This window comes from Streptomyces sp. AM8-1-1 (assembly GCF_032229325.1).
In the GTDB taxonomy this organism is placed as follows: Bacteria; Actinomycetota; Actinomycetes; order Streptomycetales; family Streptomycetaceae; genus Streptomyces; species Streptomyces achmelvichensis.
The window spans coordinates 2510785-2568455 of record NZ_CP135086.1 but is presented as its reverse complement, the minus strand read 5'-3'; the positions used below and the strand labels follow the sequence as shown (position 1 = coordinate 2568455).

The following is a 57671-nucleotide window of genomic DNA, read 5'->3' as shown; positions in this document are numbered from 1 at the left end:
TCCGCCCGTCCCAGCAGGTGGGGAAGTCCAGATAGTTCTCCAGCTTCGTGCCGGGCGGGCAGTTCACGAAGTCCCGGCCGGACTCCGGCCGGCCCACGCACGACCAGCGTGCGGCGGGATTCTGGTCGGGCGAGGTCGCGGTGGCGTTGCCGACCACGTACCGCAGGCCGCGGGGATGCGCGACGGCACGGGTGTGGTCGGTGATGCCCTGGTAGTAGACGGTGACCCGCTCGGGGGCCACGGGAGCTCCGTTCTTGTAGAGGGTGGGCGTCCAGTACGAGGAGAGGTCCACCGACGGCGAGCAGTTGGTGGTGCCGGCGGCCAGCGACTGGAGCGTCGAGGACGCGTTTGCCGTCCGGTTCCCGTAGAACTCGTGGATGTGCGAGCGGTCCGCCTCGCCGGGGAAGACGATCGGGTCGTCACCCCGGCGATGGCTGGAGAAGCACTCCGCGCGGAACTCGCTCCCGCGCAGGGGTGCCGCCGCCTGCGCGATGATGGCGGCCGCCTGCGCCGGGCTGAAGGTGTGGTCGTGTGCTGTGTGGCCGGCGCGCGCGTGGCCCGGCGCACCGTGGCCGTCCGCGGAGCCGGACGCCGGTGAGTGGTTGCCCGCGGTGACCCAGCCCGCTGTGATCAGGAAGATCACGGCGGCCGTGCTCGCGAGCAGTCGGCGGAGCATGGGGTCCCTCCTGTCGTCTTCTCGAGCCGCCGTGTCAGTCGAACGGGATGCGGACGACGGACTGGTTGCCGACGCCCACCGTGCTCGCGCCGTTGCCGATGGCGTTCCAGACCTCGACGCGGACCCGTCCGTTGCTCAGATCGCCGAGTGCGCCCGTCGCCGACTTGAGGCCCTTCGCCTGGGTGTAGTGCTCGTAACCCGGCACGGGGTCCGTGGCGAAGTAGTGGTACGTCTCCGTCCGGTCCCAGCTGCCGTCGCCCGTCCGGTCGTAACTCACCCTGACCTGCTGCCCGTTGGCGACCGTCGATCCGGAGTCGGTGAACAGGTCGAACTGGGTGGCTCCGCCGTTGTATCGGCGGGTGATGCCGGACGAGGTGAAGACCTGCGGATTGTGCGGGGTGCCGTCGTAGTTGGCGCCGCCCGCCGAGGAGACGCTCACCGAGCCGGCCGATGCGGTGGCGTCGCCCGCGCCGCCTCCCGTCCGCAGATACAACTGCGAGGAACCGGACGGCGGCGGGGTGGTGGGCGGGGGCGTCGTGCCGCCGCCGCGGGTCCAGACCGCGACGTAGTCGACGAGCATGGGGCGGCCGGGCACGGTGGCTGCCGTCGGGGTCCCGGTGCCCGCGACACCGTTGGGGAAGGCGCCGCCCATGGCGACGTTGAGCAGGATGAAGTACCCGGCGTGGTCGGTCATATTGGCCCAGGTGCCCGCGTCGAAACGGTCCTGGCTGATGCTGTGGAAGAGCTGGCCGTCCACGTACCAGCGCAGTTGGTTGGGGGAGACGGACCGGTCCCACTCGAAGCGGTAGGTGTGGAAGGCCGACTGGCAGGAGGCGCCGGGGCAGGCGCGGCTGGCGCCGATGCCGTTGGTCTCGTTGCAGGGGCCGCCGGGGTTCACACCGCAGTGCAGCACGGCCCACACCGAGTTGATGCCGTTGACGTTCTCCATGATGTCGAACTCACCGATGGCCGGCCAGTTCCAGTAGTTGCCCCGGTAGGGGGCGCCGAGGGCCCAGAAGGCGGGCCAGTAACCGAGCGCGGCCTGGCCGGTGACGTTCGGCATCTGGATACGGCCCTCGATGCGCAGGGTGCCGCCGGCCGGGGCCTTGAAGTCGGCGCGCCTGGTCTCGATGCGGCCGGACGTCCAGTTGCCGGCGCCGTCCCTGAGCGGGGTGATCCGCAGGTTTCCGCTGCCGTCGAGACTGAGGTTGTCCGGGTTGGCGGTGTAGTTCTGGATCTCGCCGGTGCCCCAGTTGCCGGGGCCGCCGGGGTAGCCGTGGCCGAGGTCGATCTGCCAGTCGGCGGACGAGGGCAGCGTGCGGTTGGCGCCGTTGAAGTCGTCGCTCCACTGGAGATTCCAGCCGGGCGTGGGGGGAACGTCACCGCGCGCCTGTCCGGCGCCGGTGACGCCGACGAAGCCGGCGAGGGCGACGGCGAGGGCCACGACGACGGTGAGCAGGGGGGTGCGTCTGATGCGGCTCGTACTCACGGAACACCTCCGGGAGGATGGTGCCAAGGGTGTGTGAGAGCGCTCTCAGATAGTTTTGTAGTTGGAGCCGGTGGAGGCGTCAATGGCTCGGCATCGTCGACTTCCTGAAGGGACAGGGCAGTTGACCGATGTGGCTGGTCGGGTGCCCGGGCCGCGGAGTCCGTACGTCCGAAGGCCCTGCGGCCGCGTCAGTACGGCGGCGACCAGCTGGCCCGGACAGGCCGCGCGAGCCGCCCCGGCCCCGACGCGACGGCCGAGGACGGGCGGTCGGCGGGCGCGTCGGCATGGAGCAGTTCCCGCATCCGTGAGAGCCCGCGCAGTACGTCATCCCGGTGGCCGGCGGCCTTCATCCAAGCGGGCAGCCGCGTCAGCATGCTCATGTGCGGATGACCGTCGCGCTCCCGGAGGCCGGCGGCGAGATAGTGCTCCAGCGCGTCGATGTGGTGTTCGTTGTACGCCCACAGGACCTTGCCGCGGCACGGAGTGCGGAGCCAGAGCGGCTGCCCGAAGAAGGGTTCGTCGGGTCCGCCGAGTGTGGCGGCGATCAGCGCGCCTCCACGGCACTCGGCCTCCCAGTCCCGCACCGTGGCGCAGCGACCGCACGCCAGCCGGCGCGGCCGGAACAGCAGTTCGGTGTGGTACTTCAGCTCCGGCAGGCCCGGCCGGGGTACGACGTCGGCCCGCCCGCCGCACCCCGGGCAGACCACATGGATCAGATCGGCGTAGGCCTCGATCCTGGCGCCCCGGTCGACCGAGCGCCGCGGACGCCCGCCGTCCGTCTCGTAGTTCGTCACCTCGGCATGGTGCCCTGTCCGGTGGCGGCGAGCGACCCGGCGGTGTCCTGCCCGGTGGCGGCGAGCGATCCGGCGGTGTCCTGCCCGGTGGCGGCGGGGGACGCGGAGGACCCGGCGGTGTCCTGTCCGGTACCGGTCGCGTCCGATCCGGCCGCCGCGCGCGAGCCGCTCGCGTCCAGTGCGGCCACCTCCTCCGTGCTCAGCACGAGGCCGGCCGCCGCCGCCGAGTCGCGGATGCTCTCCGGACGGCTCGCGCCCGGTATCGGGATCACCGTCGGCGACTGCGCCAACAGCCAGGCCAGTGCCACCTGTTGAGGACTCACCCCGCGCGCCCGCGCCACCCGGTGGAACGGCTCGTACGGACCCGGCGCCTGCGGCCCGCCCGCCGGACCGTCCAGCGCACTGCGGGAGATCCCCCCGAGCGGGCTCCACGGCAGATACGCCAGTCCCAGCTCCGCGCAGAGCCGCAGCTCGGCCTCCCCGTCGCGCACCGCGGGCGAGAACCGGTTCTGCACGGAGACGAGCCGGTCGCCCAGCATCTCCCGTGCCAGCCTGATCTGGTCCGTATCCACGTTGGAGATCCCGGCGAACCGGATCGTGCCCTCGTCCAGCAGCTCCCGCAGCGCGCCCACCGACTCGGCGAACGGGACGGCCGGATCGGGCTTGTGCAGCTGGTAGAGGCCGATCGCCGCACCGCCGATGCGGGCCAGTGAGGCATGAGCCGCCCGTCGGACGCGCTCCGGTGCCGCGTCCACCGTCCAGCCGCCGTCGTCCGTCCGGCCACGCCCGCCCTTCGTGGCGAAGAGCACCGCGTCGGTGTTCCCTCCGTACGAGGCGAGCGCCCGGGCGACCAGCAGCTCGCCCGCCCCCGGTTCGCCGCCCGGCGCGTAGTAGGAGTCGGCCGTGTCGATCAGCGTCACGCCCGCGTCCAGCGCGGCGTGCACGGTGGCGACGGCCTGCCGCTCGTCGGGGCGCCCCTCGATGGACAGCGGCATCGCGCCCAGTCCGACGGCGCCCACCCGCAGTCCGCCGACTGTGCGGTACCGCATCACCGCACCTCCTGGCGCGTCGCGAGAGTCTCCGACACAGCCTGCTGAAGCCATTCCGACGTATGCCGGAAGGTGTATCCGAGGTCTGTGGCACGGGAGTTGTCCATGGCGTAGGCGCGGGCGAAGGAGAACGGCGATGTCTCACCCACGTGTACCGGGGCGAATTCCACCCGGCCGCCCGTCTCCCGCTCGATCGCGGCGCAGATGTCCTGCGTCGTCAGCGGACCGTTCGCATGCGCATTCACCGGTCCGGTGAATTCCTGCCCCGTCGTCCAGGCGAGAAAGTCCGCGATCTCCTCGACATACACATAGGTGGCGGGCTGGTTCTTCTCCGGAACGGCGATCGGCTCGCCGGCCCTGATGCGTTCCGCGTAGTGGTCCACGCGCGCGGTGAAGTCGTCGTGTCCGCCGAGGACATGGGCGACGCGCACCGCCACGGACGGGAAGCCGGCCGCGGCCGCGAACACCGCCTCCGCCTGCCGCTTTCCCTCGCCGTACTGCTCCTCCCGGAAGATGGGGTCGTCCCAGGGCAGGGCCGTGTCGATGCTCACCGTCAGCGGGTCGACGGCCTCCTCGCGCACCGGCTCGGCGGAGTCCTCGTACTCGTAGACCTCGACGGTGGACGTCATCACATAGCGGCGGGTCCGTCCCGAGAACACCCGCACCGCGATCTCCGCCTGGCGCGGTGTGTAGCAGACCTGGTCGACGACCACGTCGAAGGAGCGTGAACCGATCGCGGCCCGCAGGGAATTCTCGTCGTCCCGGTCCGCGATCAGATGCCGCACTCCGGCGGGCGGCGCGGACGAACCGCGGTTGACGACGGTGACCCGGTCCCCTGATTCCAGCAGCCGGGCGATCAGCCGCTTTCCGATATAGCGGCTTCCCCCGATGACGCATATCTCGCGCATTCCTCAACTCCCTCTCGCTGTACGGCAAGTGTTACGTTGTCGGGCCGCAGCCTGAAGGGGGAGTCATGGGAGATTCGGCCTCTTCGCCGAAAGAACCTCGGCATTCGCGTCCTGCCGCCGTCGAAACCTCGGCGTCTGGTTTCGGCCGTTTCGACCGTATCGACCGGCAGATCCTGGAGCTCCTTCAGACGGACGGCCGGATCAAGCTCAGCGAGCTGGGCCGCCGGGTACGGCTGAGCCCCGCGGCCGTCACGGAACGGGTCCGCCGGCTCGAAGCCTGCGGCGCCATCACCGGATACGGCGCGCATGTCTCCCCGGCCCGGCTCGGCCACGGGATCCAGGCCTTCATCCGTGTCGATCCGCACGGCGGCTACACGCTGAGGCACCCGCGGACGCGCGAGCTGCTGGAGCGCCCCGAGGTGACCGAGGCGCACCATGTGGTCGGCGAGGACTGCTGGATCATCAAGGTCGCCGTGACGGACACGGTCCACCTCGAAGAGGTGCTGGAACTGGTGTCGGCGCTGGGGCGGACGACCACGTCGATCGTGCTCACCTCGCCGCTGGAGCGGAAGCCGCTGCTGCCACCGTTGTGAGCACCGCGAGTGAGTCCGGCCGCAAGCACCGCGATGCGGCACCGCGAGGTACCGCATCGAGCACCGCCCTGACCTGGATGCTCACCTTTTGGTGAGTATCCCACTTAAGAGTCGGTACTTGTGGGGCAGTTCGTGGCGAAGAAGCATGGTCTGCATGTCCACCACGCAGAACTCCCTCACCCCTGTCACCGTCATCGGCCTCGGCGCCATGGGCCGCGCACTCGCCGGCGCGCTTCTCGACGCGGGCCGTCCCACCACCGTCTGGAACCGCTCTCCGGGCAAGGGGGACGACCTCGTCGCCCGCGGCGCCGTCGAAGCCGCGAGCGCCGAGGAGGCCGTCCGGGCGGCCGAGTTGATCATCGTCTGCGTCGTCGACCACGACGCCTCGGACGCGATCCTCGAACCGCTCGGTGAGGCCCTCCGCGGACGGGTGCTTCTCAATGTCACCTCCGACATCCCGGAGCGCTCGCGTCAGGCCGCGGCCTGGGCGGCCTCGCACGGCGTCGACTATCTCGACGGCGCCGTGATGGTGCCCACCCCGCTCGTCGGCTCACCCGACGCACTGCTCTTCTACGCGGGCTCCCGGGAGTCGTACGAACGGCACGAGTCCACCCTCAAAGTCCTCGGTGGACGCACTGCCTTCGTCGGTACGGACGCCGGACTCGCCGCGCTGTACGACCTGGCGCTGCTCGACTTCTTCTACGGCAGCATCTCGGGTCTGGTGCACGCCTACGCGCTGGCCACCGCCGACGGCGTCAAGGCGGCGGACATCGCCCCGTATCTCGACTCCATCGTCCGGATCCTGCCGCCCATCGCCCAGTACACGGCCGAGAACATCGACGCGGGCAGCTACCCGGGCCAGGAGGCGGGCCTCGCCATGATGGCGTCCGGCGTGAGCCACATCCTGCACGCGGCGCGGGCCCGGGGGCTCGACGTCTCGCAGCTGGAGTCGGTCAAGGCGGTGGCGGACCGGGCGATCGCGCGGGGTCATGGCTCGGACGACTGGGCGAGCACGGTGGAGGCGGTGCGGTCCGCTTCCTGACCGGATCCGAGTGCGTGCGCGCCTCACGTCGTCGGCCGTCGCCGCCGTACATCAGCCGTCGCAGCACCGCCTCGGCGGGGCCGCGGCGGCCGGCGCGTTCCAGGGCGTACGCCCCGGCCACCGTGAGCAGCCAGACGCCGGTCGCGAACAGGACCATGGTGGAGCTGGTCAGATGCTCCCCGAGGCCGAGCCCCCAGGCGGCGAGCACCGGTGCGAAGACCAGCGAGTGCACCAGATAGCAGGACAGCGACCGTTTGCCGACGGCAGCCACCGCCGTCACGGCGCGCGCATCCCGCCGTTCCGGGCGTCCGGTCCACCAGTGGGCGAAGAGGGCCACCGCGGCCACATAGCCGAGCCCGGCCGCGTTGCCGGTGACGTCCCGGAGCAGGGTGAGCGCCCCCGACTCGCTCTGTGCCGCGTCGGGCACCCGCAGGACGCCGATGTGCGCGAGCGCGGCGGGCAGTCCGCCGAGCCAGCCGACCGTGATGCCGATGACGGCGGTCCGGCGCAGCAGCGGAAGGTGACGGCCGCTGTCCTCCAGGACGCGGCGGCGCGCGGCCCAGAAGCCGATCAGGAAGATGACGTAGGCGCCGGCGAGCAGCGAGAGCGGCGCTGCGGCGAAGGTGACGAACAGCCCGGTGGTCAGCCGGGTGCCGGCGGCGGCGAGCCAGCTCTCCTCGCCGGCCGCGTAGGCCTCGTTGCCCGGCTCCGCCGAGGCGTCCCCGTACGACCCCAACTCGCCCTGGAACAGGGCGGGCAGGACCGGTCCGACGGTCAGCAGCACGAGCTGCACGGTCGCGACGGCGATCCACCACCCCAGCGCGCGATCGCTGCGCCGCAGCACGAGCCATCCGAGCACGAGGCTCATCAGCCCGTAGAAGCCCAGGATGTCGCCGGCCATCAGCAGGGTCGCGTGCGCCAGTCCGATGACGATCAGCCACAGACTGCGGCGGCGCAGAATCCCGACCGCGTCCTTCTCGGATCTTCCCGCGGCCCGTTGGCGCAGATAGAGCTGCGTCATGCCGTACCCGAAGAGGAAGGCGAAGAGGGGGTACACGCGCAGATCGAGCACGGTGATCATCGTGAACTGGACGGCGTGGTCGAGCCACGAGCCGTCCACGGGCTGCCAGCCCGAGGGGCCGCGGCGTGCGGCCCAGAGATGGAACGCGGTGTTGGACGCGGCGATGAGCAGGAGCATGATGCCGCGCGCGAGATCGGGTGCGAGCGCCCGCTCCTGAGGTCGCACGGCGCCCCGCCGCGCGGGCGGTGCCTCGGTTTCGACGGTCATGCCGTCACGCTAGGAAGGCCGGGTGGGTCGGCGGCATCCGTCTTCGGTCCATGAGCGGCCGACCAAAGGAGCCAGGGCCGCGCCGACCGGCGTACAGCGGCCCGCCGTCGGCCTCCCCTGCGGGGCTTTCCTTCACCCCGACGTCAAGGATTACCGTCGACGGCATGCGAATCGGCGAGCTGGCGGAGCGAACCGGGACCACCACACGGACCCTGCGCTACTACGAGACACGGGGGCTCCTGCCCGCGCGGCGCGCGGGGAACGGCTACCGCACGTACGACGAGGGCGATCTGCGGCTCGTCCAGCAGATCAGGACCCTCCAGGACTTCGGCTTCGAGCTGGAGGAGACACGGCCGTTCGTCGAGTGCCTGCGGGCCGGGCATCCGGCGGGCGATTCCTGCCCCGCCTCGCTCGCCGTCTACCGGGCCAAGCTCGGTGAACTGGACGCGCTCATCGGGCAGCTCCAGTCGGTACGCGCTCAGGTGGGCGCACAACTCGCGAAGGCCGAGGCGGACTTCGCCGAGGGTCCGGAACCACGATGCGAATTCGGAGGACACGCATGATGCGGGCAGAGGGTGTCGCGGAAGTGACCGACGCGGACTTCGACGCCGAGGTCCTGGGGGCGGATCTCCCGGTGCTGGTGGAGTTCACGGCGGACTGGTGCGGGCCGTGCCGGCAGCTCGCGCCGGTGCTGAGTGCGACGGCGGCCCAGGAGGCGGGCCGGCTCAAGGTGGTGCAGCTCGATGTGGACGCCAATCCGGAGATCACGGCCCGGTACGCCGTGCTGTCGATGCCGACGCTGATGGTGTTCCGCGCGGGGGAGCCGGTGAAGTCGATGGTCGGTGCGCGGCCCAAGCGCCGGCTCCTCCAGGAGCTCGAGGATGTGATCCGCCCCGGCGGCTGAGGCAGGAAGCGGGACGACCGTCCGGCGGAGGAGCTCACCGGCGCACAAAAATACCCCGGTACCGAATTGACGGCCGGGGTGTTTCGCTGCGTATATTGAGTGTTTGCATGCTCGGTTTCATAAACCGATGCGGGCACTCAAGTAGGGACACCATATCGCGTCGGGAGCGGAATTGTCAACCGAGGAAATGCATAATGAGCAGCAATTCGTCTCTCTGCTCTACGACCGCCTCGATGTGCTCCGCGACGAGGCCGAGGCCGCGGTCCGGTCCACGATCGGGCAGGTCAGTACGGGTCTCCAGGCCAAGCTGGAGCGCGATGTCAGTGTTGCCGAGCATTCCGCACGGCTCTCCGCCCTGAATGCCGTGGACGCCGGGCTCTGTTTCGGCCGTCTCGATCTTCAGGACGGCAGCCTCCATCACATCGGCCGTATCGGAATCCGCCGGGACGACCCGGAACACACACCGATGCTCGTGGACTGGCGTGCTCCCGTCGCCCGTCCCTTTTACCTCGCGACCGGCTATGAACCGATGGGGCTCCGACGCCGTCGGCACATCACCACCGAGGCGCGGACCGTCACCGCGCTGCACGACGAGATCCTCGATCTCGCCGACGCGACCCGTACCGGCTACGAGGACCCCGACGGCGACGCCGTCCTGCTCGCGGCGCTCGGCGCGGCCCGCACCGGGCGGATGGCCGACATCGTGCAGACCATCCAGGCCGAGCAGGACCGGATCATCCGGGCCCCGCGGCACGGCGTTCTCGTCGTGGAAGGCGGGCCCGGGACCGGCAAGACCGCCGTCGCGCTGCACCGTGCCGCCTATCTCCTCTACGCCCACCGCGAGCAGCTCGCCCGCCGCGCCGTGCTGATCGTCGGGCCCAACCCGGCGTTCCTCGGCTACATCGGCGAAGTGCTGCCCTCCCTCGGTGAGACCGGCGTGCTGCTGTCGACCATGGCCGAGCTCTACCCCGGTGTGCACGCCACCGGCACGGACAGTGCCGCGGCCGCGGAGGTGAAGGGCCGCGCGGAGATGGCCGATGTGCTCGCCCGCGCCGTACGCGACCGGCAGTCGCTCCCCGAGACGGTGCCGGACGTCGACCACGAGGACAAGGGCACCCTGCCCGGGCCGGCGCTGGAGATCGACCACGAGGAGTACGGCGTCCTGCGGCTCGACCGGGAGATGGCCTACGAGGCACGCGACCGCGCCCGCTCCACCCGGCTGCCGCACAATCCCGCCCGGCCCTACTTCGCCTTCCGGATCATCGACCTGCTGACCGAGCAACTGGTGGACCGGCTCGGCGCGGACCCGTTCGGCGGCCCCAACCTCCTCGGGCCCGACGACGTCGCGCAGCTCGCCAAGGAGATCGCCGCGAGCGCCGAGGTGCACGCCGCGATCGACGAGCTGTGGCCGGTACTCACCCCGGAGCAGCTCGTCGCGGACCTCCTCGCCCGGCCCGAGGAGCAGCTCCCGGACGAGGACGCCGACCTGATCCGGCGCGCCACCGGCCCCTGGACACCCGCCGATGTGCCGCTGCTGGACGAGGCCGCCGAACTGCTCGGCGCCGACGACAGCGCCGAGCGCGCGAAGGCCGAGGCCGACCGAATGCGGCGGGTCGCCTATGCGCAGGGCGTGCTGGAGCTCTCCCAGGGCTCCCGGACCTACGAGTTCGAGGACGAGGAGTCCGAGGTGCTGGCCGCGCACGACGTCATCGGCGCGGAGGAACTGGCCGAACGCCAGGAGGAGAGCGACGACCGCAGCGCCGCCGCCCGTGCCGCCGCCGACCGCACCTGGGCCTTCGGGCACATCATCGTGGACGAGGCGCAGGAGCTCTCCGCGATGGCCTGGCGGCTGCTGATGCGCCGCTGCCCCACCCGGTCGATGACCCTGGTCGGCGACCCGGCCCAGACCGGCGACGTGGCGGGCCTCGGCTCGTGGGAGAAGATCCTCGGTCCGTACGTCGGAGACCGGTGGCAGCACACCCGGCTCGGGGTCAACTACCGTACGCCGGCCGAGATCATGGAGCTCGCGGCACAGGTGCGCCGGGAGACGTACCCCGGCTTCGAGCCGCCGCGCTCGGTGCGCTCGACCGGCGAGGGGCCGTGGACCGAGCGGGCGGCCGAGGGAGACCTCGGGCCCACGGTCCTCGCCGCCGTGGGCCGGGAGACGCCGAAGGAGGGCAGGCTCGCGGTGATCGCCCCGCGCGAACTGCACGGCGAACTGTCCGCGCTCGGCAGCGGCCCGGTCGATCTCACCCGGTCCGTCGTGCTGCTCGACCCGCGCGAGGCCAAGGGCCTGGAGTTCGACTCGGTGATCGTGGTCGAGCCCCGGCTCTTCGGCGAGAGCGATCTGTATGTGGCGATGACCCGCGCCACCCAGCGGCTCGGCATCGTCCACCGGGGCGAGCTGCCGGCGGCGCTCACGTCCGGAAGCTGAGCAGCAGGGGGACGGCGCGGGAAAGGGGCGGCCGGGCGCGGAACGCGCCCGGCCGCCCCTCGTTCCGTCCTACATGTCCTCGGCGGGCCGCAGCCACACCGTCGCGAGCGGTGGCAGCGTGAGCAGGAGGCTGGAGGGACGGCCGTGCGACGGCGTCGACTCCGGCTTCAGCGGATCGGGGTTGAGGATGTCCGAGCCGCCGTACCGAGCCGCGTCCGTGTTCAGGACCTCCGTCCAGGCGGTCACCGAGTCCGGCACCCCGAGGCGGTACTCGTGGCGGACCACCGGGGAGAAGTGGCTGATCGCGAGCAGCGGCGCGCCCGAGGTGTCGAAGCGCAGGAACGCGAAGACGTTGTCCTCGGCCGCGTCACCGTCCACCCAGGAGAAGCCCTCGGGATCGGTGTCGCGCTGCCACAGGGCGGGCGTCGCGCCGTACACGCCGTTCAGATCGCGGACCAGTTTCCGCACCCCGTGGTGGTCCGCCTCGGCGGCGTACGACGGATCGAGCAGCCACCAGTCCGGGCCGTGGCTCTCGGACCACTCCGCACCCTGGGCGAACTCCTGCCCCATGAACAGAAGCTGCTTGCCCGGGTGGGCCCACATGAAGCCCAGATAGGCGCGGTGGTTGGCCCGCTGCTGCCACCAGTCGCCGGGCATCTTGCTCACCAGTGACTGTTTGCCGTGCACGACCTCGTCGTGCGAGATCGGCAGCACATAGTTCTCGCTGTAGGCGTACACCATCGAGAAGGTCATCTCGTGGTGGTGGAACTTGCGGTGCACCGGCTCGTGCGAGACGTAGTCGAGCGAGTCGTGCATCCAGCCCATGTTCCACTTCAGGCCGAAGCCGAGCCCGCCGAAGCCGCCCGGGCCCACATGGTGGGTCGCCCGGGTGACGCCGTCCCAGGCCGTGGACTCCTCGGCGACCGTGACGACGCCGGGGCAGCGCCGGTAGACCGTGGCGTTCATCTCCTGGAGGAAGGCGACCGCGTCGAGGTTCTCCCGCCCGCCGTGCTCGTTGGGCGACCACTCGCCGTGCTCACGGGAGTAGTCGAGGTAGAGCATCGAGGCGACGGCGTCCACCCGCAGCCCGTCGATGTGGAACTCCTCGCACCAGTACACGGCGTTGGAGACCAGGAAGTTGCGGACCTCCTTGCGGCCGTAGTCGAACTCGAGGGTGCCCCAGTCGGGGTGCGCGGCGCGTGCCGGGTCCTCGTGCTCGTACAGCGGGCGGCCGTCGAACTCCGCGAGCGCCCAGTCGTCGCGCGGGAAGTGCGCCGGCACCCAGTCCATCAGTACACCGATGCCCGCCCGGTGCAGGGCGTCGACCAGATAGCGGAAGTCGTCCGGGGTGCCCATCCGGGAGGTCGGGGCGTAGAAGCCGGTGACCTGGTAGCCCCAGGAGCCGCCGAACGGATGCTCCGCCACCGGCATCAGCTCGACATGGGTGAACCCGAGGTCCTTCACATAGGCGGGGAGCTGGAGCGCCAGCTGGCGGTATGTCAGACCGGGTCGCCAGGACGGCAGATGCACCTCGTAGACCGAGAACGGCGCCTCGTGCACCGGCCGGTCCGCACGGCGGGCCATCCACTCCTCGTCCCGCCAGACATGGTGGGACTCGGTCACGATCGAGGCGGTGTCGGGCGGCACCTCGGCGCGGCGCGCCATCGGGTCGGCCCGCATGGTGTGCGAACCGTCGGGGCGCATGATCTGGAACTTGTAGAGAGCGCCCTCGCCCACCCCCGGCAGGAACAGCTCCCACACACCGGTCGAACCGAGCGAGCGCATCGGGAAGCCGGTGCCGTCCCAGTAGTTGAAGTCGCCGACGACCCGCACACCGCGGGCGTTCGGGGCCCACACGGTGAACCGGGTGCCGGTGACGCCCTGGTGGGTCATCGGCTGCGCGCCGAGCGCCCGCCACAGTTCCTCGTGCCGGCCCTCGCCGATCAGATGCAGATCGAGATCGCCGAGCGAGGGCAGGAAGCGGTACGGGTCGTGGGCCTCGACCTCGTGCGAACCCACGCCCCCCTCGCCGTCGTAGGAGACGAGCAGCTGGTACTCGGGGGCCTCGCGCAGCGGCAGGACGCCGGAGAACAGGCCGTCGCCGTCCTCGTGCAGCTCGGCCCGCAGACCCTTGGCGAGCACGGTCACGGTCCTGGCGAAGGGGCGCAGGACGCGCAGTTCGACGCCGCCCCGCACCGGGTGCGCGCCGAGCAGCCCGTGCGGGTCGTGGTGCCCGCCGCTCAGCAGCCGCTCCCTGTCGCCCTCCGCGAGCGGCTGGGCCGCCCGCACGCCGTGACTGCCGCCGGCCCGCGGCGGTGGCGTGGCGGCCTTCTTCGCGCGGGGGTCGGCCGTGCCGGCGGCGGCCGGCTTCTTGGTCGCATCGGATCCGGAGGAATTTCGGGACGGGGGTCGGGCGGTCACGGGGGCGGCCTCCTTGGGCGCGGTGGGTTCAGGGGGTGGCGGCCAGGCGGTCGATCGCCGCCATGGGCACCGGCAGCCAGTCGGGGCGGTGCCGTGCCTCGTAGAGGGCCTCGTACACGGCCTTGTCCGTCTCGTACGCCCGCAGCAGTTCGGGCTCGGTGCGCGGATCGGTGCCGGCGGCCTCGGCGTAGCCCTCGCAGTACGCGGCCCGGCAGAGCTCGGCCCAGGCCGGGTTCCAGGGGCGGTGGGTGCGGGCCGCGTAGTCGAAGGAGCGGAGTATGCCGGCGATGTCGCGCACCGGGGGCTGGGGTTTGCGGCGCTCGGCGAGCGGCCGGGCCGGTTCACCCTCGAAGTCGATGACCGACCACTCGTTCTCGGTCTTCGAGCCGCCGTACAGGGTCTGGCCCAGATGCAGGTCGCCGTGGACCCGCTGGGCCCGCCAGGCGCGGCCGTCGCGGCCGAGTTCGGCCAGGGCGTCGAAGGCGGTCCGCAGCCGGGGGACGTACGGCAGCAGGGCCGGCACCGCCTGCGCGGCCTCCTCCAGGCGCCGGTTCATCGCCGCCGCCAGGTGCTCCGTCTGCGCACGGCGCAGCATGACGGTGGGCAGTTCGTCCGCCAGCGCGGTGTGCACCTCGGCGGTGACGCGGCCCAGCGAGCGGGCCTCCGCGGTGAAGGAGGAACCTTTGTTCAACGCGTCGAGCGCCAGCTGCCAGCCGTCCTGGGAACCGCGCAGGAAGGGCTGGAGCACACCGAGGGTGTAGGGCGCCGAACCGCTGTGGGGCCGTGCCTCGTACCAGGCCACGGGCGCCGGAACCCGGTCGCACCCGGCGCGGGCGAGCGCCAGCGGCAGCTCCAGGTCCGGGTTGGGACCGGGCTGGACCCGGCGGAAGAACTTGAGGATGTACGCGTCGCCGTACACGAGCGACGAGTTGGACTGCTCGGCCTCCAGGGGGCGGGCGACCAGCGATCCGGGGATCGTCGGCGCACCCTCGAACCGGGCGAAGCGCAGCGGTCCGAGCTGTCCGGGCCGGCGCAGCCGTTCCAGGACGATCTCGGCCAGCCGCCGGTCGCGCAGGCCCTCGTAGACCGTCCGGCCCGCCAGCGGGCCGTCCGTCGGGTGCCCGATCAGCGCGGGCGCGAGATGCGGGGGCAGGGTCTCGCGTACGCCGAGGAGCAGTTGGTAGCAGTCCTGTGGTGCGTCGGCCGGCAGGCCCGGCTGCTCCACGTCCACCAGCAGATGCAGCAGCCCGGGTCCCGTGCCGTCCAGGGGCAGCAGCTCGGTCGCCGAGACGAGCGAGAACCCGGTGACCGGATGGCCCTTTCCGGCGAACCAGCGCTGCCGTGGCAGCCAGGCGTGCAGCAGGGGGGCGAGGGACGGGAGAAGAGCGATCTGAGTCCGGGTGGATGCAGCCTCCGACATGGCTTCGCGTCCTTTCCCCGGGTACACCACATGTGCGCAGAGTGTCCCGGATTACAGCAGTGGCTGTCCGGCGGCGCGCGGGGATGAAGGGGAGAGTGCCCGGTGCGGGACGGGGGAAACCGCCCCGCAGGAGGTACCTCTCGTTACCTGGGCATCAGGCTGCCGCCGCGTCCTTCCTGAGCCTGAACCAGTAGAAGCCGTGGCCGGCGAGAGTGAGCAGATACGGCCACTGGCCGATGGCCGGGAACCGCACTCCGCCGATGAGCTCCACGGGATGCCGTCCGCCGAACTGCCGCAGGTCGAGCTCGGTGGGCTGCGCGAACCGCGAGAAGTTGTGCACGCACAGCACGAGGTCGTCCTTGTACTCGCGGGTGAAGGCGAGCACCGCCGGATTCGACGAGGGCAGTTCGGTGTAGACGCCGAGTCCGAAGGCGGGGTTCTGCTTGCGGATCTCGATCATGCGTCGGGTCCAGTGGAGCAGCGAGGACGGGCTGCTCATCGACGCCTCGACATTGGTGACCTGGTAGCCGTAGACCGGGTCCATGATGGTCGGCAGATAGAGCCGTCCGGGGTCGCAGGAGGAGAAGCCCGCGTTCCGGTCGGGGGTCCACTGCATCGGCGTGCGCACCGCGTCCCGGTCGCCGAGCCAGATGTTGTCGCCCATCCCGATCTCGTCGCCGTAGTACAGGATCGGCGAGCCCGGCAGCGACAGCAGCAGGGCGGTGAAGAGTTCGATCTGGTTGCGGTCGTTGTCCAGGAGCGGCGCGAGTCGCCGCCGGATGCCGATGTTGGCCCGCATCCGCGGGTCCTTGGCGTACTCGGCGTACATGTAGTCGCGTTCTTCGTCCGTGACCATCTCGAGCGTGAGCTCGTCGTGGTTGCGCAGGAAGATGCCCCACTGGCAGTTCTGCGGGATCGCCGGCGTCTTGGCCAGGATTTCCGAGACCGGGTAGCGGGACTCGCGCCGTACCGCCATGAAGATCCGCGGCATCACCGGGAAGTGGAACGCCATGTGGCATTCGTCGCCGCCCGCGGGGAAGTCGCCGAAGTAGTCGACGACGTCCTCCGGCCACTGGTTGGCCTCCGCCAGGAGCACCGTGTCCGGGTAGTGCGCGTCGATCTCCTTGCGCACGCGCTTGAGGAACGTGTGTGTGGCGGGGAGGTTCTCGCAGTTCGTGCCCTCCTCCTGGTACAGGTACGGCACGGCGTCCAGCCGGAAGCCGTCGATCCCCAGGTCGAGCCAGAACCGCAGCGCCGAGATGATCTCCTCCTGCACCGCCGGGTTCTCGTAGTTGAGATCCGGCTGGTGGGAGAAGAAGCGGTGCCAGTAGTACTGCTTGCGGACCGGGTCGAAGGTCCAGTTGGACGTCTCGGTGTCGACGAAGATGATCCGCGCGTCCTGGTACTGCTTGTCGTCGTCGGCCCAGACGTAGTAGTCGCCGTAGGGGCCGTCGGGATCGCGGCGGGACTCCTGGAACCACTCGTGCTGGTCGCTCGTGTGGTTCATGACGAAGTCGATGATGACCCGCATACCGCGCTGGTGGGCGGCGTCCACGAACTCGACGAAGTCGGCGAGGTCCCCGAAGTCGGGGAGGACCGACGTGTAGTCGGAGACGTCGTAACCGCCGTCCCGCAGAGGGGATTTGAAGAACGGCGGCAGCCAGAGGCAGTCGACCCCCAGCCATTGCAGATAGTCCAGTTTGGCGGTGATGCCCTTGAGGTCGCCGATGCCGTCGCCGTTGCTGTCCTGGAAGGACCGCACGAGGACTTCGTAGAACACGGCCCGTTTGAACCAGTCGGGATCGCGGTCCTTGGCGGGAGTGTCCTCGAACGTGTCGTGGACGGGCTCATTGACGATCATGATGTGGGTGACCCTCCGATCGGCGGGGACGGTCGCAGAACGACGATGTGCGCGGGCGTGCTGCCCGGCTCGAGGCGCACATAGGTGGATCTGCCCCAGTGATAGGTCTCGCCGGTGAGCTCGTCGCGCACCGGTACGGTCTCGTGCCAGCCGAGTCCGAGTTGCGGCATGTCCAACGAGACCGTTGCCTCCTGGGTGTGGTGGGGGTCGAGGTTGACGACCACGATCACGGTGTCGCCCGGATTCGGACCGGACTTCTTCGAGTAGGCGATCACCGCGTCGTTGTCCACGGGGTGGAAGTGGATGTCGCGCAACTGCTGGAGGGCGCCGTGGCGGCGCCTGATCCGGTTGAGCTTGGTGATGAGGGGGGCGATGGAGCGCCCCTCGCGCTCGGCCGACTCCCAGTCACGGGGCCGTAGTTGGTACTTCTCCGAGTGCAGGTACTCCTCGCTGCCCTCCCGCACCGGCACGCTCTCGCAGAGCTCGTAGCCGGCGTACACACCCCAGCTGGGCGACAGCGTCGCCGCGAGCACCGCACGCACCTCGAAGGCCGGACGGCCGCCCTTCTGGAGGTAGGCGTGGAGGATGTCGGGGGTGTTCACGAAGAAATTGGGGCGCATGTACGAGGCGGCGTCACCGGAGAGCTCGGTGAGGTACTCGGTGAGTTCCTGCTTGCCGGTACGCCAGGTGAAGTAGGTGTACGACTGCTGGAAGCCGATGGCCCCCAGGGTGTGCATCATCGCCGGCCGGGTGAACGCCTCGGCCAGGAAGATCACGTCCGGATCGGTCCGGTTGATGTCCGCGATCACCTTTTCCCAGAAGACGACGGGCTTGGTGTGAGGGTTGTCCACGCGGAAGATCCGTACACCGTGTTCCATCCAGAAACGCAGCACTCTGAGCGTTTCCTGGACGAGTCCGCGCATGTCCCGGTCGAACGCGATCGGGTAGATGTCCTGGTACTTCTTCGGCGGGTTCTCGGCGTACGCGATGGAGCCGTCGGCGCGGTGGTGGAACCACTCGGGGTGCTCGGTCACCCAGGGGTGGTCGGGCGAGCACTGGAGCGCGAAGTCGAGGGCGATCTCCATGCGCAGACCGCGTGCCGTCTCGACGAAGTGGTCGAAGTCCTCGAAGGTGCCGAGGTCGGGGTGGAGCGCGTCGTGGCCGCCGTCCGCGGAGCCGATGGCCCAGGGGACACCGACGTCGTGGGGGCCGGGGGAGAGGGTGTTGTCGGGCCCTTTGCGGAAGGTGGTCCCGATGGGGTGCACCGGCGGCAGGTAGATCACGTCGAAACCCATGGCGGCAACGGCGGGCAGCCGTTCGGCGGCGGTGCGGAAGGTGCCGGACACGGGCGGGCCCTCCTCGGGGACGACGGCCCCCTCGGAGCGCGGGAACAGCTCGTACCAGGACCCGAACAGGGCTCGCTTGCGCTCCACCAGGAGCGACAACGGGCGGGAGATGGTGACCAGTTCGCGCAACGGGTGACGGGTGAGCGCGGCGGCGGCGTCCGGCGCCAGAGCGGCGGCGAGCCGGGCGGCCGACGAGCGCGAGGTGTCGCGGAGGGCGTCGACGGCGGCGAGCACGGCCTCGCGCCCGTCGCCCTTGGGCACGCCGGCCGCGGCCCGCTCGTACAGCTCGGCGCCCTCCGCCAGCACGAGCGCGGTGTCGATGCCTGCGGGGACCTTGATGCCGGCCTGGTGGCGCCAGGTGGCCACCGGGTCGCTCCAGGCCTCCACGGCGTAGCTCCAGCGGCCCTCCGTGTCCGGGGTGATGTCGGCGCCCCAGCGGTCGGTGCCGGGCGCGAGCTCCCGCATGGGGGTCCAGGGGCCGGGGCGGCCGCTGGGGTCTCGCAGCACGACATTGGCCGCGACCGCGTCGTGTCCTTCGCGGAAGACGGTGGCGGCGACCTGGAAGGTCTCGCCGACGACCGCTTTGGCGGGCCTCCTCCCGCAGTCGACTTGGGGACTGACGTCCAGGACAGGGATGCGACCGATCATGGGCTCACCTGAGGGCTGTTCGGACAGGACAGATTGAGCGGATTGTCTACTAATTCCTGCTTTGCCTGTTCTTTGTAGCTGGTCAGTCGACGGCTGGCGTGCTGCGGGCATGGCCGCTCCTGTCCGCGTTCACTCGGGTGGGCTGAAACCTGTCGCTCAGGGAGTGCGGTCGCGCACGTACCGGGTGAGCCTTCCCACGCTTTTCGGGTGGGCAATCCGGTGGTTTGTTAACTACTAGGACGTAGGTGGCTGCACAAGGGAAACGAATCGGCGGAACGGGGTGCGGGTGCCCACGCGACGCGTGACCACCCGCACCCCGTTCGCGCTCCGTTCGATTCCGGCTAGGGGGCGACCCGGGTTCCCCGGCTCGTTCGCGCCGCCCGTTCCTGGTGTCCTGCACGACCCCGTCCGCCGCGGCTGACGGGCCGTCCACTCGTCGGCGAACGCCGGTTTCGGCGACAGGCGGCTGCCGACGCACCGTCATCACCCCTCGTCGGAGCGGTTTCCCGTGCGGAGGCCATGCAGTGGTGGATCCCGGCGACCGCGGCAGCCGACGCGGTGCCCAGGATCTGGGTGGGGCCCTGTTCGAACACGCCGGACTCCTCCGGCCACCTACCGCACCGAACGGCCCAGACCCTGGCCGAAAGCCTCCGCCGGTTCCGGGACCGAGGCCGCGCGGTTCCCGGGAGACCGGTGAGCCGCTGGCCACAGCTTCCACGGGCGGTGGTTGCGTTCGCGTACGCGGTGTTCGCGTCTGTTCGCGTACCCGAGCGTCGACCGCGAACCGTTCGAACGTCGGTCGCACGACCGTGCGACCTCATCGGGGGCGCCGCCACGCCGGGTACCCCAACGGCTCCCCCGGAGCGACACAGTCGGTCGTCGACGGCCGCGCTCTCACCCGCGCCCCGCGCCCTGATCCGGTCGTGGCGCCGGCCGCGTACGAGGCCGACCGCCGGTCCCGCGGTCGGCCTCGGGTCGGCCTCGGCTCCCCCTCCGGCCCCACGGTGCGCGCCCGCCGCCGAATGCCCCGGCGGGCATCCACCGGGCTCCGCGCGCCGTGGTTGCGGAGGGCGGGGTGCGACTAACGTCGTGCGACGGAGAGACGCACACCGCCGTGCGTCCCCTCGGATGCGTACCTCCCCTGCGAAGGTGGGACCCGTGAAGGCCATTCGTCGATTCACCGTCCGCCCCGTCCTCCCCGAACCGCTCCGCCCGCTCAGCGACCTCGCGCGCAATCTGCGCTGGTCCTGGCACAGCGAGACCCGAGACCTCTTCCAGGCCGTCGACCCCGCGGGGTGGCGGGCGGCCGGAGGCGATCCCGTACGGCTGCTCGGCTCGGTGTCCGCCTCCCGGCTGGCGGAGCTGGCCGGGGACCAACCCTTTCTGCACCGGCTGGCCGCCGCGGCCGCCGATCTGGACGACTATCTGCACGGACGCAGGTGGTACCAGACGCACAGCGGCACCTCCGGCGACGGCGGGCCGGAGTTTCCCGCCGCCGTCGCCTACTTCTCGCCGGAGTTCGGCGTCACCGCCGCGCTCCCGCAGTACTCCGGCGGTCTCGGCATCCTCGCCGGCGACCATCTCAAGGCCGCGAGCGACCTCGGCGTACCGCTGATCGGCGTCGGACTGCTCTACCGCCACGGCTACTTCCGCCAGTCCCTCTCCCGCGACGGCTGGCAGCTGGAGCACTATCCGGTGCTCGATCCCAACGAACTGCCGGTCACCCTGATGCGGGAACAGGACGGCACCCCGGCACGGGTGTCCCTCGCGCTGCCCGGCGGGCGCGCGCTGCGGGCGCACATCTGGGTCGCCCACGTCGGCCGGGTGCCCCTGCTGATGCTCGACTCGGACGTCGAGGAGAACGGCCCCGGCGAGCGCGACGTCACCGACCGGCTGTACGGCGGCGGCAGCGAACACCGGCTGCTCCAGGAGATGCTGCTGGGCATCGGGGGAGTGCGGGCGGTGCGGACGTACTGCCGGCTCACCGGGCACCCGGAACCCGAGGTGTTCCACACCAACGAGGGGCACGCCGGCTTCCTCGGGCTGGAGCGCATCCGCGAGCTGGGCCGGGCCGCCGAGCACGGCGGCAGGGACCTGGACTTCGAGGCGGCGCTCGAAGCGGTGCGGGCCGGGACCGTGTTCACCACGCACACCCCCGTGCCGGCCGGCATCGACCGCTTCGACCGGGAGCTGGTCGCCCGCCACTTCGGCGAGCACGCCGAACTGCCGGAGGTCCCGGTCGAGAAGATCCTCCAGCTCGGCATGGAGACCTACCCGGGCGGCGAGCCCAACCTCTTCAACATGGCCGTGATGGGACTGCGGCTCGCCCAGCGCGCCAACGGGGTCTCGACCCTGCACGGCGCCGTGAGCCGCGGCATGTTCGCGGGCCTGTGGCCGGGCTTCGACGCCGAGGAGGTGCCGATCACCTCCGTCACCAACGGCGTGCACGCGCCCACCTGGGTGGCGCCCGAGGTGTTCCGGCTCGGCGCACGCCGGATCGGCGCCGACCGCGCCGAGGACGCCCTGTCCGTCGGCGACACCGGGCCCTGGGACGCCGTCGCCGACATCCCCGACGCCGACATCTGGGGGCTCCGCCGCGAACTGCGCGAGCAGCTGGTGACCGAGGTGCGCCGGCGCGTGCGTGCCTCCTGGCGGCAGCGGGGCGCGGACGGGGCGGAGCTGGGCTGGGTCGACAACGTCCTCGACCCGGATGTGCTGACCATCGGATTCGCCCGCCGCGTGCCGTCGTACAAGCGGCTCACACTGATGCTCCGCGACCGCGACCGGCTGATGGAGCTGCTGCTGCATCCCACCCGGCCGGTGCAGATCGTGGTGGCCGGCAAGGCCCATCCCGCGGACGACGGCGGCAAGCGGCTGGTGCAGGAGCTGGTGCGGTTCGCGGACGACCCGCGGGTGCGGCACCGCATCGTCTTCCTGCCCGACTACGGCATGGCCATGGCGCAGAAGCTCTACCCGGGCTGCGACGTCTGGCTGAACAACCCGCTGCGTCCGCTGGAGGCCTGCGGCACCAGCGGGATGAAGGCGGCGCTGAACGGCTGCCTCAACCTGTCGGTGCTGGACGGCTGGTGGGACGAGTGGTTCGAGCCGGACTTCGGGTGGGCGATCCCCACCGCGGACGGCGCGGCCACCGACGACGACCGCCGTGACGACCTGGAGGCCGCGGCCCTCTACGAGCTGATCGAGAACCGGGTCGCCCCGCGCTTCTACGACCGCGGCGACCAGGGCCTGCCCTCGCGGTGGATCGAGATGGTCCGGCGCACGCTGACCACCCTCGGCCCCAAGGTGCTGGCGGGGCGCATGGTGCGCGAGTACGTGGAGCGGCTGTACGCACCGGCGGCCCGGGCCCATCGGGCGCTGGGCGCGGAGAGCGCACGCGAACTGGCCTCCTGGAAGCGGCGGGTGCGGACCTCGTGGCCGCGGGTCGCCCTGGACCATGTGGAGGCGTCGGAGCAGCCGGCGTCCGAGGGCACGGCGGAGCTGGGAGCCACGCTCGGGCTGCGGGTGCGGGTCGCCCTCGGCGACCTGGAGCCGGACGACGTGGAGGTACAGGCGGTTGCGGGCCGGGTGGACTCCGACGACGCGATCGCCGACGCCCAGACCTTCCCGCTGAAGCCGGCGAGCGGCCCGGACCTGGAGGGCCGCTGGGTGTACGAGGGTCCGCTCGCGCTGGACCGCACCGGCCCGTTCGGCTACACGGTCCGCATCCTGCCCGCCCACCGGTTGCTCGCGGCGAGTGCGGATCTGGGTCTGGTTGCCCTCCCGACGGAGGCGACGGGGGAGGGCGCGGGCGTGCTGATGCGCTGACCCCCGTGCTTCTTCGGGAGCGCTAGTCCTGTGTGCCCGGCCGCGTTCGCGGCCGGGCACGCCTTCTTCATGACGTGAACTCAGCGTCTTGACGTGCACATGCGATGCCTTTAGTTTCCTGGTCCACCATCGCGTTCACTCTCACGCTCAACGTTCATATGAGTGAACCGAGTTGGGACCGCAGCCCCCCACCCGGAAGGCATCCCCATGCGCACCGGATCCACCTCCCATGCCCTGCGCGGGCCGCGAACGCTCGCGCTCGCTCTGTCCACCGTGCTGGCCGGCGTGCTCGCCGCCACCCTCATATCCCCGGCCTCCGCCGTGAAGGAGGCCCCCGGGGCCACCGCGAAGGCGGCCGCCGCGGCCGCGGCCCCGGCCGCCTTCACCCACCCCGGCGTGCTCGTCAGCCGCCCCCAGCTGGACTTCGTCAAGGCCAAGGTCCAGGCGAACGCCCAGCCCTGGAAGGGCGCCTACGACCAGATGATGGGCAGCAAGTACGCCTCGCTCTCGCGTACCGCCAAGCCCCGCGCGGTCGTCGAGTGCGGCTCGTACTCCAACCCCAACAACGGCTGCACGGACGAGCGCGAGGACGCGATCGCCGCGTACACTCTCTCGCTCGCCTGGTACATCAGCGGTGACAGCCGCTACGCCGCCAAGGCCGTCCAGATCATGGACGCCTGGTCCGCGGTGATCAAGGACCACACGAACAGCAACGCCCCGCTGCAGACCGGCTGGGCAGGCTCCTCCTGGCCGCGGGCCGCCGAGATCATCAAGTACACCTACAGCTCGTGGCCCAACTCCGGGCGCTTCGGCACCATGCTGCGCAATGTCTATCTGCCCGAGGTCATCAACGGCTCGCACTCCAACGGCAACTGGGAGCTGAGCATGATGGAGGCCGCGATCGGCATCGCGGTCTTCCTGGAGGACCGCACGGCATACGACAGGGCCGTCACCAAGTTCCGCGGCCGGGTGCCCGCGTACATCTACGTCGCCTCCGACGGCGCACTGCCCAAGACCGCGCCGGGGTCCGGCCTCGACACCCGGGACAAGATCATCGGTTACTGGCAGGGCCAGTCGACCTTCATGGACGGACTCAGCCAGGAGACCTGCCGCGATCTGACCCACACCGGCTACGGGCTCTCCGCCATCTCGCATTTCGCCGAGACCACCCGCATCCAGGGTCAGGACCTCTATCCGGAGATCGCCGACCGGCTGCGGCACGCGCTCGGGCTGCACGCCAAGTACCAGCTCGGCACCCCGGTACCCGGAAACCTCTGCAAGGGCAGCCTCAAGGACAAGCTGGGGCCGGTCACCGAGGTCGGGTTCAACGCCCTGCACACCCGGATGGGCATCGACATGAGCAACACCCAGAGGCTCACCGAGCAGCAGCGGCCCGCCGGGTCCAACAACCTGTTCGTCGGCTGGGAGACGCTCACCCACGCCGGCAACCCCAGCTGACCGAACATCAGGGCGCCGGACACGCGAAACCGCCCGGGGTGGACATCCACCCCGGGCGGCTGTGCGACCGATGATCCCGAAAGATCAGAAGGTCAGTTTGAAGCTGTTGATGTAGCCGGTGTCCAGCCGCGCCCGGTCCTGAACCCGCAGCTTCCAGGCGCCGTTCGCCACCTCGGAGGAGGCGTTGACCGTGTACGTGGTCTGGACGTTGTCCGCCGAGTCGGAGGAGCTGAACGGCTTCAGCGGGTACACCGTGCCGTCCGGCGCCACCAGGTCGACGACCAGGTCGCCGCGCCAGGTGTGGATGATGTCCACGCCGACCTTCAGCGCGGCCGGGGCGTTGCCGGTGCGGCCGGTGACGTTGACCGTCGAGGTGACCGCGGCACCGTTGTCCGGGATCGCGACGTCGGCACTGTTCTCGAAGACGCCGCCCGGGTCGGGGTCGCCGCCGCCGGGACGGGCGCCGACGTTGATGCCGGCCCAGGCGTCGGTCACGGACTTGACCTCGGCGCTGGTGGCACCGTAGAGCTCGGTCGCGACCGCGAGCGTGCCGGTACGGGCCGCCGCGTAGTTCGTCGTCGAGTTGAACTTCGTGGTGAGCGCCTTGTACCAGATCAGCGCGGCCTTCTCCCGGCCGATGCCGGTGACCGGCAGCCCGTCCGAGGTCGGGGAGTCGTAGTTCACGTCGTTGACGGTCTTCGCGCCGCTGCCCTCGGAGAGCAGGTAGAACCAGTGGTTCGCCGGACCCGAGGAGTAGTGCACGTCGATGCCGCCGATGCCCGAGTACCAGGCGTCCTTGGACGCGCCGTCCTTGCTCGGCTTGTCCATGTAGCGCAGCGGGGTGCCGTCGCCGTTGATGTCGATCTTCTCGCCGACGAGGTAGTCGCCCTTGTCCTGGGCGTTGTTGCCGTGGAACTCCACGGCCGCCGCGAAGATGTCGGACGTCGCCTCGTTGAGGCCGCCGGACTCACCGCTGTAGACGAGCTTCGCGGTGGCCGCCGTGACGCCGTGCGTCATCTCGTGCGCGGCGACGTCGATCGACGTGAGCGGCTTGGCGTTGCCCGCGCCGTCGCCGTACGTCATGCAGAAGCAGCTGTCCTGCCAGAAGGCGTTGATGTAGTTGTTGCCGTAGTGCACGCGGGAGTACGCGCCGACACCGTCACCCCGGATGCCGGAACGGCCGTGCACGTTCTTGTAGTAGTCCCAGGTGAGGCCCGCGCCGTAGGCGGCGTCGGCGCCGGCGGTCTCCAGGTTGGAGGCCTGCCCGTTGCCCCAGACGTCGTCCGGACCCGAGAACAGCGTGCCGGTGCCCGACGTACCCCGGTTGAGGTTGTACGTCTTGTGGCTGCCGCGTCCGGCGTCCGTGAGGTTGTACGTGGACCCGGACTGCGTGCTGCCGAGGGTCACCTGGCCGCTGTACTGCGTGTTGCCGGTGCCGTTCTCGACGGCCTGCCACTCGTAGAGCTTCTTGCCCGTGGTGGCGTCGGTGACGACGTGCAACTCGTTCGGAGTGCCGTCGTGCTGGAGGCCGCCGACGACGGTCTCGTACGCGAGGACCGGCTTGTTGCCCTGCGCCAGCCAGACCACCTTGCGCGGCGCGCGGTCCGCGTCGGCCTTGGTGGAGCCGTCGGCCTTGGCGAGACCGAGTGCCTGCTTCTCCGCGGCGGCCGGCGTCACGTCGGCGCTGGTGTCGACGTCCTTGAGCACCGTCTTCGAGGCCTTGGTCACCGACTCGGTGGCACCGGCCTTGCTCTCGGCGACCACGAGGTCGCCGCCGAGGACCGGCAGGCCCGCGTAGGTGCGCTCGTAGCGGGTGTGGGTGGTGCCGTCGCGGTCCTGGGTGACATCCCGGACCACGAGCTTCTCCTGGGCGGTCAGGCCCAGTTCGGCCGCCGTGGCCGCCGTGGTGGCGCTCTGCTTGCGGATGAGCTCCGCGCGCTGGGCGGGGCTCAGGCTCAGCGGCAGGGCGCCGGGGTCGGCCTTCCCTGCTTGCGCGGATGCCGGAACGGCGGATGCCGCCGGATCGGCCGACGAGGGTCCGGCCTGGAATCCGACGGCAAGGAGGGCCGCGGTGGCTATGAGCGCTCCGGTCGCTGTGGTGCGCCGGCGAGGCGTGGGTCTCACGCGAACTCCTTCTGCGAGGGGGGTACCGGACGACTGGGTGGGGTCGTCCGGGCAGAGCCTGCGGAGCATGTGGTGCGTGGAACGGGGGAAGAGTCGCAGGGGTGAACGGGTCCTGTCAGGACCGCGTCAACAAGTTGGCCGGATTTCGTCCGGTGCCCGTTTGGTCATGTTCGTTAAGCGAACGTTTCGTCGATCATCACCAGGTCGCCGGCCGGCGGGGGTACAAGCCCTGAGCCGCCGATAATCCCGGTATCAAACCTGTGTGCGTTCCGTTCGAACGGACAGGCCGGCGGAGGGTACGCGCCGCCCGCGGCGAGCGCCCCGAAGTGTGGCGCGTTCCGCGCCCCTCGTCGCGTCCTTTCGGACCCGCACGGCCCGGAGACGGTCAGCGGGCGCGCGGGGTCACGCGGCCCGCGGTCGCGGATCCAGCCACAGGGCCTCGGCGACCGCGCACAGCTCGCCCCCGGCGGTCGCCAGGGCCACCCCCATCGTGTGCTTGCGGCCCGACTCCTCGCGCAGCCAGGCGTACGAGACGTGCGGCGCCGCCGCGGCCACCGGCCGTAGCAGCGTCGCGGTCAGGGACGCCGTCACCGCCCCGGCCTGCTGGGTGCCGAGCAGCCGTCCCGCCCAGTTCCCCGGGCAGTCCAGCGCGCCCCACACCAGTTCGGGCGGCAGCAGCCCGTCGGAGTCCGCGAGCGCCGGGTCGGGGATCCAGCCGCAGGCGACGACGTCGCGGCCCGGGACCGGTGTGCAGTGCTGGCGCAGCCCGCGGTCGGGCGTACGGTCCAGCCCGCAGCCGAAGCAGTCGACCATTCCCGCGGGCGGCGCCGCCCGGAAGGCCTCGGTGGCGGCGACCGCCTCGTCCCACCCGGGCGCCGGCGGCGCATCGGGCCGGCGGTCGTCGGGTGCGGCGGGCCGTGCCGTCGCCAGTGGCATGTCCGCGGGGCCCAGGGCCCAGCCCCCGCCCGTCCCGGCGATCGGCACCGGCACTCCGACGGGCACGGGCCCGCGGAAGTCGACCCGTATGGTGCCCGCGCCGGATCGTTCGGCGAGGAGCCCCGCCACGAAGCCCCCGAAGGCCACGCCCGGGTAGCCGACGTAGAGCTCCGGCACCACCACCGTCTCCGGAGCCGGGTCCGGAGTCACCTCACTCGTCATGCCGACCACGATCACATACGCGGGTGGGCGCGGGTCGCGGTGGCTGGGTACCGGGGCGGCGGCCGTGTTCGCGTGCTTGCCCGGGGGGTCACGTGCGTGGACGGCGCTCGTACGGCGGAGGCGGGCGGGTCCGTGCAGGGCGGAGGCGGACGGTGCGCGGGGGCCGGAGGCGGATGGTGCGCATACAGCGGTGCACGTACGGCTGTGCACGTACAGCCGTGTACGTAGAGCGGTGCACGTACGACGCGAGCGGGCGGTCCGCGCACCGCGGGAGCGAGGGTCCGCGCACCGTCGAATAGGTCTCCGCCGCGGGCCACGGTTCAATGGTCCGTCCTGCCCGCTCCACGGCGTCTCCCAGAAGGCTGTATGTCGATCACTTCGTCCCGTCCGTCGCTCCGCGCACCCGGCGACCTCGTCGCCGCCCGCCTGACGGCGCTACGGAACAGCTTTCGCGCCGCCCGCCCCTCGCTCGCGCTCTACCTCGCGATCCGCTTCCTCGGCCTCGTCGTCCTCGTCCTCTGGTCGGCGTCCACCGGCAAGAGCGCCCACGTCCTGCTGAGCAGGCGCTGGGACTCGCTCTGGTACACCCGCGTCGCCGAGCACGGCTACGGCTTCACCCTCCAGGCGCCCGACGGGCGGAGCCTGTCCGGCATGGCCTTCTTCCCCCTGCTGCCCTGGCTGGAGGAGGGCCTGTCGGCGGTCAGCCCGCTGAGCCTGCCCGACGCGGGACTCGTGGTCAGCGCGCTGGCCTCGCTGGTGGCCGCGTGGGGGATCCACGCCGTGGCGAGCCATGTCCACGGCCACCGGGCCGGACTCGTCCTGGTGGGCCTCTGGGCGGCCCTGCCCGTCGGCATCGTCCAGTCCATGGCGTACAGCGAGTCCCTCTTCGTCGCCCTCGCGGCCTGGTCCCTGTACTCCGTCCTCACCGGACGATGGATCACCGCGGGACTGCTGTCCTTTCTCGCGGGCCTCACGCGACCCATAGGGCTGGCCGTGTGCGCCGCCCTCCTCGTCGCCGCGCTGCTGGTGACGGCGGACAGTCTGCGCACCCGGCGCCGGCTCCCGGACTCGGTGGCCGCCATGGCCGTGGGATGCGCGATCGCGCCGCTCGGCGCCGCGGGCTTCGTCCTGTGGGTCGGGCACCGGCAGGGTCATCTGCTCGGATACCTCGACGTGCAGGCGGGGTGGGGCAACGGTTTCGACGGTGGTATCGCCTTCGCCCGCTTCCTCTCGTCCTTCGCCCGCTCGGGCGTCGTGACCGCCGTCGTGGTCGTTCTGCTGTTCCTGCTGGCCGCGTGGCCGCACCGGATCGGCCTGCGGCAGGGGCAGCCGGTGGCTCTGGTGGTGTACTCGGCCGTCGTCACGCTGCTGGCGCTGGGTGCCTCGGGCTACTTCGGCTCGAAGCCGCGCCTCCTGATGCCGGCCTTTCCGCTGCTGCTGCCGCTCGCGGTGGTGCTCGCCCGGTCACGCTCGGCATACCTCTGGACGACGCTGACCACGATGACCGCGGCGGGCGCCGTCTACGGAGCCTTCTGGCTGAACGGCTCGGGCCCGCCGTAGCTCGTCCCCGGCGCCGCCGGGCAGATCGTTCCCTCCAACTCGTTCGCGGCACCGGGCATACCGTCCCCCACACCGGGCATGCCAGCAATTGTGCATTCCATCCGATTTAGGCATTTTCGGTACGATAAGGGAGCGGGCAGGTACCGAGCGGTGATGCCCTCCGAGGGGATGCTCCGGCGCTGTTCGTCGCGCCGGTGGGTGCACGGACCGATGCCGTCCGCCTGCGCAGGTGACCACGAGCCGGGTCGGCGCGTGCCCGCGTCGCGTGAGAGCAGGACCGCGCGGAACGCCGTCCCACAGCCCCACCCCCAACAGAAACGCCCCCCAGGTACGGGCGGACGCCGGGAAGTGCCAGGCGAAGGAGTTCCTCATGGGTAAGGCAGTCGGAATCGATCTGGGCACCACCAACTCGGTGATAGCCGTGTGGGAAGGGGGCGAACCGACCGTCGTACCGAACGCCGAAGGCACCCGCACGACACCTTCCATCGTCGCCTTCTCCGACAGCGGTGAGCGGCTGGTGGGACAGCTTGCCCGCCGCCAGGCGATCCTCAATCCCAAGGGCACGATCTACTCGGCCAAGCGGTTCATCGGCCGCCACTACGACGAGATCTCCGACGAGGCCAAGGCCGTCGCCTACGACGTCGTCGAGGGCGAGGGCGGCGTCGCCCGCTTCGAGGTGCGCGACAAGCTGTACGCGCCGGAGGAGATCAGCGCCCTGGTCCTGCGCAAGCTCGTCGACGACGCGAGCAAGCAGCTCGGCGAGAAGATCACCGAGGCCGTCATCACGGTGCCCGCATACTTCAACGACGCGCAGCGCACCGCCACCAAGGACGCCGGCCGCATCGCGGGCCTCGATGTCCTGAGGATCATCAACGAGCCGACCGCGGCCGCCCTCGCCTACGGGATGGAGAAGAAGGGGCATGAGACCGTGCTCGTCTTCGACCTCGGCGGCGGCACCTTCGACGTGAGCATCCTGGACGTCGGCGACGGCGTGGTGGAAGTGCGCTCCACCTCCGGCGACAGCCACCTCGGAGGCGACGACTTCGACCGCCGCCTCGTCGACTACCTGGCCGACAACTTCCAGCAGTCCAACGGCATCGACCTGCGCAAGGACCCGCAGGCGCTCCAGCGGCTCTTCGAAGCGGCGGAGAAGGCCAAGACGGAGCTGAGCTCGGTGACCCAGACCCAGGTCAACCTGCCGTTCATCACGGCGGACGCCGAGGGCCCCAAGCACCTCACCGAGACGGTCATGCGCTCCACGTTCGAGCAGATCACGGCGGACCTGGTCGAGCGGACCCTGGAACCCGTCAAGCAGGCGATGGCCGACGCCAAGATCAGCGAGAACGACATCGACGAGGTCATCCTGGTCGGCGGATCGACGCGTATCCCGGCGGTGCAGAAGCTGGTCCGCCGCCTCACCGGCGGCAAGGACCCGAACATGAGCGTCAACCCGGACGAGGTCGTGGCGCTCGGCGGCGCGATCCAGGCCGGTGTGCTCAAGGGAGAGGTCCAGGACGTCCTGCTGCTCGACGTCATCCCGCTGTCCCTGGGTGTGGAGACCCGCGGCGGAGTCATGACCAAGGTCATCGAGCGGAACACCACGATCCCCGTCCGCCGCACGGAGACCTTCTCCACGGCCGAGGACAACCAGGCCGCGGTCGACATCGTCGTCCTCCAGGGCGAGCGTGAACTCGCCGCGGACAACCGTGTCCTGGGACGTTTCCAGCTCACCGACATCCGCCCCGCACCGCGCGGCGAGCCGCAGATCGAGGTCATCTTCGACGTCGACGCCAACGGCATCCTGAACGTCACCGCCCGCGACAAGGACACCGGCAGGGAACAGAGCATCACCATCAGCGAGGGATCCAACCTCGACCAGAGCGAGGTCGAGCGGATGGTCCAGGAGGCCGACCGGCACCGCGGGGAGGACCAGGCACTGCGCGAGGCCGTGGACGCCCGCAACGAGCTGGACGCCGTGGCGTACCAGGTCGAACGACGCCTCGGTGAGATGGGCGACGCCGCGGCGGCACACGAGAGGGCGCGGGCCGAGATGCTCGTCACCGAAGCGCGCGAGGCCGTGCAACAGGCAGCGCCGGTGGACAAGGTCAGGCCGCTGACCTCCGAACTCCAGCAGATCTACGCCGCGCTGGCGTCGCAGCCGGCGGGCGCGGAGGCATCCGGGCAGGAGCGGGCCGGCGCCGGTGCCGCGAGTCCCGGCGGATCCGAGGACGACGTGATCGACGCCGAATTCGACAAGAGCTGAGGTGCGGTCATGTCCACCGAACAGGGGCCGGTGACGCCCCCGGACGAGCTGGGCGACACCCCGCCGGAGCGGTCCGCCGGCCGGCCGGAATCGGCGGAGTCCGCGGAGTCCGGGCAGGTGCCGGAGGCGGACGACCGCACCGCCGAGCTGGCCGACCTCCGGGACCGCTGGCACCGGGCCCTCGCCGATCTGGACAACCTCCGCAAACGTCATGCCAGGGAGCTGGAGCGCGAACGGGGCGCCGAGCGCGCCCGTACCGCGGCGGCCTGGCTGCCGGTTCTCGACAATCTGGAACTGGCTCTCGTCCACGCCGGGTCGGACTCCTCTCCCGTGTTGGAGGGTGTCAAAGCCGTACGGGACCAGGCTGTTGATGTCCTGGCCCGCCTCGGTTATCCCCGTGACGACCGGACGGGGGTGCCGTTCGACCCGGCCGAGCACGAGGTCGTCGGCGTGGTTGAGGCCGGGGGCGCCGAGCCGAACACGGTCGTCGAGGTCGTACGCCCCGGCTACGGCGCGGGTGAGAGCCAGCTGCGGCCGGCTTCCGTGGTCGTCGCCAAACGGCAGGAGTGAGGCCCTCCATGGCCCGTGACTACTACGACGTGCTCGGGGTGCGGCGGGACGCGGACTCCGAGGAGATCCAGCAGGCGTTTCGCAAACTGGCGCGCAAGCATCACCCCGACATCAGCAAGGACCCGCAGTCCGAGGAGCGCTTCAAGGAGATCAACGAGGCGTACAGCGTGCTCTCCGACCCCAAGACGCGGCAGCGCTACGACCGTTTCGGCGAGAACTTCCGGCAGGTTCCGGAGGACTACGACGAGCGGGTGGCCGCGGGTGCGGGTGCGCGCGGCGGCCCGTACGGCCGGCCGGGCGGGGGCGGCCGGGTTCGCTACAGCACCGGCGGCGGCCAGGGGTTCGACGACTCGGGCATCAACTTCGAGGACCTGTTCGGCGGGATGTTCGGGCGCGGTGCCGGCGGCGGGGGCTTCGGGCCGGTCCCCGGCGCCGACCAGGAGGCGGAGATCGAGCTCAGCGTCGCGGAGGCCTACCGGGGCGGTCACCGGAGTATCACCCTCGCCGGCCCGGACGGGCAGCGGACCTATGACGTGAACATCCCGCGCGGAGTGGTCGACGGACAGCGCATCCGGCTCGCCGGGGAGGGCGGACGGGGGAGCGGGGACGGACCCGCGGGCGACCTGCTCCTGCGGGTCCGGATCAAGCCCGACACCCAGTTCCGGCTGGAGGGCCGGGACATTCATGTCGCGGTACCGGTGACCCCCTGGGAGGCGGCCCTCGGCGCGACCGTGCCGGTCCCCACCCCCACCGGCTCTGCCAGGGTCACGGTGCCCGCCGGTTCCTCCAGCGGCCGGCGGCTGCGGCTGCGCGGCGAGGGCATGCCCCATCCCCGTGGCGTCGACGGAGACCTCTACGCGGAGATCCGCATCATGGTGCCGCCCGAGCTCGACGACGAGGAGCGCGAGCTCTTCGAGAAGCTGGCGGCCGTGTCCACCTTCGACCCGAGGAAGCCAGGATGAGCAACGATCCGCGATCCGCAGCCGCCCCGGCACCCGGGGGCGCGAGCCGCACGGAAGCGGCCCCGGCACAGCACCTCGATGTACGGGTCCGCAGCTACGCGATGGTGCCCGCGCGCCGGCTCGACCTCGACACCGTCGCCCGGCGCTCGGGTCTCCACCCCGACCTCGTACGGCGGTTCGTCAGCCTCGGCCTCGTCGAGGCGACCCGCGACGCCCGTGGAGAGCTCCGGTTCCCGCCGACCGCTCCCGCGACCCTGGCGCGTATTCAGCGGTTGCGGGCGGGGCTTCCTCTCAACTATGCGTCCATTGGCCTGGTTCTCGATCTGCTCGACCGGATCGCCGAACTCGAGGACGCGTTGCGGCGCAGCAACACCAGTTCGAGGAGGGACGAATCGTGGATATGAACCGGCTCACCCAGAAGTCGCAGGAGGCTTTGCAGGAGGCTCAGACGATCGCCGGCCGGCTGAACCAGACCGAGGTCGACGGTGAGCATCTCCTGCTTGCTCTTCTCGATCAGCCGGACGGGTTGATTCCACGGCTGTTCGATCAGGCGGGCGCCGATACCCGGGCGTTGCGTTCGGCGGTGTCGGCGGAGTTGGCGCGGCGGCCGAAGGTGACCGGTCCGGGTGCGAGTCCGGGTCAGGTGTTTGTCACGCAGCGGCTGGCGAAGCTGCTGGATACGGCGGAGGAGGAGGCCAAGCGGCTGAAGGACGAGTATGTGTCGGTCGAGCATCTTGTGCTGGCGTTGGTCGATGAGGGGTCCGCGACGGGTGCGGGGCGTCTGCTTGCCGAGAACGGTGTGACGAAGGACGGTTTCCTGTCCGCGCTGACCCGTATCCGCGGGAATCAGCGGGTGACGTCGGCGACGCCCGAGGGCTCTTACGAGGCGCTGGAGAAGTATGGCCGTGACCTGGTGGCGGAGGCGCGGACGGGGAGGATGGATCCGGTGATCGGCCGTGACGAGGAGATCCGGCGTGTGATCCAGATCCTCAGCCGTAAGACGAAGAACAACCCCGTTCTGATCGGTGATCCGGGGGTGGGCAAGACCGCGATCGTGGAGGGTCTGGCGCAGCGGATCGTCCGCGGCGATGTGCCCGACGGGCTGCGCGACAGGACGATCTTCGCCCTTGACATGAGTTCGCTGGTGGCCGGTGCGAAGTACCGGGGTGAGTTCGAGGAACGTCTGCAGGCGGTGTTGAGTGAGGTCAAGGGCGGGGAGGGGCGGATCCTGCTGTTCATCGACGAACTCCACACCGTGGTCGGCGCGGGAGGCGGCGCGGAGGGCGCCATGGACGCGGGCAACATGCTCAAGCCCATGCTGGCCCGCGGTGAGCTGCACATGATCGGCGCCACCACGCTGGAGGAGTACCGCAAGTACGTCGAGTCCGACGCGGCTCTCGAACGCCGCTTCCAGCAGGTCGTGGTGGACGAGCCGAGCGTCGAGGACACCGTCTCCATCCTGCGCGGACTGCGTGAACGACTGGAGGTCTTCCACGGCGTGAAGATCCAGGACACCGCGCTGGTCGCCGCCGCAACCCTCAGCCACCGCTACATCTCCGACCGCTTCCTTCCCGACAAGGCCATCGACCTGGTCGACGAGGCCTGCGCCCGGCTGCGGACCGAGATCGACTCCATGCCGGCCGAACTCGACTCGATCACCCGCCGGGTGACCCGGCTGGAGATCGAGGCGGCGGCACTGGAGAAGGAGAGCGATACCGCGAGCGCCAAACGCCTGGACGAACTGCGCCGCGAACTGTCCGACCTGCGCTCCGAGGCGGACGCGATGCACGCCCAGTGGGAGGCCGAACGCCAGGCCATCAGGCGCGTGCAGCAACTGCGGCAGGAACTGGAACAGGTCCGCCAGGACGCAGAGGAAGCCGAACGCACCTACGACCTCAACCGCGCGGCCGAACTGCGCTACGGCCAACTCACCGAACTCGAACGGCGGCTGGCGGCCGAGGAGGAGGCACTCGCGGCCAAGCAGGGCGAGAGCCGGCTGCTGCGCGAGGTCGTCACCGAGGACGAGATCGCCGAGATCGTCGCCGCCTGGACGGGCATCCCCGTCACCCGCCTCCAGGAAGGCGAGCGCGACAAGCTGCTGCGACTGGACGAGATCCTCGGCGAGCGCGTGGTGGGCCAGGACGAGGCCGTCAAACTCGTCACCGACGCCATCATCCGCGCGCGCGCCGGCATCCGCGACCCGCGGCGGCCCATCGGCTCGTTCGTCTTCCTCGGCCCCACCGGCGTCGGAAAGACCGAGCTGGCCAAGACACTCGCCGCCGCCCTGTTCGACAGTGAGGAGAGCTTGATCCGCCTGGACATGAGCGAGTACCAGGAACGCCACACGGTGAGCCGGCTGGTCGGAGCGCCGCCCGGATACGTCGGCTACGAGGAGGGCGGCCAGCTCACCGAGGCGGTGCGCCGCAAGCCGTACTCCGTGGTCCTGTTCGACGAGGTGGAGAAGGCGCACGCCGATGTGTTCAACACCCTGCTCCAGGTCCTCGACGACGGCCGCATCACCGACGCCCAGGGCCGCACCGTCGACTTCCGCAACACGGTCGTCATCATGACGTCCAACCTCGGCTCGGCCTATCTGCTGGACGGGGTGAGCGCCGACGGTGAGATCAAACCCGAGGCGCGTGCCCTGGTGATGGGCGAACTGCAGAGCCACTTCCGCCCCGAATTCCTCAACCGTATCGACGACGTCGTCCTGTTCAGGCCACTGGGCATGGACCAGATCAAACACATCGTCGAGCTCCAGTTCGCCGATCTGCGCCGGCGCCTGGCCGAACGGCAGATCACCGTCCACCTCACCGGGCCCGCCGTCGAACTCATCGCCCAGCAGGGCTTCGACCCCGTCTACGGAGCCCGGCCGCTGCGCCGGTACATCTCCCACGAGGTCGAGACACTCATCGGCCGCGCCCTGATCCGCGGTGACGTGCAGGACGGATCGGAGATCCGAGTCGACGCCCAGAACGGCGAACTGATGGTCACCTACGGCGCGGCCGACCCCGCCGACGTGCAGAAAGCCGCGTGAATCCGGTGGCCGCGGTCACGGACAGAACGGTCGCCTGCATCCGCTGCGGCAGCAGGAACCGGGTGCCGGCGTCCGCCGACGGGCGCCCCCGGTGCGGAAAGTGCGGGGCCGACCTGCCCTGGATCACCGACGCCGGCGACGACGACTTCGCCGAGGTCGCGGAGAAGGCCACGCCGTTCGTCCTGGTGGATCTGTGGGCCACCTGGTGCGGACCGTGCCGCATGGTCAGCCCCGCTCTGGAGCAGGTCGCCCACGAACTCGCCGGCCGGATCAAGCTCGTCAAGGTCGACGTCGACCAGGCTCCCCGCATCGCCCAACGGTTCCAGGTGCAGGCCGTACCCACCCTGCTCCTGCTCGACAACGGAGAGATGATCGCCCGCCAGGCCGGCGCGGCACCCGCCGCGACCCTGCGCACCTGGGTCGAGGAGACCATCGCCGGCCGCCGCTGACGGCCGGCGCCCCGAGAGGGGACGCCCCAGGGGGCCGCGAGCCCCATGGAGCACACAAGGAGGCAGCACATGAGCACACAACCCGAGTCGCAGCGGCCGTCACCCGGCGACGTGACGCCCGACGCGAGACTGCGCACCGGCGCCGAGGGCGAGGTGACCCCCGAGGACCTGGTGCTGGCTTCGGGACGGGACGTCACCCCCGCGAACCTGAAGTGGGCGGAGCGCAAGATGGCCGAAGAGGGCACCGCGGCCGTCAACAAACTGCTTCCCTGACCGACTCCGGCGGCGTCCGTCCACGGCGGCATCCACCGGATACCACCGTGACCACACCGCCTCAGACCAGGCTGTCCCGCCACGCCCGGTGGAGGTCCGCGAACCGGCCCGTGCCCGCGACGAGATCGGCCGGAGCGCCGTCCTCGACGATCCGGCCGTGCTCCATCACGAGCACCCGGTCCGCGATCTCCACCGTGGACAGCCGGTGGGCGATCACCACGGCCGTACGCCCGTGCAGCACCGTGTCCATCGCCCGCTGCACCGCGCGTTCGCCCGGGATGTCCAGCGAGCTCGTCGCCTCGTCGAGGATCAGTACCGACGGGTCGGCGAGCAGCGCCCGGGCGAAGGCCACCAGCTGCCGCTGGCCGGCCGAGATGCGGCCGCCCCGCTTGCGGACGTCCGTGTCGTAGCCGTCCGGCAGGCTGCTGATGAAGTCGTGCGCGCCGATCGCCCGGGCCGCGCGCTCGATCTCCTCGCGGGTGGCATCGGGACGCCCCACGGCGATGTTCTCGGCGACCGTGCCGGAGAAGAGGAACGCCTCCTGGGTGACCATCACGACACCCCGCCGCAGGTCGGGCGTCGCCAGGTCGCGCAGATCGACGCCGTCGAGGAGGACTCTGCCGTCCGTCGGGTCGTAGAACCGGGCCAGCAGCTTGGCCAGCGTGGACTTTCCGGCACCCGTCGTGCCCACGACCGCGACGGTCTGGCCCGCGGGGATCGTCAGGTCGAAGCGGGGCAGTACCTCGCCGCCCGTGCGATAGGCGAAGCGCACCTCGTCGAACACGACCTCACGGCCCGGCCGGTCACCGGCGAGGGCGGGCAGCGGGCGGGGTGCCGCGGCCTGCGGGACCGACGGGGTCTGGGCGAGCAGGCCCGCGATCTTCTGGAGCGAAGCGGCCGCGGACTGGTACGAGTTGAGGAACATGCCCAGGCGGTCGATCGGGTCGTAGAGCCGCCGCAGATACAGCACGGCCGCCGCCAGTACACCGAGTGCGAGCGTCCCGTCCGCGACCCGGTACGCACCCCACAGCACGATCCCGGCGACAGCGGTGTTGGCGACGAGCCGCGAGCCGACGACATAGCGCGCCATCTCCAGGAGCGAGTCGCCGTTGATCCGGCCGTGGCGGTCGTTGAGCTGCCGGAAGGCGGCGTCGTTGGCCTGCTCGCGCCGGAACGCCCGTACCGGCCTGATGCCGTTCATCGTCTCGGCGAACTTCACGATGACGGCGGCGATCGCGGTGGAGCGGCGGGCGAAGATGGCCCTGGCCCGGCGCTGGTAGAGCCGTACCAGCAGATACAGCGGGACGAACGAGGCGACGGCCACCCCGCCGAGCCCGAGGTCCAGCCACAGCAGCATCACGGAGATGAAGACGAAGGCGAGGATGACGTTGATGAGCTCCTGGAGCCCCTCGCCGAGCAGTTCGCGCAGCGACTCGACATCGGTGGTCGACCGGGAGATCAGCCGCCCCGAGGTGTAGCGCTCGTGGAAGTCGACGCTGAGGGCCTGCGCATGCCGGAAAATGCGGCCGCGCAGATCCAGCAGGACGTCCTGGTTGACCCGGGCGGACGCCCGGATGAAGGAGTACTGGAGCAGCCCCGCGCCGAACGAGCAGACCGCGTAGCCGACGGCCACCAGGATCAGCGGGCCGTAGTCGTCGCGCCGGAAGGCCGGCACACCGCGGTCGATCGCGTATGCCACGAGCAGCGGCCCGGCCTGCACGGCGGCCTGCTGGAGCAGCAGGAGCAGGGCGACCCGCACGACGCGCGCCCGGTGCGGCGCGAGCAGCGACCGCAGCAGGGCGCCGGTCGCGCCCTTGGCCGTCGGGAGGTCGTCCCGGTCGAAGGGATCGCCCTCGACAAGGGTGCCGCTACCGCCGGCGGGACCGGTCCCGCCAGCGGCGGTCGTCGTCGTGGTCGCGGTCATCGTGCGCTCTCCTCACTGAGCCGGTCGTCGAAGGCGTGGGCCTCGTGGGAGGACTGCGCGCCGTCGGTGCCGGGAGCCGCGCTGTCGCCCCCCGACATCAGCCAGGCGTACTCCGCGTTCGTACGCAGCAGTTCGTGGTGCGTGCCCACCGCGGCGATCCGTCCCCCCGACAGCAGCGCCACCCGGTCGGCCAGCAGCACCGTGGAGGGCCGGTGGGCGACCACCAGGGCCGTCGTGTCCTGGAGAACCCGCCGCAGCGCGGCCTCCACCAGTGCCTCCGTGTGGACGTCCAGCGCCGACAGCGGGTCGTCCAGCACCAGGAAGCGGGGGCGGCCGACCACCGCACGGGCCAGGGCGAGCCGCTGGCGCTGACCGCCCGACAGGCTCAGCCCCTGTTCCCCGACCTGGGTGTCCCAGCCGTGCGGGAGGGACGCCACGAAGCCGGCCTGTGCCACCTCCAGTGCCCGCTCCAGCTCCGGTGCGCCCGCGCCGTCCGTGCCCATCAGGACGTTCTCGCCGACGCTCGCCGAGAAGAGGGTCGGCTCCTCGAAGGCCACCGACACCAGCTCCCGCAGCCGTTCGCGCGGCATCGCGGCGACGTCCTCGCCGTCGAGCGTGATCCGGCCGCCCGTGACCTCGTGCAGCCGGGGGACGAGCGCGGTCAGCGTGGTCTTCCCGCTGCCGGTCCCGCCGACCAGGGCCATCGTCTCGCCGGGCCGCACCCGCAGATCGATACGCGCGAGCACCGGTGGGGCGTCGGCCGCCGCGTCCGGGTAGCGGAACTCGACGCCCTCGAAACACAGTCCCTCCCCGCCGGCGGCCGGCGGACCCGACTCGGTGAGCACCTCCGACTCGCTCTCGGCGTCCATCACCTCGAAGAACCGCTCGGTCGCCGTGGCCGCCTCCTGGCTCATCGCCAGCAGGAAACCGATCGACTCCACGGGCCAGCGCAGCGCCAGCGCCGTCGACAGGAACGCCACCAGGGTGCCCGCCGACAGACCGCCGTCCGCGACCTGGACCGTGCCCAGCACCAGCGCGGCGCCGATGGTGATCTCGGGGATGGTGGTGATCAGGGCCCAGATCCCGGCCAGCAGCCGGGCCTTGCCCAGCTCGGTCCCGCGCAGTCGCTGCGAGAGCTCGCGGAAGGCGAGCGCCTGGCTGCGGTGGCGGCCGAAGCCCTTGATGATGCGGATGCCGAGGACGCTCTCCTCGACCACCGTCGTCAGATCGCCGACCTGGTCCTGTGCCCGTCGGGCGACGACGGCGTAGCGCGACTCGAAGTACGAACAGAGCACGACCAGCGGCACGATCGGCGCCGTCAGCACCAGCCCGAGGGTCCAGTCCTGGCCCAGCAGGATCACATAGCCGACCAGGATCGTCGTCGCGTTGACGAGCAGGAAGGTCAGCGGGAAGGCGAGGAACATCCGCAGCAGCATCAGGTCGGTGGTGCCCCGGGAGAGCAACTGCCCCGACGCCCAGCGGTCGTGGAAGGCCACCGGCAGCCGCTGGAGATGCCGGTAGAGATCGGCGCGCATCGACGCCTCGACCCCGGCCAGCGGCCGGGCCACCAGCCACCGCCGGAAGCCGAACAGCACGGCCTCGGCGATCCCGAGCAGCAGCAGGGCGAGCGCCCCGAGCCACACCCCGCCGGGATCGCGGTCCGCCACCGGGCCGTCCACGATCCACTTCAGGACGAGCGGGATGACCAGGCCGAGACAGGAGGCGACGACGGCGATGAAAGCCGCGCTGAACAGACGCGTTCGCACCGGTCGTACGTAGGGCCACAACCGCAGCAGCGAACGCACGGCTGACCGGTCCTCGGTGGCTGCATGTGGTGTCGACATCAGGGGTGAGCCTACGGTTCACCACTGACAGCGCTCACCCGAATTACCGGCCACTCACCGACGGCCGGTGCCCCGTGCACCCATCTCCCGGACGCCCTCGCCGCGGCCCCCTCACATCCTCGCTCGCAGCAGCAGCACCGACCGCGCCCCCACACTCACCGTCTCCCCGCCCCGGTACACGACTCCCGGTGCCGACTCCTGTTCCTCCCAGGAGGTGTCGACGACCACCTCGTAGGACTGCGCCCAGGGCGCGCCCGGCAGCCGGAAGTCCGTCGGGCGGTCCGCGCCGTGCAGGATCGCCAGGAAGCTGTCGTCCGTCACCTCCGCTCCCCGGGCGTCACGGCCGGGGATGTCACGGCCCGAGAGATAGAGCGCCAGCGTGGATGCCGGGGCGTACCAGTCGCCTTCGGTCATCTCCGTGCCCTTCGCCGTGAACCAGGCCAGGTCCCGCAGCCCGTCCACGGCATGGGCCCGGCCCGAGAAGAAGGCGCGCCGGCGCAGCACCGGATGGGCGTGGCGCAGCGCCAGCAGCCGGGTGGTGAGGTCCAGCAGGCTCTTCGGTCCGGGCTGTCCGGCGAGGGACCAGTCCACCCAGCTGACCTCGTTGTCCTGGCAGTACGCGTTGTTGCTGCCGCCCTGTGTACGCCCCATCTCGTCACCAGCGACCAGCATCGGCACACCGGTGGAGACGAGGAGGGTGGTGAGCAGATTGCGGATCTGCCGTCTGCGCAGCGCGTTGACGAGCGGATCGTCGGTCTCGCCCTCGGCGCCGCAGTTCCAGGCCCGGTTGTCGTTGGTGCCGTCGCGGTTGCCCTCACCGTTGGCCTCGTTGCGCTTGTGCTCGTACGTCACCAGGTCGCGCAGGGTGAATCCGTCGTGCGCCGTGACGAAGTTGACCGAGGCGTACGGCCGCCGGCCGCCCCAGGCGTACAGATCGCTGGAGCCGGACAGCCGGTACCCGAGGTCGCGCACGTCCGGCACCGAGCCGCGCCAGAAGTCGCGCACCGCGTCCCGGTAGCGGTCGTTCCACTCCGTCCACAGCGGCGGGAAGGCCCCCACCTGATAGCCGCCGCTGCCGACGTCCCACGGCTCGGCGATCAGCTTCACCCGGCGCAGCACCGGGTCCTGGGCGATGACGGCGAGGAAGGGGGAGAGCATGTCGACGTCGTGCATCGACCGGGCCAGCGCCGCGGCCAGATCGAAGCGGAACCCGTCGACGCCCATCTCCGTCACCCAGTAGCGCAGCGAGTCGGTGATGAGCCGCAGCACATGGGGCTGCACCACGTGCAGGGTGTTGCCGCAGCCGGTGTAGTCCGTGTAGGCACGCGGGTCCGAATGCAGCCGGTAGTAGCCGCGGTTGTCGATGCCGCGCAGCGACAGCGTCGGGCCGAGCTCGCCCGCCTCCGCCGTGTGGTTGTAGACGACGTCGAGGATGACCTCGATCCCGGCGGCGTGCAGGGCCCGCACCATCCGTTTGAACTCGCCGACCTGCTCGCCGCGGGTCCCGCTGGAGGAGTACGCGGCATGGGGGGCGAAGTAGCCGATGGAGTTGTAGCCCCAGTAGTTGCGCAGGTCGCGCTTGAGCAGATGGTCCTCGTGGGCGAACTGGTGCACCGGCAGCAGTTCGACGGCGGTGACCCCGAGCCGCACCAGATGGTCGACGGCCGCCGGATGCGCGAGGCCCGCGTAGGTGCCCCGCAGCTCCTCGGGGATGTCCGGGTGGAGCTTGGTGAAGCCCTTCACGTGCAGTTCGTAGATGACCGTGTCGGCCCACGGGGTCTTGGGCCTGCGGTCGTCGGCCCAGTCGTCGTCGTCGTGCACCACGACACCCTTGGGGACGTACGGCGCCGAGTCCCGGTCGTCGCGCACGGTGTCGGCGACATGCTGCTGCGGCCAGTCGCGGACGTGTCCGTACACCTCGGGCGGCAGCGCACCCCAGTCGTTCCCCCGGCCCGCGTCCACCGCACGGGCGTAGGGGTCGAGAAGCAGCTTCGCCGGGTTCCAGCGCGCTCCGGTCCACGGGTCCCAGCGGCCGTGGACCCGGTAGCCGTACCGCTGGCCCGGGCGGATCCCCGGGAGGAAGCCGTGCCATATCTCATGGGTCAGCTCGGTCAGCGGCGCCCGGGTCTCGACACCGTCCTCGTCGAACAGGCACAGCTCCACCGCCTCCGCCCCGCCTGCCCAGAGCGCGAAGTTGCATCCCGCGACCCCGTCCGGCCCCACCCGGAAGCGGGCACCGAGCGGCGTCGGTGCCCCCGGCCACACCGACGGCCCGGGCAGCCCCGGCATATCGGAGTCCGCCCGGCGGCCGTTGACGCCGGCTGCCCGGAGGGGGACGGGCCCGTCGGCCCGCACCCCCTCCTGCTGCGCTGTCTCCTGCTCGGCTGCGCTCGTCACCTGCCGGCCTCCCGCGGCTCGTCGGGCCACGTCCCCCGGCGGTCACGGAGTCCCGGCCGTGACGCCCCGCGCGTGGTCCTCCCACCTGTTCTTCCCTCGCTGCTGATGTCCCAACATGACCCCCGCCCACGTTTCCCCTGGAGGGGCGCGGTCGTTGGGTGGTCGTGAGACACGTACTGAAGCGGGCCGGGCGAGGCATGGCCGTTGCCCTGACATGCGCAGGACTGATGGCCGGGCTCTCCGGCTGCACCGGCGGGGCGTTCGACATCAGCAGCAAGCCGCGGTCTCCCGGGGAGGCCATTCGGGTGATTCCCGAGGACGGCGCCAAGGGGGTGGATCCGAAGGGGCCGCTCGAAGTGAAACTGCGCAGCGGACGGCTCGAACGGGTCACCGTGACGCAGATCGAGGACGAGGCGCCGACCGAGGTCCCCGGCCGGATCTCGGACGACGGTCTGCGGTGGAAGCCCGACGACGGCGCCCGGCTCGGCCTCGCGGCCAAGTACAGCGTCGACGTCCTGGCCCTCGACGGCCACGGCCGCCGCTCGGCCCGGCACACCACCTTCACCACCGAGGTCCCCGACCGCCGTTTCATCGGCTACTTCAAACCGGAGAACCGGGCGACGGTGGGCACCGGCATGATCGTCTCCTTCGACTTCAACAAGGAGATCCGCAACCGGGAGGCCGTGGAGCGGGCCATCCGGATCACCTCCGAGCCGCCGGTCGAGATCGCGGGCCACTGGTTCGGCAAGGACCGGCTCGACTTCCGGCCGCGCGAGTACTGGAAGCCGGGCACGAAGGTCACGGTCGATCTGCGGCTGCGCGATGTCCAGGCGGCGCCGCACTCCTACGGCATCCAGCAGAAGAAGGTCTCCTTCACCATCGGCCGCTCCCAGGTCTCCGTGGTCGACGCGGAGGCCAAGACGATGGAGGTACGGCGGGACGACCAGGTCCTCGCGACCGTGCCGATCACCGCGGGGGCGCCCAAGTCCACGACGTACAACGGGAAGATGGTCGTCAGCGAGCTCCACGACGTGACGCGGATGGACGGCAGGACCGTCGGCTACGGCGGCGAGTACGACATCAAGGACGTGCCGCACGCGATGCGGCTGACCGACTCCGGCACCTTCCTGCACGGCAACTACTGGGCCGCGCCGGAGACGTTCGGCTCGACCAACGTCAGCCACGGCTGTGTCGGTCTGCGGGACGTGAAGGGCGGCAGCTCGGACACCCCGGCCGGCTGGTTCTTCGACCGGACGCTGATCGGCGACGTGGTCGAGGTGGTGAACTCGTCCGACAAGCAGGTCGATCCCGGCAACGGGCTCAGCGGCTGGAACCTCGACTGGAAGCAGTGGAAGGCAGGTTCCGCGCTGCGCTGACCCCTGCGGCCCGGGCACAGCCCCCACGGCTCGCGCCCCCGCGGCCCCGCACAGCCTTCACGGTGTGCGCGGCCCGCACCCCGCACGGCCTGCACCCCATCCCCCGAGCCCGGCCAACACGTTGGGACTGAACGGTGACAATCGCGGGAAGATTCAACAACCCGCGGTGTGATTATCTAGCGAAGTGCGTGCGTGAGGCGCGCGGGGGTGCGGGCCGTGGCGGGGCCAGGCCGTGCGAGGGGAGAGACCGTGGTGAACGGGCAGCCGATATCGGGGGCATCGGTCGGTGCCGGGCGTGGGCGTGGGGGCTCCGCGCTGCTGGCTCTTGTCGTCGGAGCACTGCTGGTGCTCGTGACGGCCTGCGGGGGCGGGGGCTCCGGCAAGGGCGACGGCGACAAGGGGAAGAAGGACGGGGGGAAGGTCGGGAACTCCGCCTCCCAGGCGGTCGTGACCATCGCGCCCAAGGACGGCGCCACATCGGTCGCCACCAGCGGAGCGCTGAAGGTCACCGCTGCCGAGGGCAAGCTGACCACGGTCACCGTGCAGGACGACAAGGGCACCCCGATCGAGGGCAAGGTCGCGGCGGACGGCGCCTCCTGGCAGCCGCTCCAGCACCTGGCCGGCTCCACCAAGTACAAGGTGCACGCCGTGGCCAAGGACTCGGACGGCCGTGAGTCCGCGAAGGACACCACCTTCACCACGCTCGTACCGAAGAACACCTTCATCGGCCAGTACACCCCCGAGGACGGTTCCACGGTCGGTGTCGGCATGCCGGTCTCCATCAACTTCACCCGGGGCATCACCAGCCCGGAGGCCGTCGAGAAGGCCATCAAGGTGACCGCGGAGCCGTCGGTGCCGATCGAGGGCCACTGGTTCGGCAACGACCGGCTCGACTTCCGGCCGGAGAAGTACTGGGCCGCCGGCACCAAGGTGACGGTGAAGCTCAACCTGGACGGCGTCGAGGGACGGCCGGGCGTGTACGGCAAGCAGGTCAAGACGGTGAAGTTCACCATCGGCCGCAGCCAGGTCTCCACGGTCGACGCCAAGTCGCACCGGATGACGGTGGTCCGGGACGGCAAGCAGATCAAGAACGTCGCGATCACCGCGGGCGCGCCGTCGACGACGACCTACAACGGCCAGATGGTCATCAGCGAGAAGTACAAGGTGACCCGGATGAACGGCGCCACCGTCGGCTTCGGCGGTGAGTACGACATCAAGGACGTGCCGAACGCGATGCGCCTGTCGACCTCCGGCACCTTCGTCCACGGCAACTACTGGGCCTCGTCGGGCACCTTCGGCTCCGCCAACGTCAGCCACGGCTGCGTCGGTCTGCGCGATGTGCGCGGCGGCTACGACAAGGGCACACCGGCCGCCTGGTTCTTCAACAACTCGATCATCGGCGACGTCGTGATCGTGAAGAACTCCAAGGACAAGCAGATCGCCCCGGAGAACGGCCTGAACGGCTGGAACATGTCCTGGGCGGACTGGACGAAGTAACGCTCCCCTCGGGGGAGGCCGGACCTCCTCGACGCCGTGCGGCGGACCCGGTGCTGTGACCGACAGCACCGGGTCCGTTGTCGTTAGCGCCGGTTAACCTGCCTGCATGACGACTGTGAATCTCGAGGTCTCCGAAGGTGTCGGCACGATCCGGCTGGACCGCCCGCCGATGAACGCGCTGGACATCGCCATCCAGAACCGTTTGCGCGAGCTCGCCGAGGAGGCGGGCCGCCGGGACGACGTGCGCGCCGTCGTCCTCTACGGCGGCGAGAAGGTGTTCGCGGCCGGCGCGGACATCAAGGAGATGCAGGTCATGGATCACGCGGCGATGGTCGTGCGGTCCCGTGCGCTCCAGGAGTCGTTCACCGCGGTCGCCCGCATCCCCAAGCCCGTCGTCGCGGCCGTCACCGGCTATGCGCTCGGCGGCGGCTGCGAGCTGGCGCTCTGCGCCGACTTCCGGATCGCGGCGGACAACGCCAAGCTCGGCCAGCCGGAGATCCTGCTCGGTCTGATCCCGGGCGCCGGCGGCACCCAGCGGCTGTCCCGGCTGGTCGGCCCGTCCCGGGCCAAGGACCTCATTTTCACCGGCCGCCAGGTGAAGGCCGAGGAGGCGCTCGCGATCGGGCTCGTCGACCGCGTGGTCCCCGCCGCCGAGGTCTACGAGCAGGCGCACGCCTGGGCCGCGAAGCTCGCCCAGGGACCCGCCCTGGCGCTGCGGGCCGCCAAGGAGTGCGTCGACGCCGGTCTGGAGACGGACATCGAGACGGGCCTCGCGATCGAACGGAACTGGTTCGCAGGCCTGTTCGCGACGGAGGACCGCGAGCGCGGTATGCGGAGCTTTGTGGAGGAAGGGCCGGGCAAGGCCAAGTTCCTCTGAATTCTGGTCAGTTGACACCTTCGAGTGCCCCGTCAACCATGTGTGGGTCTTAACCGGACCTTAAGGCAGACTTAAGTGGCGTCCGCCCGCTGCGCTCGGTGATCATTCGCCGACCGTGCGTCAGTGCAGCTCAGGCAGGGTGAATGCACCCGTATGTCGCCGGAGTCATATGCCATGTGGTCTTTTCGGAATGCCTCGTTCCTGGGGTTCCATTCCGCGGGAACAGCCACGCGGGCCGCCTGTTGCGGCCATGATGGGAGCATGGCGGGCCTCGAAGGTGTGGAACACATGCGGCAGCGCGGCAGTGCCACCGCAGCGCGTTGGATGCCTGTGAGTGAGGGCGAACAGACCCTCGAAGTCATCGAGTTGTTCGGTGACCCCACCGAGGAAGAGGTCCGGCTCCCCTCGCGCCCCGAGTCCGCCGCCACCGCGCGCCGGCTGACCCAGTGCGTCGTGCTGCGCCAGTGGGCGCTCTCCGCCCAGACCGCGGAGCACGCCGTTTTACTGGTCTCGGAGCTTGTGGGGAACGCCGTGCGGCACACCGGCGCACGGGTCTTCGGTCTGCGGATGCTGCGCCGCCGCGGCTGGATCCGGATCGAGGTGCGTGACCCCTCGCGCGGGCTGCCCTGTCTGATGCCGGTCCAGGAGCTGGACACCAGCGGACGCGGCCTCTTCCTGGTCGACAAGCTCTCCGACCGCTGGGGCGTCGATCTGCTGCCGCGGGGCAAGACCACCTGGTTCGAGATGCGGGTGACGGACCGCCTCACCCCCTGACGCGGGGCCGCCCATCGGTGCGGCCCCCTTTTTTCGTGCCACCACGCAGAAACCCCCGTACGGCCGGGATGCGGCACGTCGGGGGCTTCTGCACGGCGCCGTAGAACGGGGGGGGTGTTTCCACGGCGTCCGAAGACGACCTGGCCCGGGTCAATGGGGGTCGTGTTCCCGACTATGGCAGATGGGCGACTCGATGCCAAAAACTCCTACTCCGGCATAACCAGTCAAATAAGGACGAACAAGAAGTGAATCATAGGTGAGGTGGGCCACCCGCCTGGTAAATGTCGAGTGAATGAGAGCTGGATCAGGTGTTTCACCGGCCACCCGGCCCCGTTCCTCCCTTGGGAGCGGGCCGGACGGGTGAGCCTTTCTGATGCAATCGTTATCTTTTGTCCGATGAGCACCTACTGTGCTTATTCGTGACCTTGATCGACCGTCGCGGCGCGCTGCGCGCAGGAGCGGGAGCGGCCGTGGCCGGCGCCCTCGCCACGGGCTGCGCCGACGGCGGTCCTCCCACGGCGCAGCCGGGGAAGCCCGAGAGTCCGGTACGGCCGGGCGAAGCCGGGAAGCCCGAACCGCCCGCCTCCCCCGCCCCGTCGTCACCCGGCACCCGTCCCGTCCCGGCCGCCCGCCGTTTTCCCGGGCAGCCCGCGCAGATCCGCAACGGCCCCCGCGACCGTGACCGGGTCGCCCTCACCTTCCACGGCCAGGGCGAGCCGGCCGTCACCCTGGCGGTGCTCGCCGAGGCCGAGCGGGCCGGGGCCCGGCTCACGGTGCTCGCCGTCGGCAGCTGGCTCGACCGGTACCCGGACCTGGCCCGCCGGATTCTCGACGGCGGGCACGACCTCGGCAACCACACCCAGCGCCATCTGAGCATCTCGGAGATGTCCGAGGCCGACGCCTACGCCGAGATCACCGGCTGTGCACAGCGGTTGCGCAGACTCACCGGATCGATCGGCACCTGGTTCCGCCCCTCCCGGGCCCAGTACGCCACCCCTCTGCTCGTCCGCCTCGCGCGCAGGGCGGGCTACCCGCACGTCCTCTCGTACGACGTCGACTCACTCGACTTCACCTCGCCGGGTGCGGCGGCCGTGACCCGCAATGTCACCGGGCAGATCCGGCCCGGCTCGGTGGTCAGCCTGCACCTGGGCTACCCGGACACGGTCGCCGCCCTCCCCGCCCTGCTCGCCGAACTCGACCGCCGCGGCCTGCACGCGGTCACCACCACGGAGCTGCTGAGCTGATGCACCCGAGACTCCCTGCCACCCGACGGGCCGGCGCGGTCGCCGCCGGCGCCCTCCTCGCCCTCCTCGCCGGCTGCGGCTCACCCGCCGGCCCGACGCGGGCCGACAGCAGCTCCACCGCGCCGCCGCCCCCCGCGCCGCCGAGGAAGGCCGTCCCGGCCGCCCTGCCCGGTATGCCGCCGGTGCTGAACCCGAAGGACGTCTACGCCGCGGACCGGCCGGGCATGTTCTCGCCGGCGGTCAAGGGCTTCCCCTCACGGATCTACGTCCCCAACACCAACTCCAACACCGTCTCGGTCATCGACCCCAGGACCTACAAGGTCGTCGACACCATCCCCGTCGGCAACCAGCCGCAGCACGTCGTCCCGTCCTGGGACCTGAAGACGCTGTGGGTCAACAACAACCGCGGCCACACGCTCACCCCGATCGACCCGGCCACCGGCGCGGCGGGCAAGCCGGTGGAGGTGCACGACCCGTACAACCTCTACTTCACGCCCAACGGCAAGTACGCCGTCGTGATGGCCTCGCTGGACCGTCAGCTCGTCTTCCGCGATCCGCACACGATGGCCCCGCTGAAGACCACGCCCGTCCCCTGCTACGGCGTCAACCACGCCGACTTCTCCGCCGACGGCCGCTACTTCATCGTCTCGTGCGAGTTCTCGGCCGAGCTGCTCAAGGTGGACACGGAGAGGATGGAGGTCATCGGCCGGCAGAAGCTGCCGTTCACCGGCGCGATGCCGCAGGACGTGAAGCTCTCCCCGGACGGCGAGACCTTCTACATCGCCGACATGGTGGCGCACGGCGTCTGGGTGCTGGACGGGGAGAAGTTCACCACGCCGGTGCTGCTGCCCACCGGCAAGGGCGCCCACGGTCTCTACATCAGCCGCGACTCCCGCGAGATGTACATCCCCAACCGCGGCGAGGGCTCCGTCTCGGTCTTCGACTTCGCGCGGAACCGGCTGACGAAGAAGTGGCGGCTGCCCGGCGGCGGCAGCCCCGACATGGGCGGTGTCTCGGCGGACGGCAAGGTCCTGTGGCTGTCCGGCCGTTACGACGCCGAGGTGTACGCGATCGACACCACGAGCGGCAAGCAGCTCGCCCGTATCCCCGTCGGCAGCGGGCCGCACGGGCTCGCCGTCTACCCGCAGCCCGGCCGCTACTCGCTCGGCCACACCGGCGTCTTCCGCTGACGCCGTCACCCGGCGCCGCCGCGCCCCGGTCCCGGCATCGCGCCGGGCACCGGGGCGCGCGCGTGTCACCACAGCACGGGCAGCCTCTCCGGCAGCCGCTTGATGAAGCCCGTACGCCACACCAACTGCTCCTCGGGTACGGCGAGCCGCATCCGCGGCAGCCGGGTCACGAGTACGGTCAGCGCGGTCTCCGCGTGCAGCCGGCCCAGCGCGGATGCGGGGCAGAAGTGCCGTCCGCCGCCGAAGGAGAGATGCGGGTTGGGCGTGCGCTCCAGGTCCAGACGGTCCGGGTCCTCGAAGACCTCCGGGTCGAAGTTGGCCCCTTCCACCAGGACGAGCACCAGCTCTCCCTTGCGGACGAGAACGTCACCGAGCGTCACGTCCTCCAGGGCGAGCCGCGGCAGTCCGTCGCCGATGGAGAGGTTCCACCGCAGCAGTTCGTCGACGGCGGGCCCCATCCGCTCCGGATGGTCCCGCAGGTACTCGATCAGCTCCGGCCGCTGCATCAGCGCGACGACGGCGAGCAGCAGAAAGGCGGAGGTGGAGACCGCGCCCGCGCCGAACAGTGACACGGCGACGGTGGCGAGCATCTCGTCGGTCAGATGCGCCGACTCCTCGTCCTCCCGCAGCGCCGCCAACCGGCCGAGCAGACCCGCGCGTTCCGCCTCCGGCACATTGAGCCGCTCGACCATGTAGTCGAGGTCCTTGTACCAGTTCAGTCCGGCCCCGTCGAAGGGCCGGGCGCTGGTCATGAACGCGATGTCGAGCCCGGACATCAGCCGCCGCCAGTCGCGGAACGGGACCCCGATCACCTTGCAGTGCAGCGCCGCCGAGAACGGGTCGGCGAAGGCGGCCCGCAGATCGACCGGCGGCCCCTCGGTGAGCAGCCCCTCGATCAGTTCGTCGGCCCGGGTGCGCAGCCAGCCGCGCAGCCCGTCGTCCGACCGCGGGTTGAGCGACCGCATCACCGCGCCGCGCAGCCCGGCGCTGTTGATGTTCCCCATGTTGTTGACGACTTCGGGCGGGATGGTGAGGGCGTACTGCCGCGGAGCGTCCGGCGACGCCGTCTCCTTCAGGCCGAAGCGGCAGTCCTCCAGAACCTGGCGGGCCAGCCCGTGGCTGCTCACCAGCCAGGCGTGGTCGCCGGTGAGGGTCCGCACCCGGGCCACCGGCGCCCCTTTCCGCAGTGCGGCGCACTCCGCGGGAAGCACGTCGCCCCGCCGGGAGAGCGGGAATTCAAGCTGCAGCTGTCCGGTGTCCATCGTCCGCGCTCCTCTCGGGTCCGTCCGGCCGTACGACGGCGTAGCCCTGGTTGCGGGCGGCGCGCAGACCGCCGCCCTTGCCGAAGAGCAGCTCGGTGAGCGGCATCAGCGCGTGGTAGCAGGAGACGGAGGAGGGGACGCCGAGAATCCCCGGGGTGTCGAGGAAGAAGGGGAGCTCGGCGGCGATGTAGTCCAGGCACGCGGAGCGCTGCTCGGGTGTGACGGCCCCGCCCTCGCCGATCCGGGAGGCCAGGAACTGCCGCACCATTCGGTCACAGCTCTTGCGGAACTCCTCGTCGGTGGCGAGGAAGTGGCGCACCCGCCGGTGCAGCAGCGCGTACACCGGATCGCCGGAGAACTCCGAGAGCGCCCGCACGCCGGTCCGCCGCCCCGGCGGGCCCGCTGCCTCCACGCCGCCGAGGATCCGCCGGCGTACCGCCTTGAGTTCCTTGGACGCGCGCCGGACGGCCTGCTCGGGGGCGTGGCCGAGAGCGGCGAAGACGGAGGCCACATGCAGATCGGCGTAGACGAAGTCCACCGCGGTGAAGCGCGGGGCCGCCCAGCGGGCGAGCTCGGTGATGCGCCGGGCGGAGAAGTAGCTGTTGCCGGGGGAGACCCCGATCAGGACATGGTCGCCCTCGTCCATGAGGAGACGGCAGTTGGGGGTGAAGGGGCGGGCCGTGAAGGATTCGGTTGTGATCGTCACTGATGACATCACCCTTGCGCCGCTTGTCCCTGGGAGCCCTGTGCTCCTGGTGTGGCGGCGACGCCATGAAGTTAGCCCCCGTCGGCGGAGAGTGACGAAGAGGGCCATGGGTTTGGCGGGATCCGCTCAGCACGGGACCGAAAAACATCTTCCGCTCTGCGGAATGCCGTGTGACGCCCTGTCAGTTGGCGGTCAGCAGCGCCTCGGAGCCGACCGGGCGGAAGCCGGCCGTCTGGAACGTCCGCACGCTGCGGGCGTTGCCGGGCGACTGCTGGGACCACACCAGCGAGTCCGGCACCAGATGGCGGGCGGCTCGCGCCAGCGCGACGCCCAGACCCCGTCCGCGGGCCTCCACGTCCACCTCGACGGCGCACTCCCAGCGGCCGGCGACCCCCCGGCCGAGCACCAGCACCCCGCCGTCCGTGGCCCACACCCGTACGCCGTCACGGACCTTCAGGGCCCGCGCCACCCGCGGGTGGTCGGGATCCTCGATCTCCCGCAACCGGACGTCCGGCCCGCCCGGCAGTGCGCCCGCCACCGTCACCAGGTCGATCGTGTTCGTGGAGCGGCCCGTCCGGGCCATCAGGGCGGCCAGGAACGACGGGTTCATCGCGGCCGCCAGCCGGTCGGCGTCGGTGGCCGCCAACTCGGCCCGCACCCACGCCGGATCCTCGTCGGTGAAGACCACCGAATGCGCGGTGAACGCCATCACCCCGGCGTCCCGCGCGCTCGGCTGCCGTATCACGCGGGTCTCTCCGTCCTGCGGAGGGAAGTCCCCCCGCGCGGCCGCGGCCAGTATCCGTGCCAGCTCGTCGCTCATGCGTCCATGGTCGGGGACGGCCGCCGGAACCGGTGAGGCGCCCTGCGGATAATCTGACCCACGTCAGTAATGCACCAAGAAGGGGTGGACCGGTGGCGGACATCGAGGAAGCACGCAAGGCGTTCGATCGCTACGACGCGGACGGCGACGGCTTCATCACTGCGGCCGAGTACAAGTCGGCCATGGCACAGATGGGTGACTGGAACGTCACCGAGCCGGTGGCCGAGGCCGTGATCGCCGCGCAGGACACCGACAAGGACAAGCTCCTGTCGTTCGACGAGTTCTGGGCCCACCTGAACAAGGCCTGACGCAGCGGACACACGCGCGGCCCCCGGCGGAGCGCCGGGGGCCGCACTGTGGTGCCGCGGTCGCGGCTCTCAGCACTCGATGATGTTCACCGCGAGTCCGCCGCGCGCGGTCTCCTTGTACTTCACCGACATGTCCGCGCCGGTCTCCTTCATGGTCTTGATGACCTTGTCGAGGGACACCTTGTGGCTGCCGTCGCCGCGCATCGCCATCTTGGCCGCCGTCACGGCCTTCACCGCGGCCATGCCGTTGCGCTCGATGCACGGGATCTGCACCAGGCCGCCGACCGGGTCGCAGGTCAGACCGAGGTTGTGCTCCATACCGATCTCCGCGGCGTTCTCGACCTGCTCGGGGCTGCCGCCGAGCACCTCCGCGAGCGCGCCCGCGGCCATCGAGCAGGCGGAGCCGACCTCGCCCTGGCAGCCGACCTCGGCGCCGGAGATGGAGGCGTTCTCCTTGAACAGCATGCCGATCGCGCCGGCGGAGAGCATGAAGCGGACGATGCCCTCCTCGTCCGCGCCGGGCACGAAGTTCATGTAGTAGTGCAGCACGGCGGGGATGATGCCCGCGGCGCCGTTGGTGGGCGCGGTGACGACCCGGCCGCCCGCCGCGTTCTCCTCGTTCACGGCCATCGCGTACAGAGTGATCCACTCCATCGCGCGGGCCAGCGGGTCACCCTCGGCCCGCAGCTGGCGGGCGGAGTTGGCGGCGCGGCGGCGGACCTTGAGGCCGCCCGGCAGAATGCCCTCGCGGGACATGCCGCGCGAGACGCAGGCCTGCATGACCCGCCAGATCTCCAGCAGACCCTCGCGGATCTCCTCCTCGGTGCGCCAGGCCTTCTCGTTCTCCAGCATCAGGGCGGAGATGGACAGGCCGGTCTCCTGGGTGAGCCGCAGCAGCTCGTCCCCGGTGCGGAAGGGGTACTTCAGCACGGTGTCGTCGAGCTTGATCCGGTCCTCGCCGACGGCGTCCTCGTCCACGACGAAGCCGCCGCCCACGGAGTAGTACGTCTTCTCCAGCAGGCTCGCGCCCTCGCTGTCGTACGCGAAGACCGTCATGCCGTTGGCGTGGTACGGCAGCGTCTTGCGGCGGTGCAGCACCAGGTGCTCGTCGAAGTCGAAGTCGATCTCCTGCACGCCGAGCAGCCGGAGCCGGCTCTCGGTGCGGATGCGCTCCACCTCGCCGTCAGCCGACTCGACGTCGACGGTGCGGGGCGAGTGGCCCTCCAGGCCGAGCAGGACGGCCTTGGGGGTGCCGTGGCCGTGGCCGGTGGCGCCGAGCGAGCCGAACAGCTCCGCCCGGACGGTGGCGGTCCGGTCCAGTACGCCCTCGTTCTTCAGACGGTGGGCGAACATACGGGCCGCGCGCATCGGGCCGACCGTGTGGGAGCTGGACGGGCCGATGCCGATCGAGAACAGGTCGAAGACCGAGATGGCCACGGGGTGACTCCTAGAACGTTGGTAGACGCCGTTGTCTGCCGGGGGTGGTGCGAGCAGGCGCGGAACAAGGCGGAACAAGGGGGAGGGCACCGCGCTCACAGCCCAGTGTGCGCGGTGCCCCGAGTTTCCTGTCAAAAAGAGTACGAAACTACTTCAGACCGGGGTACAGCGGGTGCTTCGCGGCCAGCTCGGAGACCCGGGCACGCAGGGCGTCGCTGTCGTACGACGGCTTCAGCGCCTCGGCGATGATGTCCGCCACCTCGCGGAAGTCGTCGTCCTGGAAGCCGCGGGTGGCCAGCGCCGGGGTGCCGATCCGCAGACCCGAGGTCACCATCGGCGGCCGCGGGTCGTTCGGGATCGCGTTGCGGTTGACCGTGATGCCCAGCTCGTGGAGCCGGTCCTCGGCCTGCTGGCCGTCGAGCTCGGAATTGCGCAGGTCCACCAGGACCAGGTGCACGTCCGTGCCGCCGGACAGGACCGAGACACCGTGCTCGGTCACATCGGCCTGGACGAGACGCTCGGCCAGGATGCGGGCGCCGTCCAGGGTGCGCTGCTGGCGCTCCTTGAACTCCTCACCGGCCGCGACCTTGAAGGAGACCGCCTTCGCCGCGATGACGTGCTCCAGCGGGCCGCCCTGCTGGCCGGGGAAGACCGCGGAGTTGATCTTCTTGGCGAGTTCCTGCGTCGACAGGATCACACCGCCGCGGGGTCCGCCCAGCGTCTTGTGCGTGGTGGTGGTGACCACATGGGCGTGCGGCACCGGGTTGGGGTGCAGCCCGGCGGCGACGAGGCCCGCGAAGTGCGCCATGTCGACCATCAGGTAGGCGCCGACCTCGTCCGCGATGCGGCGGAAGGCGGCGAAGTCCAGCTGACGCGGGTACGCGGACCAGCCGGCCACGATCAGCTGCGGCTTGGACTCCTTGGCGAGCTTCTCGACCTCGGCCATGTCGACCTGGCCGGTGGCGTCGACGTGGTACGGGACCACGTTGTAGAGCTTGCCGGAGAAGTTGATCTTCATGCCGTGGGTCAGGTGCCCGCCGTGCGCGAGGTTCAGACCCATGATCGTGTCGCCCGGCTTCAGCAGCGCGAACATCGCGGCCGCGTTCGCCTGGGCGCCCGAGTGGGGCTGGACGTTGGCGTGCTCGGCGCCGAAGAGCGCCTTGATGCGGTCGATGGCGATCTGCTCGACCACGTCGACGTGCTCACAGCCGCCGTAGTAGCGGCGGCCGGGGTAGCCCTCGGCGTACTTGTTGGTGAGGACCGAGCCCTGGGCCTCCATGACCGCGACCGGAGCGAAGTTCTCCGAGGCGATCATCTCGAGGGTGGACTGCTGACGGTGGAGCTCGGCGTCGACAGCAGCGGCGACGTCCGGGTCCAGTTCGTGAAGAGGGGTGTTCAGAATCGACATCGCGGAATCACAGTCCCTGTCGTGAGGGTGGTCAGTTGCCGGAGAACTCGGTGTACTCGTCCGCGGAGAGCAGATCCTTCGGCTCCTCCGAGACACGCACCTTGAAGAGCCAGCCGCCCTCGAAGGGGGCCGTGTTCACCAGCGACGGGTCGTTGACGACGTCCTCGTTGGTCTCCGTGACCTCACCGCTGACCGGGGAGTACAGGTCGCTGACGGACTTGGTCGACTCCAGCTCACCGCAGGTCTCGCCCGCGGTCACCGTGTCGCCGACGTCCGGGAGCTGTACGTACACCACGTCGCCGAGCGCGTTGGCCGCGTGCTCCGTGATGCCGACCGCCGACACGCCGTTCTCGGCGGCCGTCAGCCACTCGTGCTCCTTGCTGTAGCGCAGCTGCTGGGGGTTGCTCATGGCCTGAATTCTCCTGTACGCGGGGGAGTGCTGGGGAACGAGGGGGGAGTGCGGACGATCACTTCTGGCGCTTGTAGAACGGCAGCGCGACGACCTCGTACGGCTCATGGGTACCGCGGATGTCGACCCCGACACCCTCCGTGCCCGGCGCGGCGTGGGCCGCGTCCACATAGGCCATCGCGATCGGCTTGCCGAGCGTGGGGCTCGGGGCGCCCGAGGTGACCTCGCCGACGACCTGGCCGCCGGCGACCACGGACATCCCGGCGCGCGGCACCCGGCGGCCCTCGGCGATCAGGCCGACGAGCTTGCGCGGCGGCGCGGTCTCGGCCCGCTCGGCGGCGGCCTGAAGCGCCTGACGGCCGACGAAGTCGCCGTCCTTCTCGAACTTCACGACCCGGCCGAGGCCGGCGTCGAAGGGGGTGAGCGCCGTGGTCAGCTCGTGCCCGTACAGCGGCATGCCCGCCTCCAGGCGCAGCGTGTCGCGGCAGGAGAGTCCGCACGGGATCAGTCCGGCCGGGGCGCCCGCCTCGGTCAGCGCCTGCCACAGCTTCTCCGCGTACTGCGGCTGGACGAAGAGCTCGAAGCCGTCCTCGCCGGTGTAGCCGGTACGGGCGATCAGCGCCGGGACGCCGGCGACGGTGCCGGGCAGGCCCGCGTAGTACTTCAGCCCGTCGAGGTCGGCGTCGGTGAGCGACTGCAGGATGCCGGGCGACTGAGGGCCCTGGACCGCGATCAGCGCGTAGGCGTCGCGGTCGTCACGAACCTCGGCGTCGAAGCCCGCGGCGCGCTCGGTCAGCGCGTCCAGCACGATCTGGGCGTTGCCCGCGTTGGCGACGACCATGTACTCGGTGTCGGCGAGGCGGTAGACGATCAGGTCGTCGACGATGCCGCCGTCCTCCTGGCAGATCATCGTGTAGCGGGCACGGCCGGTGCCCACGGTGCCGATGTTGCCGACGAGCGCGTAGTTCAGCAGGTCCACGGCCTGCGGGCCGGTGACGGTGATCTCGCCCATGTGGGAGAGGTCGAAGAGGCCGGCGCGGGTGCGGACCGCGGTGTGCTCGTCGCGCTCACTGGCGTACCGCAGGGGCATGTCCCAGCCCGCGAAGTCGGTCATGGTCGCGCCCAGCGAGCGATGCAGGGCATCGAGGGCGGTGAGACGGGGGGAACTGGTCATGGATGTGACTCCCAGGGCATGGCCGGCGAGGACAATCCTCCCCATCTGTCATCGGAACCTGAGAGGTTCGTCCCGACCACGCGTACTGGTGGACGTGACTTGCACCTTGGGTGGAGCCACTCGAACGCGGCTCGCTTTTCAGATCTGCCTCATCACACGCGGTACGGGGCCTGAGAGATTCAAGGGAGGGACTTGCTCCTTCGGCGCCCGGCGCACACTGTGGCCAGGACTCTCCCGCGTGGATTCAAGCGGCCGGTATGCAGTTGGCGGGCACATCATTGCACGCATCGCGCCGAACGGCTTCCCCCCAGGCCGGAGGCCACGGGGACGGAGCGGACGGCTCCGAAGCTTTCTCGGGACGGCGCGGCGCTCCTCAGCGGCAAATCGACCTCGTCGCATTACCATTTCTTTACGCTCCATGGGCAAGTGTGTGGGGTGACCCGACAGGGGGAGGGTGATGACTTTGCAGCAG

44 protein-coding genes, 1 pseudogene and 1 riboswitch (2 of these 46 only partly in view) are annotated in these 57671 nt (G+C 70.7%); of the genes and pseudogenes, 23 read left to right on the top strand and 22 right to left on the bottom strand.

The genetic code is table 11. The annotated features are described in order from the left end of the window. From RPQ07_RS11435 to RPQ07_RS11415, 5 genes and pseudogenes are all read right to left on the bottom strand, one after another. Positions 1-676 carry the 5' portion of a DUF1996 domain-containing protein gene (locus RPQ07_RS11435; protein ID WP_313944001.1) on the bottom strand. Its footprint begins 296 nt before the window's first position, so 676 of the gene's 972 nt are visible here — the first part of the coding sequence; its start codon is at positions 674-676; its stop codon lies off the left edge, out of view. A gap of 34 nt (positions 677-710) precedes the next feature. Next, complete coding sequence (locus RPQ07_RS11430; protein ID WP_313944000.1) at positions 711-2165, bottom strand: glycoside hydrolase family 16 protein; 1455 nt, start codon at positions 2163-2165, stop codon at positions 711-713. Positions 2166-2353: 188 nt separating this feature from the next. Further along, positions 2354-2959: a hypothetical protein gene (locus RPQ07_RS11425; RefSeq protein WP_313943999.1), complete on the bottom strand. Its 606-nt coding sequence runs from the start codon at positions 2957-2959 to the stop codon at positions 2354-2356. Positions 2960-3126: 167 nt separating this feature from the next. After that, positions 3127-4008 (bottom strand): annotated as a pseudogene (locus RPQ07_RS11420) (aldo/keto reductase); the annotation flags it as partial. Next, positions 4008-4916: an NAD-dependent epimerase/dehydratase family protein gene (locus RPQ07_RS11415; protein ID WP_313943998.1), complete on the bottom strand. Its 909-nt coding sequence runs from the start codon at positions 4914-4916 to the stop codon at positions 4008-4010. The gene RPQ07_RS11415 and the pseudogene RPQ07_RS11420, both read right to left, overlap by 1 nt. A gap of 65 nt (positions 4917-4981) precedes the next feature. Here RPQ07_RS11415 and RPQ07_RS11410 point away from each other — a divergent pair, with 65 nt between their 5' ends. Together RPQ07_RS11410 and RPQ07_RS11405 are read left to right on the top strand one after the other, a co-directional pair. Then, complete coding sequence (locus tag RPQ07_RS11410) at positions 4982-5509, top strand: Lrp/AsnC family transcriptional regulator (protein WP_313943997.1); 528 nt, start codon at positions 4982-4984, stop codon at positions 5507-5509. Between the two features lie 154 nt (positions 5510-5663). Beyond that, on the top strand, positions 5664-6551 hold the full coding sequence (locus RPQ07_RS11405) for an NAD(P)-dependent oxidoreductase (protein WP_313943996.1): 888 nt from the start codon (positions 5664-5666) through the stop codon (positions 6549-6551). On the opposite strand, the gene RPQ07_RS11400 is transcribed toward RPQ07_RS11405, so the two are convergent. Continuing rightward, a complete protein-coding gene (locus tag RPQ07_RS11400) occupies positions 6463-7839 on the bottom strand; it encodes a DUF418 domain-containing protein (protein WP_313943995.1) in 1377 nt (458 codons plus the stop codon). The two genes, RPQ07_RS11405 and RPQ07_RS11400, sit on opposite strands and share 89 nt — an antisense overlap. A 164-nt stretch (positions 7840-8003) precedes the next feature. Here RPQ07_RS11400 and RPQ07_RS11395 point away from each other — a divergent pair, with 164 nt between their 5' ends. From RPQ07_RS11395 to RPQ07_RS11385, 3 genes are all read left to right on the top strand, one after another. After that, positions 8004-8402: a MerR family transcriptional regulator gene (locus RPQ07_RS11395; protein ID WP_313943994.1), complete on the top strand. Its 399-nt coding sequence runs from the start codon at positions 8004-8006 to the stop codon at positions 8400-8402. Next, positions 8399-8743: a thioredoxin gene (gene trxA, locus RPQ07_RS11390; RefSeq protein ID WP_313943993.1), complete on the top strand. Its 345-nt coding sequence runs from the start codon at positions 8399-8401 to the stop codon at positions 8741-8743. Before RPQ07_RS11395 ends, trxA (RPQ07_RS11390) begins: the two co-directional genes overlap by 4 nt. Before the next feature lie 187 nt (positions 8744-8930). Beyond that, positions 8931-11177: an AAA family ATPase gene (locus tag RPQ07_RS11385; RefSeq protein WP_313943992.1), complete on the top strand. Its 2247-nt coding sequence runs from the start codon at positions 8931-8933 to the stop codon at positions 11175-11177. A 69-nt stretch (positions 11178-11246) separates the two neighbouring features. Here RPQ07_RS11385 and glgB read toward each other — a convergent pair whose 3' ends face one another. From glgB to RPQ07_RS11365, 4 genes are all read right to left on the bottom strand, one after another. After that, positions 11247-13598 carry a 1,4-alpha-glucan branching enzyme gene (gene glgB / locus RPQ07_RS11380; RefSeq protein WP_413777727.1) on the bottom strand — a complete coding sequence of 784 codons (2352 nt, stop codon included), beginning with the start codon at positions 13596-13598 and terminating at the stop codon, positions 11247-11249. A 28-nt stretch (positions 13599-13626) separates the two neighbouring features. Beyond that, positions 13627-15018, bottom strand: a complete 1392-nt coding sequence (locus RPQ07_RS11375) for a maltokinase N-terminal cap-like domain-containing protein (protein ID WP_313943991.1) — start codon at positions 15016-15018, stop codon at positions 13627-13629. Between the two features lie 154 nt (positions 15019-15172). Next, entirely contained in the window at positions 15173-16879 is a 1707-nt protein-coding gene (gene treS, locus RPQ07_RS11370) for a maltose alpha-D-glucosyltransferase (protein WP_313943990.1), read from the bottom strand. Further along, positions 16876-18873, bottom strand: a complete 1998-nt coding sequence (locus RPQ07_RS11365) for an alpha-1,4-glucan--maltose-1-phosphate maltosyltransferase (protein WP_313943989.1) — start codon at positions 18871-18873, stop codon at positions 16876-16878. The genes treS and RPQ07_RS11365 overlap by 4 nt, the downstream gene beginning before the upstream one ends. A gap of 1158 nt (positions 18874-20031) precedes the next feature. Here RPQ07_RS11365 and glgP point away from each other — a divergent pair. Then, positions 20032-22698: an alpha-glucan family phosphorylase gene (gene glgP / locus RPQ07_RS11360; RefSeq protein ID WP_313943988.1), complete on the top strand. Its 2667-nt coding sequence runs from the start codon at positions 20032-20034 to the stop codon at positions 22696-22698. A 207-nt stretch (positions 22699-22905) separates the two neighbouring features. Further along, positions 22906-24156 carry an alginate lyase family protein gene (locus RPQ07_RS11355; protein ID WP_313943987.1) on the top strand — a complete coding sequence of 417 codons (1251 nt, stop codon included), beginning with the start codon at positions 22906-22908 and terminating at the stop codon, positions 24154-24156. 84 nt (positions 24157-24240) lie between these two features. On the opposite strand, the gene RPQ07_RS11350 is transcribed toward RPQ07_RS11355, so the two are convergent. Together RPQ07_RS11350 and RPQ07_RS11345 are read right to left on the bottom strand one after the other, a co-directional pair. Further along, positions 24241-26280 carry a M4 family metallopeptidase gene (locus RPQ07_RS11350; protein WP_313943986.1) on the bottom strand — a complete coding sequence of 680 codons (2040 nt, stop codon included), beginning with the start codon at positions 26278-26280 and terminating at the stop codon, positions 24241-24243. A 402-nt stretch (positions 26281-26682) separates the two neighbouring features. Further along, positions 26683-27438: a hypothetical protein gene (locus RPQ07_RS11345; protein WP_313943985.1), complete on the bottom strand. Its 756-nt coding sequence runs from the start codon at positions 27436-27438 to the stop codon at positions 26683-26685. 366 nt (positions 27439-27804) lie between these two features. Here RPQ07_RS11345 and RPQ07_RS11340 point away from each other — a divergent pair, with 366 nt between their 5' ends. The 8 genes from RPQ07_RS11340 to RPQ07_RS11305 all read left to right on the top strand — a co-directional run bounded on the left by RPQ07_RS11340 (position 27805) and on the right by RPQ07_RS11305 (position 36552). Continuing rightward, positions 27805-28998 carry a hypothetical protein gene (locus tag RPQ07_RS11340; RefSeq protein ID WP_313943984.1) on the top strand — a complete coding sequence of 398 codons (1194 nt, stop codon included), beginning with the start codon at positions 27805-27807 and terminating at the stop codon, positions 28996-28998. A 370-nt stretch (positions 28999-29368) separates the two neighbouring features. Next, the gene (gene dnaK / locus RPQ07_RS11335; RefSeq protein WP_313943983.1) at positions 29369-31261 is read left to right on the top strand and encodes a molecular chaperone DnaK; all 1893 of its coding nucleotides are present in this window, start codon (positions 29369-29371) and stop codon (positions 31259-31261) included. Between the two features lie 9 nt (positions 31262-31270). Beyond that, positions 31271-31831 carry a nucleotide exchange factor GrpE gene (locus RPQ07_RS11330; RefSeq protein WP_313943982.1) on the top strand — a complete coding sequence of 187 codons (561 nt, stop codon included), beginning with the start codon at positions 31271-31273 and terminating at the stop codon, positions 31829-31831. An 8-nt stretch (positions 31832-31839) separates the two neighbouring features. After that, positions 31840-32793 carry a DnaJ C-terminal domain-containing protein gene (locus RPQ07_RS11325; RefSeq protein WP_313943981.1) on the top strand — a complete coding sequence of 318 codons (954 nt, stop codon included), beginning with the start codon at positions 31840-31842 and terminating at the stop codon, positions 32791-32793. Continuing rightward, complete coding sequence (locus RPQ07_RS11320) at positions 32790-33197, top strand: chaperone modulator CbpM (RefSeq protein ID WP_313943980.1); 408 nt, start codon at positions 32790-32792, stop codon at positions 33195-33197. The genes RPQ07_RS11325 and RPQ07_RS11320 overlap by 4 nt, the downstream gene beginning before the upstream one ends. Further along, positions 33188-35830: an ATP-dependent chaperone ClpB gene (gene clpB, locus RPQ07_RS11315; RefSeq protein ID WP_313943979.1), complete on the top strand. Its 2643-nt coding sequence runs from the start codon at positions 33188-33190 to the stop codon at positions 35828-35830. Before RPQ07_RS11320 ends, clpB begins: the two co-directional genes overlap by 10 nt. A 5-nt stretch (positions 35831-35835) precedes the next feature. Beyond that, positions 35836-36279 carry a thioredoxin gene (gene trxA / locus RPQ07_RS11310; protein ID WP_313948861.1) on the top strand — a complete coding sequence of 148 codons (444 nt, stop codon included), beginning with the start codon at positions 35836-35838 and terminating at the stop codon, positions 36277-36279. A 69-nt stretch (positions 36280-36348) separates the two neighbouring features. Continuing rightward, positions 36349-36552, top strand: a complete 204-nt coding sequence (locus tag RPQ07_RS11305; protein WP_313943978.1) for a hypothetical protein — start codon at positions 36349-36351, stop codon at positions 36550-36552. Between the two features lie 61 nt (positions 36553-36613). On the opposite strand, the gene RPQ07_RS11300 is transcribed toward RPQ07_RS11305, so the two are convergent. From RPQ07_RS11300 to glgX, 3 genes are all read right to left on the bottom strand, one after another. Continuing rightward, complete coding sequence (locus RPQ07_RS11300) at positions 36614-38476, bottom strand: ABC transporter ATP-binding protein (protein ID WP_313943977.1); 1863 nt, start codon at positions 38474-38476, stop codon at positions 36614-36616. After that, positions 38473-40320, bottom strand: coding sequence for an ABC transporter ATP-binding protein (locus RPQ07_RS11295; protein WP_313943976.1), 1848 nt, complete (start codon positions 40318-40320; stop codon positions 38473-38475). Before RPQ07_RS11295 ends, RPQ07_RS11300 begins: the two co-directional genes overlap by 4 nt. A gap of 111 nt (positions 40321-40431) precedes the next feature. Next, entirely contained in the window at positions 40432-42717 is a 2286-nt protein-coding gene (glgX, locus tag RPQ07_RS11290) for a glycogen debranching protein GlgX (RefSeq protein ID WP_313943975.1), read from the bottom strand. A 164-nt stretch (positions 42718-42881) separates the two neighbouring features. Between glgX and RPQ07_RS11285 the strand changes: the two genes are divergently transcribed. The 6 genes from RPQ07_RS11285 to RPQ07_RS11260 all read left to right on the top strand — a co-directional run bounded on the left by RPQ07_RS11285 (position 42882) and on the right by RPQ07_RS11260 (position 49675). Further along, positions 42882-44093, top strand: coding sequence for a L,D-transpeptidase (locus RPQ07_RS11285; RefSeq protein WP_313943974.1), 1212 nt, complete (start codon positions 42882-42884; stop codon positions 44091-44093). Between the two features lie 252 nt (positions 44094-44345). Continuing rightward, on the top strand, positions 44346-45590 hold the full coding sequence (locus RPQ07_RS11280) for a L,D-transpeptidase (RefSeq protein WP_313948860.1): 1245 nt from the start codon (positions 44346-44348) through the stop codon (positions 45588-45590). A 106-nt stretch (positions 45591-45696) separates the two neighbouring features. After that, positions 45697-46467 (top strand): enoyl-CoA hydratase/isomerase family protein, encoded by a 771-nt coding sequence (locus tag RPQ07_RS11275; RefSeq protein WP_313943973.1) that lies wholly within the window; start codon positions 45697-45699, stop codon positions 46465-46467. A gap of 261 nt (positions 46468-46728) precedes the next feature. Continuing rightward, complete coding sequence (locus RPQ07_RS11270) at positions 46729-47241, top strand: ATP-binding protein (RefSeq protein ID WP_313943972.1); 513 nt, start codon at positions 46729-46731, stop codon at positions 47239-47241. A gap of 419 nt (positions 47242-47660) precedes the next feature. After that, on the top strand, positions 47661-48485 hold the full coding sequence (locus tag RPQ07_RS11265; RefSeq protein ID WP_313943971.1) for a polysaccharide deacetylase family protein: 825 nt from the start codon (positions 47661-47663) through the stop codon (positions 48483-48485). Beyond that, the gene (locus tag RPQ07_RS11260; RefSeq protein WP_313943970.1) at positions 48485-49675 is read left to right on the top strand and encodes a hypothetical protein; all 1191 of its coding nucleotides are present in this window, start codon (positions 48485-48487) and stop codon (positions 49673-49675) included. Before RPQ07_RS11265 ends, RPQ07_RS11260 begins: the two co-directional genes overlap by 1 nt. Positions 49676-49740: 65 nt before the next feature. On the opposite strand, the gene RPQ07_RS11255 is transcribed toward RPQ07_RS11260, so the two are convergent. From RPQ07_RS11255 to RPQ07_RS11245, 3 genes are all read right to left on the bottom strand, one after another. Next, the gene (locus RPQ07_RS11255; protein ID WP_313943969.1) at positions 49741-50937 is read right to left on the bottom strand and encodes a cytochrome P450; all 1197 of its coding nucleotides are present in this window, start codon (positions 50935-50937) and stop codon (positions 49741-49743) included. Then, positions 50912-51652 (bottom strand): tRNA-dependent cyclodipeptide synthase, encoded by a 741-nt coding sequence (locus tag RPQ07_RS11250; RefSeq protein ID WP_413777726.1) that lies wholly within the window; start codon positions 51650-51652, stop codon positions 50912-50914. Before RPQ07_RS11250 ends, RPQ07_RS11255 begins: the two co-directional genes overlap by 26 nt. Positions 51653-51824: 172 nt before the next feature. Next, entirely contained in the window at positions 51825-52463 is a 639-nt protein-coding gene (locus RPQ07_RS11245; RefSeq protein WP_313943967.1) for a GNAT family N-acetyltransferase, read from the bottom strand. A 92-nt stretch (positions 52464-52555) separates the two neighbouring features. Here RPQ07_RS11245 and RPQ07_RS11240 point away from each other — a divergent pair, with 92 nt between their 5' ends. Next, on the top strand, positions 52556-52771 hold the full coding sequence (locus RPQ07_RS11240) for an EF-hand domain-containing protein (protein ID WP_313943966.1): 216 nt from the start codon (positions 52556-52558) through the stop codon (positions 52769-52771). Between the two features lie 69 nt (positions 52772-52840). Here RPQ07_RS11240 and RPQ07_RS11235 read toward each other — a convergent pair whose 3' ends face one another. The 4 genes from RPQ07_RS11235 to gcvT all read right to left on the bottom strand — a co-directional run bounded on the left by RPQ07_RS11235 (position 52841) and on the right by gcvT (position 57199). Then, entirely contained in the window at positions 52841-54208 is a 1368-nt protein-coding gene (locus RPQ07_RS11235) for an L-serine ammonia-lyase (RefSeq protein WP_313943965.1), read from the bottom strand. Positions 54209-54356: 148 nt separating this feature from the next. Beyond that, on the bottom strand, positions 54357-55616 hold the full coding sequence (gene glyA, locus RPQ07_RS11230; RefSeq protein WP_313943964.1) for a serine hydroxymethyltransferase: 1260 nt from the start codon (positions 55614-55616) through the stop codon (positions 54357-54359). 31 nt (positions 55617-55647) lie between these two features. Further along, on the bottom strand, positions 55648-56025 hold the full coding sequence (gcvH, locus tag RPQ07_RS11225; protein WP_313943963.1) for a glycine cleavage system protein GcvH: 378 nt from the start codon (positions 56023-56025) through the stop codon (positions 55648-55650). Between the two features lie 58 nt (positions 56026-56083). Next, entirely contained in the window at positions 56084-57199 is a 1116-nt protein-coding gene (gene gcvT, locus RPQ07_RS11220) for a glycine cleavage system aminomethyltransferase GcvT (protein ID WP_313943962.1), read from the bottom strand. 149 nt (positions 57200-57348) lie between these two features. Beyond that, a riboswitch (glycine riboswitch) is annotated at positions 57349-57446 on the bottom strand. Between the two features lie 210 nt (positions 57447-57656). On the opposite strand from gcvT, the gene RPQ07_RS11215 reads away from it, so the two are divergent. Beyond that, a protein-coding gene (locus RPQ07_RS11215) for an AAA family ATPase (RefSeq protein WP_313943961.1) crosses the window boundary here: on the top strand, positions 57657-57671 show its 5' end (the start). The gene runs 660 nt beyond the window's last position; the window shows 15 of its 675 coding nt (coding positions 1-15); it begins with the start codon at positions 57657-57659; its stop codon lies beyond the right edge, outside the window.

Bases quoted from the DNA above. Each gene is read 5' to 3' on its own strand.
- gcvH (WP_313943963.1), bottom strand. From the start codon at position 56,025: ATGAGCAACCCCCAGCAGCTGCGCTACAGCAAGGAGCACGAGTGGCTG.
- RPQ07_RS11330 (WP_313943982.1), top strand. From the start codon at position 31,271: ATGTCCACCGAACAGGGGCCGGTGACGCCCCCGGACGAGCTGGGCGAC.
- treS (WP_313943990.1), bottom strand. From the start codon at position 16,879: ATGATCGTCAATGAGCCCGTCCACGACACGTTCGAGGACACTCCCGCC.
- trxA (WP_313943993.1), top strand. From the start codon at position 8,399: ATGATGCGGGCAGAGGGTGTCGCGGAAGTGACCGACGCGGACTTCGAC.
- RPQ07_RS11320 (WP_313943980.1), top strand. From the start codon at position 32,790: ATGAGCAACGATCCGCGATCCGCAGCCGCCCCGGCACCCGGGGGCGCG.
- RPQ07_RS11355 (WP_313943987.1), top strand. From the start codon at position 22,906: ATGCGCACCGGATCCACCTCCCATGCCCTGCGCGGGCCGCGAACGCTC.
- RPQ07_RS11300 (WP_313943977.1), bottom strand. From the start codon at position 38,476: ATGACCGCGACCACGACGACGACCGCCGCTGGCGGGACCGGTCCCGCC.
- glyA (WP_313943964.1), bottom strand. From the start codon at position 55,616: ATGTCGATTCTGAACACCCCTCTTCACGAACTGGACCCGGACGTCGCC.
- RPQ07_RS11395 (WP_313943994.1), top strand. From the start codon at position 8,004: ATGCGAATCGGCGAGCTGGCGGAGCGAACCGGGACCACCACACGGACC.
- RPQ07_RS11305 (WP_313943978.1), top strand. From the start codon at position 36,349: ATGAGCACACAACCCGAGTCGCAGCGGCCGTCACCCGGCGACGTGACG.
- RPQ07_RS11415 (WP_313943998.1), bottom strand. From the start codon at position 4,916: ATGCGCGAGATATGCGTCATCGGGGGAAGCCGCTATATCGGAAAGCGG.
- gcvT (WP_313943962.1), bottom strand. From the start codon at position 57,199: ATGACCAGTTCCCCCCGTCTCACCGCCCTCGATGCCCTGCATCGCTCG.
- RPQ07_RS11400 (WP_313943995.1), bottom strand. From the start codon at position 7,839: ATGACCGTCGAAACCGAGGCACCGCCCGCGCGGCGGGGCGCCGTGCGA.
- RPQ07_RS11255 (WP_313943969.1), bottom strand. From the start codon at position 50,937: ATGGACACCGGACAGCTGCAGCTTGAATTCCCGCTCTCCCGGCGGGGC.
- RPQ07_RS11385 (WP_313943992.1), top strand. From the start codon at position 8,931: ATGCATAATGAGCAGCAATTCGTCTCTCTGCTCTACGACCGCCTCGAT.
- RPQ07_RS11365 (WP_313943989.1), bottom strand. From the start codon at position 18,873: ATGATCGGTCGCATCCCTGTCCTGGACGTCAGTCCCCAAGTCGACTGC.
- RPQ07_RS11375 (WP_313943991.1), bottom strand. From the start codon at position 15,018: ATGTCGGAGGCTGCATCCACCCGGACTCAGATCGCTCTTCTCCCGTCC.
- RPQ07_RS11275 (WP_313943973.1), top strand. From the start codon at position 45,697: ATGACGACTGTGAATCTCGAGGTCTCCGAAGGTGTCGGCACGATCCGG.
- dnaK (WP_313943983.1), top strand. From the start codon at position 29,369: ATGGGTAAGGCAGTCGGAATCGATCTGGGCACCACCAACTCGGTGATA.
- RPQ07_RS11340 (WP_313943984.1), top strand. From the start codon at position 27,805: ATGTCGATCACTTCGTCCCGTCCGTCGCTCCGCGCACCCGGCGACCTC.
- RPQ07_RS11410 (WP_313943997.1), top strand. From the start codon at position 4,982: ATGGGAGATTCGGCCTCTTCGCCGAAAGAACCTCGGCATTCGCGTCCT.
- RPQ07_RS11405 (WP_313943996.1), top strand. From the start codon at position 5,664: ATGTCCACCACGCAGAACTCCCTCACCCCTGTCACCGTCATCGGCCTC.
- RPQ07_RS11295 (WP_313943976.1), bottom strand. From the start codon at position 40,320: ATGTCGACACCACATGCAGCCACCGAGGACCGGTCAGCCGTGCGTTCG.
- RPQ07_RS11250 (WP_413777726.1), bottom strand. From the start codon at position 51,652: ATGTCATCAGTGACGATCACAACCGAATCCTTCACGGCCCGCCCCTTC.
- RPQ07_RS11260 (WP_313943970.1), top strand. From the start codon at position 48,485: ATGCACCCGAGACTCCCTGCCACCCGACGGGCCGGCGCGGTCGCCGCC.
- RPQ07_RS11270 (WP_313943972.1), top strand. From the start codon at position 46,729: ATGGCGGGCCTCGAAGGTGTGGAACACATGCGGCAGCGCGGCAGTGCC.
- RPQ07_RS11345 (WP_313943985.1), bottom strand. From the start codon at position 27,438: ATGACGAGTGAGGTGACTCCGGACCCGGCTCCGGAGACGGTGGTGGTG.
- RPQ07_RS11245 (WP_313943967.1), bottom strand. From the start codon at position 52,463: ATGAGCGACGAGCTGGCACGGATACTGGCCGCGGCCGCGCGGGGGGAC.
- RPQ07_RS11325 (WP_313943981.1), top strand. From the start codon at position 31,840: ATGGCCCGTGACTACTACGACGTGCTCGGGGTGCGGCGGGACGCGGAC.